Source organism: Pseudoramibacter porci, from assembly GCF_009696145.1.
In the GTDB taxonomy this organism is placed as follows: Bacteria; Bacillota; Clostridia; order Eubacteriales; family Eubacteriaceae; genus Pseudoramibacter; species Pseudoramibacter porci.
Window position 1 is genome coordinate 284272 of sequence record NZ_VUMO01000001.1, and the last position, 47784, is coordinate 332055.

General features: G+C 44.4%; 43 protein-coding genes, 3 tRNA genes and 1 pseudogene (1 of these 47 only partly in view). 36 read left to right on the forward strand and 11 right to left on the reverse strand.

Annotated features, from left to right (window positions below; translation table 11 throughout):
* Nucleotides 1-91, reverse strand: partial view of an amino acid-binding protein gene (locus FYJ52_RS01520; protein WP_154575486.1) — the 5' portion only. It extends 320 nt beyond the left edge of the window; only the first 91 of its 411 coding nucleotides appear in the window; the start codon lies at nt 89-91; its stop codon lies beyond the left edge, outside the window.
* A 126-nt stretch (nt 92-217) separates the two neighbouring features.
* Between FYJ52_RS01520 and FYJ52_RS01525 the strand changes: the two genes are divergently transcribed.
* Together FYJ52_RS01525 and FYJ52_RS01530 are read left to right on the forward strand one after the other, a co-directional pair.
* Complete coding sequence (locus tag FYJ52_RS01525) at nt 218-910, forward strand: DUF1638 domain-containing protein (RefSeq protein WP_154575487.1); 693 nt, start codon at nt 218-220, stop codon at nt 908-910.
* Nucleotide 911: 1 nt separating this feature from the next.
* Nucleotides 912-1388 (forward strand): 23S rRNA (pseudouridine(1915)-N(3))-methyltransferase RlmH, encoded by a 477-nt coding sequence (locus FYJ52_RS01530; RefSeq protein ID WP_154575488.1) that lies wholly within the window; start codon nt 912-914, stop codon nt 1386-1388.
* Nucleotides 1389-1475: 87 nt separating this feature from the next.
* Here FYJ52_RS01530 and FYJ52_RS01535 read toward each other — a convergent pair whose 3' ends face one another.
* The 9 genes from FYJ52_RS01535 to glgB form a co-directional block, all read right to left on the reverse strand.
* Entirely contained in the window at nt 1476-2750 is a 1275-nt protein-coding gene (locus tag FYJ52_RS01535) for a sensor histidine kinase (protein ID WP_154575489.1), read from the reverse strand.
* A gap of 7 nt (nt 2751-2757) precedes the next feature.
* Complete coding sequence (locus FYJ52_RS01540; RefSeq protein ID WP_154575490.1) at nt 2758-3441, reverse strand: response regulator transcription factor; 684 nt, start codon at nt 3439-3441, stop codon at nt 2758-2760.
* 13 nt (nt 3442-3454) lie between these two features.
* The gene (locus FYJ52_RS01545; protein ID WP_154575491.1) at nt 3455-4096 is read right to left on the reverse strand and encodes a GTP pyrophosphokinase; all 642 of its coding nucleotides are present in this window, start codon (nt 4094-4096) and stop codon (nt 3455-3457) included.
* Nucleotides 4097-4363: 267 nt separating this feature from the next.
* A complete protein-coding gene (locus FYJ52_RS01550) occupies nt 4364-6316 on the reverse strand; it encodes an alpha-amylase family glycosyl hydrolase (protein WP_154575492.1) in 1953 nt (650 codons plus the stop codon).
* Nucleotides 6317-6328: 12 nt separating this feature from the next.
* Nucleotides 6329-7762 carry a glycogen synthase GlgA gene (gene glgA / locus FYJ52_RS01555; protein ID WP_154575493.1) on the reverse strand — a complete coding sequence of 478 codons (1434 nt, stop codon included), beginning with the start codon at nt 7760-7762 and terminating at the stop codon, nt 6329-6331.
* Nucleotides 7763-8878 (reverse strand): glucose-1-phosphate adenylyltransferase subunit GlgD, encoded by a 1116-nt coding sequence (glgD, locus tag FYJ52_RS01560; RefSeq protein ID WP_154575494.1) that lies wholly within the window; start codon nt 8876-8878, stop codon nt 7763-7765.
* Nucleotides 8879-8889: 11 nt separating this feature from the next.
* On the reverse strand, nt 8890-10017 hold the full coding sequence (locus FYJ52_RS01565; RefSeq protein WP_154575495.1) for a glucose-1-phosphate adenylyltransferase: 1128 nt from the start codon (nt 10015-10017) through the stop codon (nt 8890-8892).
* Nucleotides 10018-10140: 123 nt separating this feature from the next.
* On the reverse strand, nt 10141-12579 hold the full coding sequence (locus tag FYJ52_RS01570; RefSeq protein ID WP_154575496.1) for a glycogen/starch/alpha-glucan phosphorylase: 2439 nt from the start codon (nt 12577-12579) through the stop codon (nt 10141-10143).
* Between the two features lie 127 nt (nt 12580-12706).
* Nucleotides 12707-14692 (reverse strand): 1,4-alpha-glucan branching protein GlgB, encoded by a 1986-nt coding sequence (gene glgB / locus FYJ52_RS01575; RefSeq protein WP_154575497.1) that lies wholly within the window; start codon nt 14690-14692, stop codon nt 12707-12709.
* A 206-nt stretch (nt 14693-14898) separates the two neighbouring features.
* Between glgB and FYJ52_RS01580 the strand changes: the two genes are divergently transcribed.
* The 10 genes from FYJ52_RS01580 (at nt 14899) to FYJ52_RS01625 (ending at nt 23389) form a co-directional block, all read left to right on the forward strand.
* Entirely contained in the window at nt 14899-16827 is a 1929-nt protein-coding gene (locus FYJ52_RS01580) for an aconitate hydratase (protein ID WP_154575498.1), read from the forward strand.
* 54 nt (nt 16828-16881) lie between these two features.
* Nucleotides 16882-17394, forward strand: a complete 513-nt coding sequence (locus FYJ52_RS01585; protein ID WP_154575499.1) for a YcxB family protein — start codon at nt 16882-16884, stop codon at nt 17392-17394.
* A 299-nt stretch (nt 17395-17693) separates the two neighbouring features.
* Complete coding sequence (locus tag FYJ52_RS01590) at nt 17694-18206, forward strand: hypothetical protein (RefSeq protein WP_154575500.1); 513 nt, start codon at nt 17694-17696, stop codon at nt 18204-18206.
* 134 nt (nt 18207-18340) lie between these two features.
* On the forward strand, nt 18341-18946 hold the full coding sequence (locus FYJ52_RS01595) for a cytidylate kinase-like family protein (RefSeq protein ID WP_154575501.1): 606 nt from the start codon (nt 18341-18343) through the stop codon (nt 18944-18946).
* A gap of 90 nt (nt 18947-19036) precedes the next feature.
* Nucleotides 19037-19113 (forward strand) — tRNA-Pro (locus tag FYJ52_RS01600).
* 25 nt (nt 19114-19138) lie between these two features.
* Complete coding sequence (locus FYJ52_RS01605) at nt 19139-20377, forward strand: hypothetical protein (protein WP_154575502.1); 1239 nt, start codon at nt 19139-19141, stop codon at nt 20375-20377.
* Between the two features lie 20 nt (nt 20378-20397).
* On the forward strand, nt 20398-21090 hold the full coding sequence (locus FYJ52_RS01610; protein WP_154575503.1) for a YggS family pyridoxal phosphate-dependent enzyme: 693 nt from the start codon (nt 20398-20400) through the stop codon (nt 21088-21090).
* 14 nt (nt 21091-21104) lie between these two features.
* Entirely contained in the window at nt 21105-21611 is a 507-nt protein-coding gene (locus FYJ52_RS01615; protein WP_154575504.1) for a cell division protein SepF, read from the forward strand.
* An 81-nt stretch (nt 21612-21692) separates the two neighbouring features.
* Entirely contained in the window at nt 21693-22445 is a 753-nt protein-coding gene (locus FYJ52_RS01620; protein WP_205960727.1) for a YlmH/Sll1252 family protein, read from the forward strand.
* The gene (locus FYJ52_RS01625; RefSeq protein WP_154575506.1) at nt 22442-23389 is read left to right on the forward strand and encodes an RluA family pseudouridine synthase; all 948 of its coding nucleotides are present in this window, start codon (nt 22442-22444) and stop codon (nt 23387-23389) included. Before FYJ52_RS01620 ends, FYJ52_RS01625 begins: the two co-directional genes overlap by 4 nt.
* Here the strand turns inward: FYJ52_RS01625 and FYJ52_RS01630 are convergent, their stop codons facing one another.
* Entirely contained in the window at nt 23390-25177 is a 1788-nt protein-coding gene (locus FYJ52_RS01630) for an Rqc2 family fibronectin-binding protein (protein WP_328598740.1), read from the reverse strand.
* Between the two features lie 152 nt (nt 25178-25329).
* On the opposite strand from FYJ52_RS01630, the gene FYJ52_RS01635 reads away from it, so the two are divergent.
* The 24 genes and pseudogenes from FYJ52_RS01635 (at nt 25330) to FYJ52_RS01750 (ending at nt 47527) form a co-directional block, all read left to right on the forward strand.
* Nucleotides 25330-26208, forward strand: a complete 879-nt coding sequence (locus tag FYJ52_RS01635) for a YicC/YloC family endoribonuclease (RefSeq protein WP_154575507.1) — start codon at nt 25330-25332, stop codon at nt 26206-26208.
* Nucleotides 26209-26220: 12 nt separating this feature from the next.
* Nucleotides 26221-26829: a guanylate kinase gene (gene gmk, locus FYJ52_RS01640; protein WP_154575508.1), complete on the forward strand. Its 609-nt coding sequence runs from the start codon at nt 26221-26223 to the stop codon at nt 26827-26829.
* 65 nt (nt 26830-26894) lie between these two features.
* Complete coding sequence (rpoZ, locus tag FYJ52_RS01645; RefSeq protein WP_154575509.1) at nt 26895-27245, forward strand: DNA-directed RNA polymerase subunit omega; 351 nt, start codon at nt 26895-26897, stop codon at nt 27243-27245.
* Nucleotides 27245-29413 carry a replication restart helicase PriA gene (gene priA / locus FYJ52_RS01650; protein ID WP_154575510.1) on the forward strand — a complete coding sequence of 723 codons (2169 nt, stop codon included), beginning with the start codon at nt 27245-27247 and terminating at the stop codon, nt 29411-29413. The genes rpoZ and priA overlap by 1 nt, the downstream gene beginning before the upstream one ends.
* Nucleotides 29414-29436: 23 nt before the next feature.
* Nucleotides 29437-29937, forward strand: a pseudogene (def, locus tag FYJ52_RS01655) (peptide deformylase); the annotation flags it as partial.
* A 103-nt stretch (nt 29938-30040) separates the two neighbouring features.
* Nucleotides 30041-30982, forward strand: coding sequence for a methionyl-tRNA formyltransferase (gene fmt, locus FYJ52_RS01660; RefSeq protein WP_154575512.1), 942 nt, complete (start codon nt 30041-30043; stop codon nt 30980-30982).
* 69 nt (nt 30983-31051) lie between these two features.
* A complete protein-coding gene (locus tag FYJ52_RS01665; RefSeq protein WP_328598741.1) occupies nt 31052-31744 on the forward strand; it encodes a zinc metallopeptidase in 693 nt (230 codons plus the stop codon).
* A gap of 4 nt (nt 31745-31748) precedes the next feature.
* Entirely contained in the window at nt 31749-33080 is a 1332-nt protein-coding gene (gene rsmB / locus FYJ52_RS01670; protein WP_154575514.1) for a 16S rRNA (cytosine(967)-C(5))-methyltransferase RsmB, read from the forward strand.
* 58 nt (nt 33081-33138) lie between these two features.
* Nucleotides 33139-35760: a beta-glucosidase family protein gene (locus FYJ52_RS01675; protein WP_154575515.1), complete on the forward strand. Its 2622-nt coding sequence runs from the start codon at nt 33139-33141 to the stop codon at nt 35758-35760.
* A 1-nt stretch (nt 35761) separates the two neighbouring features.
* Entirely contained in the window at nt 35762-36493 is a 732-nt protein-coding gene (tsaB, locus tag FYJ52_RS01680) for a tRNA (adenosine(37)-N6)-threonylcarbamoyltransferase complex dimerization subunit type 1 TsaB (protein ID WP_154575516.1), read from the forward strand.
* Nucleotides 36486-37001: a ribosomal protein S18-alanine N-acetyltransferase gene (gene rimI, locus FYJ52_RS01685; protein ID WP_154575517.1), complete on the forward strand. Its 516-nt coding sequence runs from the start codon at nt 36486-36488 to the stop codon at nt 36999-37001. The genes tsaB and rimI overlap by 8 nt, the downstream gene beginning before the upstream one ends.
* A complete protein-coding gene (gene tsaD, locus FYJ52_RS01690) occupies nt 36982-38022 on the forward strand; it encodes a tRNA (adenosine(37)-N6)-threonylcarbamoyltransferase complex transferase subunit TsaD (RefSeq protein WP_154575518.1) in 1041 nt (346 codons plus the stop codon). Before rimI ends, tsaD begins: the two co-directional genes overlap by 20 nt.
* Before the next feature lie 123 nt (nt 38023-38145).
* Nucleotides 38146-38433 carry a co-chaperone GroES gene (groES, locus tag FYJ52_RS01695; RefSeq protein ID WP_154575519.1) on the forward strand — a complete coding sequence of 96 codons (288 nt, stop codon included), beginning with the start codon at nt 38146-38148 and terminating at the stop codon, nt 38431-38433.
* Nucleotides 38434-38468: 35 nt separating this feature from the next.
* Entirely contained in the window at nt 38469-40094 is a 1626-nt protein-coding gene (gene groL, locus FYJ52_RS01700) for a chaperonin GroEL (RefSeq protein WP_154575520.1), read from the forward strand.
* A gap of 133 nt (nt 40095-40227) precedes the next feature.
* Nucleotides 40228-40881: an NUDIX hydrolase gene (locus FYJ52_RS01705; protein ID WP_154575521.1), complete on the forward strand. Its 654-nt coding sequence runs from the start codon at nt 40228-40230 to the stop codon at nt 40879-40881.
* 21 nt (nt 40882-40902) lie between these two features.
* A complete protein-coding gene (locus FYJ52_RS01710; RefSeq protein ID WP_154575522.1) occupies nt 40903-41619 on the forward strand; it encodes an MBL fold metallo-hydrolase in 717 nt (238 codons plus the stop codon).
* Between the two features lie 179 nt (nt 41620-41798).
* The gene (rpsU, locus tag FYJ52_RS01715) at nt 41799-41984 is read left to right on the forward strand and encodes a 30S ribosomal protein S21 (RefSeq protein ID WP_006598092.1); all 186 of its coding nucleotides are present in this window, start codon (nt 41799-41801) and stop codon (nt 41982-41984) included.
* Nucleotides 41985-42001: 17 nt separating this feature from the next.
* Nucleotides 42002-42448, forward strand: coding sequence for a GatB/YqeY domain-containing protein (locus FYJ52_RS01720; RefSeq protein ID WP_154575523.1), 447 nt, complete (start codon nt 42002-42004; stop codon nt 42446-42448).
* 89 nt (nt 42449-42537) lie between these two features.
* Nucleotides 42538-42614: transfer RNA gene (locus FYJ52_RS01725), tRNA-Pro, on the forward strand.
* Nucleotides 42615-42627: 13 nt separating this feature from the next.
* Nucleotides 42628-42704, forward strand: a tRNA-Ile gene (locus FYJ52_RS01730).
* Between the two features lie 279 nt (nt 42705-42983).
* Nucleotides 42984-43601, forward strand: a complete 618-nt coding sequence (locus tag FYJ52_RS01735) for a helix-turn-helix transcriptional regulator (protein ID WP_328598742.1) — start codon at nt 42984-42986, stop codon at nt 43599-43601.
* A 290-nt stretch (nt 43602-43891) separates the two neighbouring features.
* Nucleotides 43892-44986, forward strand: coding sequence for a 3-phosphoserine/phosphohydroxythreonine transaminase (gene serC / locus FYJ52_RS01740; protein WP_154575524.1), 1095 nt, complete (start codon nt 43892-43894; stop codon nt 44984-44986).
* A 122-nt stretch (nt 44987-45108) separates the two neighbouring features.
* Nucleotides 45109-46284 carry a phosphoglycerate dehydrogenase gene (locus FYJ52_RS01745; RefSeq protein WP_154575525.1) on the forward strand — a complete coding sequence of 392 codons (1176 nt, stop codon included), beginning with the start codon at nt 45109-45111 and terminating at the stop codon, nt 46282-46284.
* Between the two features lies 1 nt (nt 46285).
* Nucleotides 46286-47527 carry a DUF1015 domain-containing protein gene (locus FYJ52_RS01750; protein WP_154575526.1) on the forward strand — a complete coding sequence of 414 codons (1242 nt, stop codon included), beginning with the start codon at nt 46286-46288 and terminating at the stop codon, nt 47525-47527.
* The last annotated feature ends 257 nt before the right edge of the window (nt 47528-47784 follow it).

Genomic DNA, 47784 nt, shown 5'->3' on the forward strand with positions numbered 1-47784 from the left:
TGATATTGATATCAGCTGCCTTTAAAGTTTTCGTGATGTTTTTCAGCGCACCGCGTTTATTTTCGGTGAAAAGGGATAATTGTTTTGTCATCTTGGCCTTCCTATCTTAATTTGTTTTGATAATTTGAAATAGAACACTAAATTATTCTCTTTAAAACTTTTCAAAAATATTTTATCATAAATAAAAGAGTTCAACTCATTTTTTTGGAGGGGTACAATGAAGGCGATTATTTTAGCTTGCGGCAATTTATTGCCCCATGTTCGAGCAGCAAAGGAAAAGTGCGGTGTCGATCTGCCAGTGGTTTGTCTGAATATGAATTTACACGCGACACCAAAAAAAATGCGGCAGGCAGTGATCACGGCGATGGAAAAACGAATTCCCAAGGTCTATGACACGGTTCTGGTGGCACAGGGTTATTGTGGCGGCGTTTGGGAGGATTTGACTTTTAACCGTAAAGTCGTCATTCCAAGAGTCGACGACTGCGTGAGTCTGGCGCTCCAGACGGGTGAGCATTATCAGCCAGATTTAAAGGTTAAGGGACATTATTATCTGTTTAACATTCTGTCAGGGCTCTTTTCGCCGAAAAAATTGTTTAATAAATTTTCTCATCAATACGGCGAAAAAAAAACACAGGAGATTTTCGACGATTGGTTTAAGGATTATCCTTATCTCGATGTTGTGGTTTCAGATGGCGAGGATTTAAGCGAGCCGAAATATCAGAAGGAAATCGCCGATTCAGCGAAGCTCATTAAGGCTGATGTGGAACTGGTGGCGGGTTCAAATCTATTGATCGAAAAGCTTATTACTGGCCGGTGGGATGAACAGTTTATTGTTAAAGAACCCGGGGAGCGTATTTCGATGAATGATTTCTTTGACAAAAGTTGGTTGGATTTTCAGGAATCAAAATAAGATGAAGATCACGATTCTTGCGGTAGGGCATCAAAAATCAAAAGCGCTTTTGAATTTGCAGAAAGAGTACATCAAGCGGCTTTCGGCTTTTGCGAAAACAGAAATCGTAGAAGTCAAGGATGAGGCCGATGTACATTCTGAACGAGAAGGTGAGAAAAAACGCATAGTTGACACGGAAGCTGAGCGTGTGTTGAAAAAAATTAATCCGAGAGATTTTGTGATTCTCTTAGATTTACACGGCCAACAATGGGATTCAGAGGGTTTCTCAAAAGTACTGCAATCGTGGCAGCTGCGCTCCCCGCATCTGGTCTTTGTAATCGCAGGTTCTTTAGGGCCTGGAGAGGCGCTCATTCAGCGTGCAAACGAGCGATGGCAGCTTTCAAAATTGACTTTTACGCATTTGTTGACGCGCATCTTGGTGCTCGAGCAGATTTACAGAGGATTTATGATCGCAGCCGGGCGCAAGTACCATAAATAATTAGGGTGTAGAATATTTATTTTAACAGTAAAACAGGACGTCTATCTTTGTAAGACAGGCGTCCTGTTTATTATTTTTGATGATCAATTAAGATTTTAAATTACTCAGCGTCATGGTCATGATGCCGTCAGCCCAGTCGGCTTTGATCTGCGCGTTGTAAAAATCAGCGATGCCTTTGGCCATGGACAGGCCGATGCCGGAGCCTTCAATCTTGTTATTGTGGGAAGTGTCGCCGCGATAAAACCGCTCGAACAACTTGCTCGTATCGACGTGGCTGCCGTTTTTGTACGTATTCGAAACGGAAAGTATTTTGTTATTAAATCCCCTGGAAGCGACGTGAACGGTAATGGTACCGCCAGGATCGCAGTATTTGACGGCGTTTTCGAGCAGAATATTTAAGAGCTCCTCGAGGGTTTCTTTTTCGGCCTTGATTCTGACGTGCTCCTGAATGGTTGTGCTCAGGGTCAGATTTTTTTGCATAGCAGCACCGCGGTATTCACTCGCAACATCGGAGGTGATTTGAGATAAATCTATTGTTGAGATCTGTAAATTCTGCTGTTCCTCGAGACGGGAGATTGCCATCAGGTTGTTGACTAAACTGTTCATGCGGTCGACCTGATTGAGTGTCGATTGGGTCCATTCGTTCTCACCGCTGAGGGCCTCCATCACTTCGGTGTTGGCGGAAATAACAGACAGTGGTGTTTTGAGTTCATGCCCTGCATTTGTAATAAACCGCTTTTGCTTTTCTGAGTTTTCAATAATGGGGTGAAGAACCCTTCTTGAAAAGAGTGTGACGACGATAAAAAAGCACAATAAACAGAACAATCCGAAAATAATGGAAAATTTCATGATTTCACGGTTCGAGTGATCAAAATAAGTGACGTCCATAAAGACAATGAGTTGGGCATCATCCTGTGGCGCTTCAATAAAATAGGCAAAAGATAAATTGTTTTGGTGAAAACGCCTGAGTTGATTTACCGTATTATCAGAAAATACGCTGGATTGATTTTGATTTTTAAAGGCGGCTTTGGCCATTTTCTTCGCGCTAGAGCGGTTGATCGCACTAATATGCGTCAAGTCGTAGCGGAGCGGGTTGCCATTCTGATCGACGAGGACGCTAAAGTAACGAAGCTGAGAAGATGATTCGTCGGTGAGTTGCAGGCGATTCATGGTCTGCTTGTCGTTTTTTATATTGGAAGGCAACTCCCCATGATTTTTTGAAATGTAGCCTAACACGGATTGAATTTCATTGTTAGACTGATGTATATACATGATGTTGATCAGCCCTAAAACGGCAAGCAGGATAACTGCGACAGAACAGGTGGCGATCACGATAAATTTTCGCTGCAAAGATTTTATCATATGGCTTCTATTCCTTTTGGATGAGACAAAACGGGCCGGACGCTTCACCAGAGATCACGGCATCGGCGCCAATCGCGTCCAATTTCTGGTTAAGGTACGAAATGTAAATCCAAACGATTTGATATTCGTCCTCATCCGCGCTAACCTCTTTATCACTCCAGACGTGATGATAAAGGGTTTTCGAGGGGATTGATTTTCCCGGATTCAGCAGGAAATAACGAATCATGCGGCCTTCCGGTGAAGAAAGTTGAATGGCACTGTCACAACTTAAGGTGTCGTTCTCTGCGTCAAACTGCACACGGCCAAATGAAAGGGACGTTGGGGTGTAATCCTCAGCCCGGCGTGTGACAGAGCGGATACGCGCCAACAATTCTTTCATCGCGAAAGGCTTTGTTAAATAATCGTCAGCACCAGCTTCGAGACCGTTAACGCGGTCGTCCACTTCAACCTTGGCAGTTAAGAAAATAGCAGGCGTCGTGTCGCCGGCATTTCTTAGCCGTTTAAGGACATCGATCCCGTTCAATTTTGGCATCATAATGTCGAAGATGTAGCAATCGTAAAGTCCAGTTTCGGCTTTTTCAACAGCCTCTGCACCATTGGAAGCGAGGTCGACTTCGTATTGATAGATGCCGAGAAAGGCCTGAATGGCCCGCTGCATCGCCGATTCATCTTCGGCCAGTAATATTTTCATGCTGTTCTCCTTTTCACTCTTTTTCCTTGATTAAATTGCGGATGGTCTGCATCGAAATATCGCAGGAGGCCAATTCGTCGGCACAGCGTTTTAACTCCTGACTGAGGAGTTCGGCACGTTTTGGATCGATATTTTTTTTGTAGCTGACTTGATGCTCCAGACTCGCCCAAGTATCCATGGCGATGGTGCGCAGCTGAATCTCTACGAAATAGTGTCCTGGTTTGTTGCCGCATACATCCGCGTAGGGGGTCTTGATTGAAAGAATCAAGTGATAACTGCGATAGCCGTTGGGCTTAACGTGGCGGATGTAATCTTTGCGTTCGACAATATCGCAGTCGTCAAAATTTTCGATGATGTGAATCACACGGTCAATATCGTCTCGAAAAGTGGTGACCACGCGTATGCCGATGGCATCAGTCAATTCGTGCAGTGCAGAATAGGGGGTTGCAGGAAGATGGCGCCGCTTACATTTTTCGATCATGCTGTCTTCGTGCTTGACGCGTCCATTGATATGTTCAAACAAAGCTTCGCCCGTTTCCAGACGATGCTTTTCGCTTGCTGATTTCAGCCGGCCCGTGATGTCATCTAAAATGTCATTGAGATGCGTTTGATAAGGGCCGTATATGTTTGTATTAGATGGGGTATTAATATTCATAATTAGTATTATGACAAATGAATCTTAATTTTCAGGCTAAAATATTAAGTGAACACAGAGGAGTTAGATGGGCCTAAATGCTTAATTATTGGTGCGGTCCCTTGAATTTCCTTTAATGCGTGCTAAAATAGTCTTATCAAAGAAATCATGTGAGAATCGCAGGATTCGGTTGCTGTTGATACAAGGCACTTTATGTATCAGCAGTTTTTTTATGCAAAAACATCCTCTTCCTGACAAGGTGTGCCAAGCAGAGGATGGGCGTGTTTTTTATTCATTTTCATTATCAATGATTTGCGTCAACAGGGACTGGATTTCATTGCGGTCCTTGAATAATTTTTTTGCTGTCGTCTGTAAACGATAAATTTTCGCTGAAAGTGGCAAAACGGTAATACCGTCCAGCTTTTCCCAAGTGTGATTGAGCATGTCTCTTCCAATGACGCCGCGGAATAAATCGTGCTTGAGGGTTACAAATGCGTGGTCGGAGCGGTTGAAAAGACATAAAATGACGGTCTGTTTATAAACCCTCAAGTAAGCGAGGAGATCATCTGTCGTTTTAATCGGGTACCATTTACCGCGAGTGAGGGTTTTACTCTTGCAGCGCAGAGTTGTGATGGCCTCATACCATTTTAAAAGACTTTTGTCTTCGCAGCCCCAGGGATAAGTGCCTCTGTTGTACGGATCTTCAAAGCCCTCACAGCCAGCTTCATCGCCATAATAGATACAGGGGACGCCAGGGAATGTCATTTGAATCAAGCTGAGGAGCTTGAGCCGTTTAATGGCCAGGCTGCGTTGTTTGGAGTTGAGTTTAAAAGCTTCTTTTTCCGCGTCCGTCATATTTTTTCCGTCTACACCAGAAAGAACAGTCAACGCTCTTGCGCGATCGTGAGAATCGATGAGATTCATATTGGACATGAATTGTTCCTTCGGGTAGGTTTCATACAATGACATCATCTGACGGATCGCTGTCTTAGAAGAGATGTTGTACAAAAGAAAATCATTGAACGTTTGCCTGAAAGGATAATTCATCACTGCGTCGAGTTCGTGCCCCATAAAATATTGACGCTGCACACCATAAGAGACTTTATTTGACGCATTTTCCCAGACTTCGCCGATGAGGATGTTATCTTCCCCCTCTTCGAGCAGCGCAGTCTTTAAGTCAGCGATAAAGTCGTCAGGCAACTCATCCGCGACGTCGAGACGCCATCCGGAAGCGCCATCACGGATCCATTTTCGGATTACACTGTTTTGGCCTTTGAAAATGTAATCGCGGTAGGCCGGATTGTTTTCCTCAACATCGGGCATATTGCCGATGCCCCACCAGGAGTCGTATTGATCTGGATAATTACTGAATCGATACCAGCTGTAATAAGGAGAATCCTTAGATTGATAGGCGCCGACGGTCGGGAAACGTCCATATTTATTGAAATAAATAGAATCATCGCCGGTATGGTTGAAAACGCCGTCTAGAATCACGTGGATGCCTCTTTTTCTTGCTTCAGCACACAGTCGGATAAAGATGTCTTCGTCGCCGAATTCCCGGGCGATGATTTTATAATCGGCCGTATTGTATTTGTGATTGCTGTTGGCTTCAAAAATTGGGTTGAGATATAAAATCGATACGTTCAGCGATTTTAAATAATCGAGTTTTTCTATAATGCCTTCTAGTGTTCCGCCGAAATAGTCCCAGTAATCGATCGATCCATCTTGATTACGAAAATAATGAGGGCTGTCATGCCAATCTCCGTGTACGAGTGAAGAAGGGAAAAAGCTCGGCTGATGCGTAGGGTGCTGCGGTCTCGCGAATCGATCGGGGAAAATTTGATACATGATACCGTCTTTGTACCAGCTTGGCACTGAGCGTCCTTTATCAAATAGTGTGATTTGATAGGATGGGACGTCATCGCGGCTGGTGTAAATTTCACCTTCGCCGCCGAGATGATCGCCTTGGGTGCCGTATTGATACTGGTGGTTGTACGCTTCAAATTGAAAGTGGTACCAAAGCAGTCCCGGCTGACTTGGCATTTGGAGCGTTACACTGAACAGATCTGTGCCGTTCTCCGGTTTTAAGTCGTACCAATGCTCAGAATTGCGATAAAAGGTTTGCAGCCGAATGTTCATCACATCGTGTGCTTCGACCCTTATGGTAACAGAAGAGCCAGTTGGAATGGCTCCAAATGGCTCTCTTAATTTCAAATCAAATGAATCATGTCTAAAATACATATACTACACGCTTTAATTTAATCTTCCGCAAATTTTTTTGTAATAGTAGAGATAGGTTTCGGCTGAGTGGCGCCAGTTAAAGTCGCAAGACAGCGCGTTTTTCGTTAACTGCTTCCAATCGTCTTTGTAATCATAAAACAGCCCGACAGCTTTTTGGATCGTAAAAAGCATATCGTGAGCATTGTAGGTTGCAAAGGAATAGCCGTTGCCTTCTTTTGTCTGTGAATTGTAGTAATGGACAGTGTCTTTTAAGCCGCCCGTTTCACGGACAATGGGAATGGAGCCGTAGCGCATCGCGATCATTTGAGACAGACCGCAGGGCTCAAACTTAGAGGGCATCAGGAACATGTCGGTGCCCGCGTAGATCTTGCGGGACAAGTCTTCGTCGAAAGTAATGCAAGCACGCATTTTGTCTGGATAGTATCCGGCAACATCGCGCAGCATGTTTTCGTAGCCGGCTTCGCCGGTGCCCAGAACCACAAACTGCAATTCCATTTGAAGAATTTCGTGAATAACAGCCGCGACGAGATCCAGCCCTTTTTGTTCCGTTAAGCGTGTGATCATTCCGATAATCGGTTTATTGGGATCGACAGGCAGATTCAGATGCTTCTGAAGGGCAGCCTTGTTTTCCATTTTTTTGCCGTAGCTGCTGGTATAATTTGTCCAAATGTGCGGATCTGTCTGCGGGTTATACTCTTTATCGTTAATGCCGTTAAGGATGCCGATTTCATGATCGGCAATATCGCGAATCACACCGTCGAGATGTTCCCCGTAATAAGGATCCTTGATTTCTTCGGCGTAAGTCGGAGAAACTGTCGTGACAAGATCTGAGCAATACAGCGCGCCTTTCATGAAGTTGACGTCTTCGTAGAATTCCAGAGTAGACGGGAAATAATCGAAATTAATTAAATTGGCGATGTCTTTGAAGCCGTACACCCCCTGGAATTTCAGGTTGTGAATGGTGAAAACCGTCTTCATGTTCTGATAATGCCAGCTGTATTGTTCCTTGTACAGATAGGGGATCAGCGCAGTCTGCCAATCGTGGCAGTGCAGGACATCAGGATAAAAATCGACGTAGGGAATAAATTCCAAAACAGCGCGGCAGAAGAAAATAAACCGTTCTGCTTCGTCGTAGTAGCCGTACAAACCTGGACGCTTAAAATAATACTCGTTGTCAATGAAATAAAAGGTGACGTTGTCGCTCTTGTATTCCAAAATGCCGCAATACTGATCGTTTGATCCGATATGGACATAAAATGAGTTAACGAATTTAAATTGATGTGTGTAGGTTTCCGGAATGCATTCGTACTTCGGAAGGACAACACGAATATCTGTTTCCTCTGCTGGAAACGCCTTTGGCAGCGAGCCGATGACATCACCGAGCCCGCCGCTTTTGGCAAAAGGAAAAGCTTCAGAAGCTGCAAATAGGACTTTGAGCTTATCCATTTACAAACTCCTTCCTTTCGTTAAAATAATGGGATCATCTTTTGTTCCTACTAGTGTTGCTTTATCGCGAATGGTGCAGTATTTATCCAAGATGACATTTTTCAGCGTGACGTTGTCGCCGATGACGGCGTGTTGCATAATGATGCAGTTATCAATGTGCGCATCTTTTCCGATTTTGGAATCTCTGAATAAAACAGAGTTGTTGATTTTTCCGTCAATTTTGCAACCGGAACCAACAATGGAATGATTGACGGCAACATCCGGACCGTAATTTGTCGGGTGATTGTCCTTGGTTTTGGTATAAATTTGGTGTTCGCCGTGGAATAATTCTTCCATGACATCAAAGTCCAGCAGATCCTGGTTGCTTTCCTGATAACGCTTCATGGAATTAACGCGGGATAGATAACCCGTGTGCGGTGCACCGAAAATGCGCAGCGTATCGAGATTATCGCGGATCACATCCATTAAATCCCATTCGCCGATGGCGTTCGCTTTATCGAGCAAATCGAGAAGCACTTTCCGCTTCACGATCATCATATCTGCGTAGACGTAATCGGAGTTGGATTCATCGTTACGGTGAATTGAACTGATACGGTAGCGGTTGAAATCCAAAAAGACGTCATTTTTATTTAAATCAAAGGATGGACGAACCTTTTTAAAGATCATTGTGACATCAGCATTGTTCGTTTTGTGAATTTTATATGCTGGGTTAAAGTCAAAAGCGGTTACGAGGTTCGGGGCAGAAATGATTACATCTTCTGTATCGGGATTGTGATCTAAGAACATTTCGTTGTAGTAGAGATCGCGGACAGAAATCTTTACGGAGTCGCCGTAGCGAACAGAGGAGTAACCCGAAAGAATTGACAGATCCTGCGTTTTTCTGGATAGGGACCATTCTTTACCGGTTCCCAAATGATCGATGAGGGAAGAGTATTTGTAAGACCCCACGACGCCGATGTGTTTAATCCCAGAATTGACCATGTTAGAGAGGGTAAAGTCGATTAGACGGTAACGGCCGCCAAAAGGCAGCGTTGACATGGAACGATTTTCCAACAGCGGTTTAAGATCTGTATTATCTCCATCAATATTTAAGATAAAACCAATTACGTTATTCATTATGCCGCCTCCTAACCGTTAATGACCTGAATTTGCGAAGGATCGTCGTTTTCTGATGCGACAATCCGCGTATCTGCAGAAACCGTACCGCGGGGACCAACAATACATCTTTCCAGATGGGCGCCGTCTTTAATCACAGCACCGGTGTGTATAATACAGTCTTTGATGTAAGTGTGTTCACCGATCGTAATGTCGTGAGATAAAATGGAATGTTCGACGTGTCCAAAGACCACACAGCCGTCGCAAATCAGCGAATGAGATACTTCCGCGTTTGGACCAATGTACTGCGGGTGACGGCTGTTATTATTGGAAAAGATTCTAAAATTCGGATCGGTCAGGTCGAAATCGCAGGATTCGTCAAGCAAATCCATATTTGCGTCGTAGTAAGAATCAATGGTTCCGACATCTTTCCAGTAATCGGAGAACATGTAGGCGAAAATACGCTTATTTTCATTGTGAAGGGCAGGGATGACGTTGTTGCCAAAGTCATTTTCTGAGTTCGGATCTTGCGCGTCTTCAATTAATGCTTTTCTTAGTACGGGCCAATTGAAAACGTAAATGCCCATAGACGCTTTGTTTGACTTCGGTTCTGGTGGTTTTTCCTGGAATTCTTGAATTCTCAGTTCGTCATTGGTCACCACGACGCCGAAACGGCTGGCTTCTTCCCAAGGTACTTCTCTGACTGCGATAGTCAGATCAGCTTGTTTGGATTTATGATAGGCGATCATTTTGGCGTAATCCATCTTGTAAATATGGTCGCCTGAAAGAATCAGCACATATTCCGGATTGAAGCGGTCAATGAAGTCGATGTTCTGGGTGATCGCATCGGCTGTGCCGTTGTACCAGCGCCCGCCTTTTTGTCCCATGTACGGCGGCAGAATGCGGACGCCGCCATTGACTTTGTCGAGTGCCCAAGCACTGCCGTTGCCGATATAATTGTTCAAAATATACGGACGGTATTGTGTCAGGACACCGACGACATCAATATTGGAATTCATACAGTTACTCAACGGAAAATCGATAATACGGTATTTTCCCCCAAATAATACAGCTGGTTTTGCATTGTTTGCAGTCAAAGCTTTTAAGCGAGAGCCCTGACCGCCAGCTAACAACATAGCAACGCATTCAGTGTTCATCATAACACTCCTTATCTCTCTTATTTTTTATCATCAGCCGAAAAGGCTGTAGATATCTGGTGAAAGGTATTTCAAGAGAGAACAATAGATATCTACTTTTCGGTTGATGCTAATATCGTGTTGAAATTATTTAATTTTCCAGATATCTTTCTGATACTCTGCAATTGAACGGTCTGACGAGAAGATCCCTGAATTTGCGATATTCATGATGGATTTTTTCTGCCAGCTGTGGTGATTAAGATAATCGCGGCTGGATTGATCTTGGATGTCGCAATAGGAAGCAAAATCCTTCAAGACAAAATAGGTGTCGTTGTTCAGAACCAGAGCATCATAAATGGTATGGAAGGTATCTCCCCCAAGAGACCCGTCAATTAACTGGTTCATGACTTTTTGAAGGTCAGGATTTTGCTGCAGGACGTCGACCGAATGGTAGCCACCGTTATGGTTGTAATTTGCCACTTCTTCAGCAGAAAGGCCGAAGGTGTAGATATTATCCATGCCGACGTGTTCGGCAATTTCAATGTTGGCACCGTCCATTGTGCCGAGGGTCACGGCACCGTTCATCATAAATTTCATGTTTCCGGTACCAGAAGCTTCTTTACCCGCTGTGGAGATCTGTTCGGAGATTTCAGCAGCTGGATAAATGAGTTCAGCGCTTGAAACGTTAAAGTTCGGAATGAACACAACGCTCAATTTGTCTTTCGTCAGCGGATCGTGATTGATCTTGTCAGCAATGACGTTTATCAATTTGATGACTTGTTTGGCAAAATAGTAGGAAGGTGCTGCTTTGCCAGCGAAAATATAAGTCTTTGGAACGAAATCCGCATTTGGATTGGCGCACAGTTGATTGTAAACGTGCATGATATGCAAAGCGTTGAGCAATTGCCGCTTATATTCGTGGATGCGCTTAACTTGGATGTCAAAGATCGAATGCGGATTGACGGTTACATTCAAATGCTCTTTGATGTATTTTGCCAATCGTTCTTTATTGTGATATTTAACCCCCTGGAGCTGCTTTTGAAAATCAGAATCAGAAGCGTATTTTTCTAAATCCTTTAAGGCTTCCATTTGTCCAGGCTGTGTCCATTTATCGCCAATGGTGTCGCAGATCAGGTTCTTAAGTTCCTGGTTTGCCGCCATCATGAAACGTCTTTGGCTGACACCGTTAGTTACATTGTGGAAACGTTCAGGGTAGATCGCGTAGAAATCCTTGAAGGTTTCTTCGCGTAGAATCTTTGAGTGCAGTTCTGCAACGCCGTTGACAGAGTGGGAACCGATAATGGCAAGATGGGCCATATGCACCTGTCCGTCTTTGATGATCGAAATATTGTAATTGCGGGCTTCTTCATTTGGATACTTGCCATTCATTTCTTCAAGGAAGCGGCGATTAATTTCTTCAATGATCATGTAAATGCGCGGAAGGAGATTCTGCATCATATCAACAGGCCATTTTTCAAGGGCTTCTGGCAGGACGGTGTGGTTGGTAAAGCTCATTGATTTTACAGTCATATCCCAGGCTTCGTCCCAGCCGTAGTTTTCTTCGTCGACGAGAATGCGCATAAATTCAGGGACGCACATCGCCGGATGCGTATCGTTGATGTGAATACAAATCTTGTCAGAGAATCCGTCTAAGGAACCTTGATGCTGTTTTTTGTAGCGGCGGACGATGCGTTTAAGCCCCGCGCACACGAAAAAGTATTCCTGTTTTAGACGAAGCAGTTGGCCTTCAAAACCGTGGTCCGACGGATAGAGAACCTGCGAAATCGATTCAGCTTGAGACTTGCTCTGAACAGCTTTGAGGAAATGTCCTTCGTTGAAAGCATTTAAATCGAAGTCGTCAACGGGCTGTGCATCCCAAAGTCTTAACGAATTGACCGTTTTATTGTGGTAGCCGCTGACAGGGACGTCGTAGGGAACTGCCAAAACCGGTTCGTAATTTTCGTGGATAAACGTCAGCTTACCATTGACCATTTCAGTCCGCACGTTGCCGCCGTATTTAACAACAACGGATTTTTCGGGCTGACGGATTTCAAACGGATATCCGTGCTTAAGCCAATTGTCGGCAACTTCGACCTGCTCGTGATTGACAATTTTCTGCTGGAACAAGCCGTATTTATAACGGATGCCGTTGCCGTGAGCTGGAAAATCCAAGGCAGCTGCAGAATCCAAAAAGCAAGCCATTAAACGCCCAAGACCACCGTTCCCGAGAGCAGGGTCGTGCTCGCAAGCTAGAATATTGTCGTAATCTAACCCTAATTCTTCAAGACCGTCGGGAACGATGTCTTCCCATCCTAAATTGTTAATATACAGTCTCAACAATCGGCCGATTAAAAATTCGATCGAGAAGAAATAAATTTGTTTGTCCGTGTTGATACGGTTTAAACGTCTGTTTTCTGCCCAAATCGGATTGATGTTTTCCATCACCATTTGAGCTAACGCTTCATATTGGAATTTTGTTGTGGAATTTTCGAGTTTTTCGCTCGAAAGCTCTTCCACTTTCTTTTTAAAATCCCTTTTGAATTTTTCTTTTGTCATTTTGTTTTCAGTTTCTTGAAAGATATTCATAAGACTCCCTTCGAAATAAATCACGCGTAATAAGTATAATAATTAGTATAAATTATTTCGGATTTTCAATTATTATACACAACATTTGCGAATAATACGAGAGAATCTGCACATATCGATCAATATTTTACTTCTTTTTGATTGGATCGGTTTTTGTTAACGGTTTCGGCTTGTCGTCTTTGATAGCCAGCGGTTTTTTGGATGAGTCGATTTTTTTTGGCTTTTCAATTTTTGTTTTGGCAGGGACTAATTTTTCGGGTTCGCGTTTGTAAATTAAGGCGGAAAGACCTGGCAGCACGATCGTGATTTTATGCGGTTGATTGTGGAAGCCTTCTTTTTCGTTAGCTTTCGTTTTTTTAACGATGTCCTCGCCAGAGCCGCCGTATTTGTCAGCGTTAGAATTAAAGATCAAACGCCACGTGCCGTTTTTCGGCACACCGATATCGTAAATGGGATAACTTTCAGGGCAGAAGTTGATGATCACAACCAGATCGTCTTCTGGCTTTTTGCCCATTCTCCTGAAAATGATAACGCTTTGTGATGCATTATCCGGTTCAATCCACTGGAAACCATCCCAGGAGTGGTCTTCCTGCCAAAGCGCAGGTTCATCGACGTAAAGCTGGTTTAAATCGCGGATGAAGTTGTGAAAATCCCGGTGCTTTTCATTTTCCAGCATGAACCATTCAAGCTCTTCGTAATAACGCCATTCGATAAACGGTGCATTTTCGTTGCCCATGAAGGTCAGTTTTTTTCCAGAATGGGTGTACATATAGGCGTACAACAGCCGCATTTCGTCAAATTTCTGGTTGTAGTCGCCGAACATCTTGTCAACGATGGATTTTTTCCCATGAACTACTTCGTCATGGGAAAGGGGCAGAATGAAATTTTCTGAGAAGGCGTAGCTCATCGAGAAGGTGAGGCGATCGTGGAAATGAGAGCGAACAAAAGGATCGGTTTCCATGTAGGAAAGGGTATCGTGCATCCAGCCCATATCCCATTTGTAGTTAAATCCCAGTCCGCCTTTATCAACAGGCCAGGTTACCTGTGGGAAAGCCGTTGATTCTTCCGCGGCCATGATGGCGTAGGGGAAGTATTTAAAGATTTCTGAATTGAGTTTCCTTAAGAATGCGATCGCTTCGAGGGAGGTGTTGCCGCCTTCTGAGTTTCTGCGCCATTCGTTGTCATAGCCGTAGTTGAGGTAGAGGATGCTCGCGACACCGTCGATTCTCAAACCGTCGATATGGTACATTTTGAACCAATAATAGGCGTTGGAAATTAAGAAATTGACGACCTCTGGGCGGTTGTAATTAAATTCCATTGTGCCCCATTGTGGGTGCTCGGTCGCTTCGTATAAATTGGTGCCGTCTAATTTGTACAATCCATGGGCATCCTTACAGAAATGGCCGGGAACCCAGTCGAAAATGACCGATATGCCGTTTTGGTGCAATTGGTCGATCAGATACATGAGGTCCTGAGGCGTGCCGTATCGGCTAGTTGGGGCAAAATAGCCTGTGATTTGATACCCCCATGAACCATCGAAAGGATGTTCCATCAGCGGCATGATCTCAACGTGAGTGTAGTGCATGTTTTTAAGGTAGGGAACCAGTTCATCTGCTAATTCACGATAGGACAAGAACAAACCGTCCTGGTGAGTGCGCCAGCTTCCCAGATGTATTTCGTAGATGTTCATCGGCGCCGGGGAACCGATCGCACTTTCTCTGGTGCTGCACCATTTTGAATCGTGCCAATGATAATCGAGGGGCCAGATAATCGAGGCCGTGTTCGGCCGGACTTCTGAATAAAATCCGTAAGGGTCAGCTTTGTAGGCAAGCTCCCCGTCGATTTGTTCAATACAGTATTTATACAAGGTGCCTTTTGAAACGAGGTCTGTGCTGAGTTTTGCTTCCCAGACACCGCCGGATTGAGATAGCAGATGCATTGGGCTTAATTTGGGGTCCCACTTGTTAAAATCGCCGACGATAGAGACTGAGATAGCGTTTGGCGCCCACAATCTGAAAATAACGTGATCATCTTCGATATGAGCGCCGAAAAATTCGTAGCTTTGCAAATAATTGCCGTCGTGAAATAAATATAATGCAACTGATTTGTCCATCAGAGTTTCCTTCCTATCTATACCAATGTGGATTTAAAATCATCATTAACTTAATTAAATTTTAACATATTACAGATGAAAAGGGAAATCAATATTAATAAAGTTTTATACAAAGAATTGATAAAAATTGCATTGAACAGCGTGAATTAATAAAGCTTATGTTATAATAATTGAAATTAATTATTTTCATTTATAAAGGAGACAAAATGGGACTTACATTAACTGAAAAAATCATCAAGGACCATCTGGTTGTTGGAAAAATGGAAAAAGGGACTGAAATTGGCATTCACATCGATCAGACTTTGACCCAAGATTCGACGGGGACAATGGCCTACATGCAGCTTGAAGCGATGGAAGTTCCGAGAGTTAAAACAAAACGGTCTCTGGCGTATATTGATCACAATATGCTCCAGGAAGGACCAGAAAATATGGATGACCATTTATTCATTCAGTCGATGGCAAAAAAACACGGGATCTATTTTTCACGTCCAGGCAATGGCATTTGCCATCAGGTTGAAATCGAACGGTTCGGGGTACCGGGACAGACGCTTCTGGGATCGGACAGCCACACACCGACGGGCGGCGGGATTGGGATGCTCGCCATAGGTGCCGGCGGACTGGATGTCGCTGTTGCCATGGCAGGCGGCGAGTATTACATTACGATGCCTGAAATTGTGAAGGTTGAGCTGACCGGCAAGCTGAGAAAGGGCGTTGCGTCGAAGGATATTATTCTCGAAGTGCTCCGGCAGTGTACGGTTAAGGGCGGCGTTAACAAGGTTTTTGAATATACAGGGCCTGGTGTTGCGACACTGACTGTACCGGAACGTGCAACGATTACCAATATGGGTGCGGAGCTTGGGGCAACGACGTCTGTTTTCCCGTCAGACGACATGACAAGAGCCTTTTTGAAAGCTCAGGAAAGGGAAGATGACTTTACGCCGCTTGCTGCGGATGACGATGCAGAATACGATCAGGTTGTTAAGGTCGACTTGTCGACACTCGAACCGTTAGTGGCTTGTCCGCACAGCCCAGACGCCGTCAAAAAAGTTTCAGAACTGGAAGGCATGCCGATCAATCAAGTCTGCATCGGATCCTGCACCAATTCTTCGTATTTGGATTTGATGAAGGTTGCCGCAATTATGAAGGGCAAAACGGTCGCAGAAAATGTCGAAATGGTTGTTGCACCGGGATCCCGTCAAGTTCTGACCATGTTGGCCGAAAACGGCGCATTGGCTGATATCCTTTCGACAGGCGCTCGGGTTTTGGAATGTGGATGCGGCCCGTGCATTGGCATGGGACAGGCGCCGTGTACCGATGGGGTTTCACTGCGGACTTTTAACCGCAACTTCAAAGGGCGTTCCGGGACTGTATCTGGACAGATTTATCTGCTGAGTCCAGAAACGGCAGCAATTTCTGCGATTACCGGTGTTTTAACCAGTCCTCTTGGAAAAGTTGATTTGCCGGACATCGACATGCCGCACCACTTCAAGGTCAACGACAATGCAATCGTTCCACCGGCATCGGAAGAAGAAGCGAAAGAAATTGAAATTATCAGAGGGCCGAATATTAAGCCTTTCCCGCTTTCAGAAGCGCTTAAAGATGAGCTGCAGGGGATTGCACTGATTCATGTCGAAGATAACATCACAACTGATCACATTATGCCGTCGAACGCAAAACTGCTGCCGTTCCGCTCCAATATCCCGCATTTGGCAAATTATTGCCTGACGCCGTGCGATCCGGAATTCCCCGAACGCGCCAAAGCAAATCCAGGCGGTTTTATCATCGCCGGTTCCAATTACGGCCAGGGCTCGAGCCGTGAACATGCAGCGTTGGCGCCAGTCTATTTAGGCGTTCAAGGCGTTGTTGCCAAATCATTTGCGAGAATTCACAAGAATAATTTGATTAACAACGGGATTCTTCCGCTGATTTTCAAAAATGAAGCAGACTATGATGATATTGATGTCGGCGATTCCCTTAGCATTTCCGATGCGATTCATGCTATTGGAACAGGAAACGTCACGATGACCAATGAAACCAAAGGACACTCCTACGAATTGGGGATTGAAATATCAGAAAGACAGCGTGAAATGCTCGTCGCAGGTGGTTTAATCAATAAAATCAAAGCCAATAAGTAATAATCGGACGATATAAATTGATCGATTATTAATTAACACTGAAAGGAGGGCGCGATGAATCCCTTATACGAGATGGAAATGATTTTAACGGAAGCTGAGTTTCGCAAATCATGTCAAGCGCTCTCTTCTGTGAGGATGAAACGACTGCAGATTCTTTATATCGTCATCGGCTCAATCTGCTGTTTGTGCGGCATAGCGTTTATTCTGTCGCCGATTTTTTCGCTGATTGAGGGATTGATTATTGCAATTGCGGGTGTCCTTTTATCCGGCATACTCAATTTGAATTTAATGATTCAAGCCAAAAAAGACGTCGATAAGGCGTGGGAGGCACATCCGGAATTGCACAATATCGTCATTCACGTTACTTTTTTTGAGGATCATTTTACGCAGACAACGCCAATGGTCAGCAACAATGTTGACTATACAGATTTAAAGAAGATCATCGAAACGGAAACCAATTATTATTTAATGACAGATGAGACCAGCGGTGCGATTATTGTAAAGGCTCGTTGCACTTCTGGGCTCATTGATACAATTCAAAATCTTCAAAGACGGATTCGCTCTTAAATTTCATGACCGGATTGACGAAAAAATAATCTTCATGCTTGATAAATTGTCAAGATCATTTATAATTAAAAACATAAGCATTTTTCACCTTGGTGTCCTGTTCGAGAGAGCAGGGCATTTTTGTTTGCCATCAGAGCGTGAAAAATAATCGTTTCTTAACTAGAAAAGCGTGCGCGATCATGTTATAATAGTAACGCCAAAACGATACAGTTTTGTATATTTCCTAATTTCTTTGCCCCGCTAATCCCGGGGCATTTTTATTAGAGTGTACAGAAACTGATCAGTAACGGAGAAATCAAATGAGTCAAAATTTAGAAAAACAAAACGAAGAAGAAATTAAGAAAAAAATCATCGAGCAAATCGATCAGGAAAAACAGGACGCCCAGCAAAGACGAGACAACAAAAGCGGCAGCTTGCATACTGAAAAGGATAAAATGCTGGGATATAAGGTGTTTTTAGGTATTTGGAACACCTTTGTTTTCGCTGTAGGCTGGTATTTATTCTATAATTATAAAATTTTCGAATATTATTCAAGGCCAGGGTATCTTGTGGTAATCTGTCTTTTTGTGATTGCTTATATTAATCTAGTGGCCTTTTATCACGCTTTTGATTTTAGTCATAAATCAAAGGCACGGTTGATTTTTGCCAATACGATTTCCATCGGAACAGTTGATATTTTGATCTATTTAGGCGGCTGCTTATTTAACGCCGGATATATTGATGTGAAACCGGGGATTATCATGGCTGCGATCCAGATCGTCGTCACTTGGGTCATCGTCAATCTGGCAAAAAGCCATGCGAATTTAACTTAAAGAATTAATTTATACGCATTTTGCTGGAGCCTTTACAAAATATACAAATTTTATTGATTTAAATAAAAAATTAATGAAAAAGTTTACGAAGCGTGCTATAATTGGTTTAACAACAAGTAAAGGAGGCGCAACTCATGGGGAAAATCATTACAGTTGGCAGAGAATTTGGAAGCAATGGTCGCGCGGTTGCAAAGGCGCTTTCGGAAGCTTTGAATATCAACTATTATGACCGCGAGTTGATCGCGTTAGCAGCAAAAAAAAGTAAGTTATCTGATGAAGAATTGGAACATGTCGATGAAACACGGGCCAATCCGTGGTTGTATTCTTCTGTAAGCTATCAGGTTGGCAGTGGCTACACCACCATTGAACCAATCAACGATATTTTGTTCAAAGCAGAATCTGAAGTTATTGAAGAAATTGCAGCCAGTGAAGATGCTGTCATCGTTGGGCGCTGCTCCGATTACGTTCTGCGCCATAAAGTTGATAGCCGTCATATCTTTATCTATGCGCCATTGAATTACCGCATCAGTGTGGTCCAGGCCAGAGACCAGATTGACGAAAAAGAAGCGAAACGCTTGATTAAAAAAATGGATAAGCAGAGAAGGCTATATTATAACTTCTACACAGATCGGACGTGGAATGAGTTAAGAAATTACGATTTAGCCATCGATTCTTCAATTTTCTCACAAAAAGATATCATTAAGATTTTGAAACAGGTCTATGAAACCCTAGAAGATTAATGATTTTTTGAAGATTATGCCGGCAGATTTAATTCTGCCGGTTTTTTTACTTGAAAATCGGAAAAATAATCGTTATAATAAATGCGATGTCTGGGTGTGGCGCAGTTTGGTAGCGCGCGTGAATGGGGTTCACGAGGCCGGAGGTTCGATTCCTCTCACTCAGACCATTTTTTATTGGGAGATTAATTCAATATGAGTCAACAGATGCGGCAAAAAAAAAGACAAGCTCAACGAAAAAAAATATTGATGCTATGTCTTATTTTTTTGGCAATAATAGCATTTGGATTTATTATACACATAAGAAGAAGTGCGACAGGATTACTTGAACAGAGTAGTTATGTTGACACGATATCTTCTGAAGTTTATTTTTTTAAACATTCTGATTATATAGAAATCAACAACTTTAGGTCAGCGGACTTAACCAGCAGTGAAGGCAGTAAAGTCAATGGCTATTCGCCGTTAACGAAGAAAAAAATGACGGTCAGCGGCGATTATCTCAGTGCTCAAATCTCAACCATTAATCAAATATTAAAGAACAAGGATTATCTTCATTACGATCAGATTGTCGACCAAATTGAAAACAACTTTAAAGGTCTAGACAAATTGACGAGTCAGATGTCATCCGAGCAGGAAAAGAAAAAAACTTATCTTGTTAATGCGTCTGCTTATTTTGGTATGAACCGAAAAGAGCTCATTGCGAAGCGCCGTCAGCTGAAAAAGATACAGAATAAAAAACACCGAAAAATTGTTTTAAGCGATTTGAGCATGCTGTCATCGGGTTATGTGTACGGAACAGTAAATCCGATGGAAAAAGTTGTGACAGAAAATGTTTTGCCTTATATTGACAGCGGCTTTTTAAACAGTATTCAAAAAATTGATCAACAGGATGAGAATGCGCTCAAGGTTGTGGACAACGATCACCTATACGCCGCTTTTACTGTCAATTCAAATACAGTCGTTCAAAACGAGGATGAGGTTAAAAAGCTGAAGAAAAAGGTCATTGGCACAACGACTCAAAAAAAAGACGTAGCCTATTACAACAAGCTTGTAAAACGCGTTGACTTGCTTTGGCAATACCCGCAGATATCTATCGTAAAAAATAATAAGAAATATAATTGCTATGTAGTCAATATCATGAAATCCGGCAACAAAAAAATCGTAGTTGTGATGTTCAAAGATTATGTTTCAGTTTTTGCGAACGACAATATACTTAAAACCGATGTCAATGTTCAAAGCTTTAATTCTTACGAGGTGCCGAAATCTGCGGTTACAACGCAAGGAAACAACCAGTACCTGACACTGCTTCAAAAAGGGTATTTTCGGAGGAAGGTGAAGGTCAAAGTCAGCCGCTATGATGGCAGAAAAGCGATTTTGGCCGTGGCAGATAATCCTGATCTGTCTTCGAATGCAATGTATTGTGTTTATCCCTAAAAATAGAAAGAAGGATTAAAATGGAAATAGTATCAGAAAAGAGCGACTTGGATTACAGAGAAAAAATACAGCGAAACATTGAAAAAATTAAAAGCGATATACCGGACGACGTGACCCTTGTTGCAGTGACAAAGATGCATACGGTCAACGAAACGCAGGCCGTGGTGGACGCAGGTGTATACGATCTTGGGGAAAACCGCGAACAGGATCTGATGGCGAAAAAGGACAAGATTCAAGGACCTGTGCGCTGGCACTTTATCGGGCATCTGCAAACCAATAAAGTCAAATATTTAGTCGGGCAGGTTGCGCTGATTCATTCGATTTCTTCAATGAAGCTGATCAATAAAGTCGAAACGGAATCCGAAAAAAAAGATGTCGTGACCGATATTCTGCTGCAGTTTAATTTGGCGGATGAAGACACAAAATCGGGTTTTGATGCGACGGAATTAGATGCAGCTGTCTCGCGCGTTGCCCAATGCGCGCACATTCGGCTCCGTGGACTTATGTGTATTGGACCGATGACAGAAAATTCTGATAAAATACATAAAATATTTGCCCAATTAAAGCAGATGTATGATAAAATAAAAATAACGTACAAAAATGGCGATAACGAAATTGATACTTTGTCAATGGGGATGACGAATGATTATCCGATCGCAGTTGAAGAGGGCGCGACGATGATTCGGGTCGGGCGCAAAATATTTGAACGCTAAGGAGAAAAGCTGAAATGGCAAATGAAAAATTCAAAGATAGAATCGTAAGTATGTTCACTGTGGGCGATGACGATTATGATGAATACGAAGACGAAGCGTATACAGAAGGTGCAGAAATGGACGAAACTGTCGACGACCAGGATCAAGAAGCCGCACGTCCGGAACATCATAAAAAACACAATGGTTCTTACGATGCGCCATTAGCAGGAGGCGCTCAAGTTCTGGTTTTAAGTCCAGAGTTCTTTAGCGATGCGCCAAGTATCGTCAATAAAATCAAGGAAAATAAAACCGTTGTTGTCAATTTGAAGAATACGGAATATGAAGATGGCCGAAAGATATTTGACTTCTTAAATGGAGCAGTTTTTGCACTTGAAGGTACCATTAACCGTATTGCCGATAATGTTTTTATTCTCGCTCCGAAGCAAGTCTCGGTCTCGACTGAAATGCAGAAGGATGAAGATGAGCTTTCGGCAAAGCCGATGTTGGATTTTGACGGCGAACCAAGTGATGAAGCCAATTAATAAAAGAGATTTGATTAAATGAGAAGAGCCGCAAGTATAAACTTGCGGCTTTTTTGATTCGATTCTCTAATGAATGATTTTATGAACGAAAAAAAAGAAAATGTTGTTCTTTCAAGGATTGAAGATGCGGTCTACAAGCAAGATCGACTTTATTTTTTCGATTTCTACGATGAGGCGATGCAGGCAAAAATCGAGATGTTTCTACAAAAAAATAAAGCGCATTATGTGTTAGACGGCGGATTTCCAGATGCGGCCAGAAAAAAGCTCTGTGTCATTCCGACGGACTGGATATCGTTTATTGATCCTAAAAAAGATATTGATTGGCCCATGATGGCGGTTCGCTTTCCAAGAAATTTTGCTTTTGCGCATCGCCATGTACTGGGCACGCTGATGGGCCTCGGTATTGAACATAAATGTATTGGTGATATCAATTTAGATGAGGATGAATGTCAGGTTATTTTCGATGAAAAAATTTATCCATTTTTAAAAAACGAGTTTGTTTCGATTAGAGGGCGAAGCATCAATCCGCAATATTTCGATTATCAGCATATTCGTCCTTTTGCACTCAAGACGAAAAATCTAGTGATCACTGTCAATTCGCCGAGAATCGACGCGGTGATTGACCGCATATGGGGCATTTCCAGGCAAACTGCGGAAGCGGCTGTCAGACAGTCTCGCGTTCGGGTTAATTACACGGAAATCACGAAAAAAGATTTTTCAGTCAAGGCTGGGGACATCATTTCCTTTCGAGGAAAGGGCAAGGCGAAAATTGCTGCTTTTATTGGAAAGTCGAAAAAGGGGAAAATTCAAATTCAGGTTGAAAAATATTTATGATTGAGGATGTATTAAAAAAAACAGTTGAAACAGTTCAGCTTTGTGTTCAGCTCAATGAAAATCGGATGCGGCTCGACCGATTCTGCGCGGTTCATTTAACAAATTTATCCAGGTCTTATGTCAAAACGCTGATACAAAAGCAATATGTACAGGTCAACGGTCAAGTTAAAAAAGCTTCTTATGCCCTGAATACAAATGATAACGTAACGGTTTTGATTCCGGAACCCGAAGAAGCTCAGATCAAAGCCGAAGATATCCCGCTTAACATTGTTTATGAGGATGACGATGTCATCGTAGTCGATAAGCCGTCGGGAATGGTTGTACATCCGGCGCCGGGAACGCCATCAGGCACTCTAGTCAATGCGCTCATGGCGCACACCGATCAGCTTTCAGCTATTAATGGCGTCAAGCGGCCGGGGATTGTGCATCGCATCGATAAGGATACATCCGGACTATTAGTGGTAGCGAAAAATGACAACGCGCATCAGTTTTTGGCCAAACAGCTTGCTGCCCATGAAATGGTGCGTCAGTATCACGGGCTGGTCCGAGGGAATATCACAGAAGAAACGGGAACAGTAGATATGCCGCAGGGACGTCATCCTAAAGAGCGCATTAAAATGGCGGTCGTTGAAGACGGACGTCATGCGGTGACGCATTTCACGGTTATGAAACGTTTTGGAAAATATACAGAAATGATATTTAAGCTGGAAACAGGCAGAACACACCAGATCCGTGTGCACATGCAAGCAATCGGTCATCCGCTGGTCGGCGACCCGCTTTACGGTGTACGCCGCAGAGAACCCTTTGAAACGGATGGCCAGATGCTGCATGCGGAAAAATTGGGGTTCATTCACCCGACAACGAAGGAACTCATGGTCTTCAGGTCGCCGCTGCCAAGAATTTTTGAAGAAGCCCTGGCTTATTGCAGCAATCATCAAATGTAATCAATCGTTGTCAGAGAGCCGTTCAATTTGATCGATAATTTCGCGCTTTGGCGTGACGTACATGGTATTTTGATTGGTAAAAATAACCATGCCGGGCTTAGCCTTGTTGGGCTTGTGCACGTATTTGTAATCGACGTAGTCGACAGGAACGTTGGATGAGGTTTTTGCCTTAGAATAATAGGCCGCAAGTTGACCGGCTTCGAGCAATGTTTTCTCAGTGATAAAGCGGCCATTTGCAACAACTAAAACGTGGGATCCTGGAGAATCTTTAACGTGAAGCCAGCAATCCTCCGGATCTCCAAGTTTTGTTGCGATTTCGTCATTTTGAAAATTATTTTTTCCGACTAGGATTTCAAAGCCCTCCGAAGAGCGGAAGCGCATTGGATGAGAGGGCTTGGGCTTTTTGTCCTTGGCATTTTTTTTCGGGTGTTTGACGAGATCTGAGTGATTGACTTCATAGCGGATTTCGTCCAGCTCCTCGACTTCAGTGCACTGGTCGAGGGCATTTAAAAGCGAGCCGAGGTAATAGACCGTATCTTTTGTTTTTTCAATCTGCTCGGCGACCTGAACTTGAGCTCTTTTTGCCTTGTTGTAGCGCTTGTAGTATCGCTGGGCATTTTGAGCCGGCTCCTGATTGATTTTCAGCGGTATGTGGACTGTCGGCAGATTTGGATCGTAGAAATTTTCCACATCAACACTTTCCATGCCTTTTTGAATGCGATAAATATTGGCAGTGATCAAATCACCGTATAATTTATCCTTTTCTGCCTTTTTCGATTTTTTTAAATCTCGGTGAAGGTTATCCAATTTTTTCGTATCTTTTTTGTATAAAGTTGCGAGCTGATGCTTCAAATTAGCGGATTTTGCGTTGAATCTCAACTTTTTATCCCGAAGGTAGTAAAAAGCTTCCAACATCTGAGAGACAGAGTCACAGGGTTGAAGGTCGAGGTCTTTTAAAAAATGCAAGTCGATGGTCGAAAAATTTTGAATATGCCGGTGGAAATAATAAAGCGTTGGCTGACAGCTGTTTTCGACTTCGTGCTGTATTTCAAAAAAACTGCCTGAAAGATAGCCCACTTCTTTAGTGGAGAGATCAGAGAGCGAAGTTTCGCCGCTGATGCCTGCACGGAAACAGATTTCCTGAGCCAAGTCAGGAGAAATGCCGAGAAAGCCGCCGATCAAAACAGCAGTGAGCTTTTGATTCGCCTGTTTCGAAAGCCAGTGCTTGAAATCGTCAGGGGTGCGGCAGTCAAAAAAGCTGATGCGATCGAATACTGGCGGCAGCTTGTAGTGCAGTCCCGGTAGAATGTGACGGTAACGGCTGGATGAAGGGCCCACGCGTTTAATGGCGTCAATGATAATTGGAGCGCTTTTAGGTTCATTTTCATCAGCAGTGGTCAAGATCAAATTAGCGTTTCTTCCTGTAATTTCTGCGAAGATAGTCTTGGTGATGGGATCGCCAAAATCGTTTTTGCCGTTGACATCGATGGCCAAAATGCGGTCAGAAGTGACTTGATATATATCAGAAATGGTGGTGTTGACGAGGTGTTTGCGCAGCACCATACAAAAGGTCGAAGGCTGAGGTGGATTTTTCTTTTTCTTTTCAGTAATGTGAACCCGTGGCTGGTTGGCATTGGCGGACAAAAGCAGTGTTGCGTTGACCGGCCCGGCAATCAGCAGGTGCACTTCGTCGTTTTCTGGCTGATAAACTTTTCTGATTTTTCCTCCGACCAATTGGGCCTTTAGTTCTTTTACGAGATGATAAGTTGTGATACCGTCAAATGCCACTGGAAATCCTCCTTAAGATTTTTTGTATTTAAATTAAATGATTTCTGTTTAATATAATCGAAACGGAAAATAAAATCAATGATGTCGCGCTGTCTTGTTTTTTTTGTGTGAAATAGGTATGATAAAAGAAATATAGGGTGGAGGAAATCAGAATGAAAAGCATGACGGGATTCGGACGGGCGGATTATCGGGATGAGAATTGGAACATTTCAGTTGAAATCAAGACGGTGAATCACCGCTATCGCGATTATGCAATTCGTATGCCATCGATTTTAAATGCTGTTGAATCGAAAATCAGAAAGGAAATTGGAAGGACAGTTGCACGAGGTCGGATCGATGTTTTCATTCAGTTTGAAAAGTTGTCGGAAAGTCAGCGGCAGATTGTTTTGGATGAAAAGCTGGCGAAGGCCTATATCGATACGCTTAACGCGATCAAAGCACTTGATCCAATGATGCGCGATGAAATCGGTGTGGATTTAGTTGCTAAATTTCCAGATGTTATTAAAACCACTGAAAAGGTGCAAGATGACGAAGAAAACTGGCGTATGCTTCAGCCTGTTCTTGATCAGGCCCTTTTTCAAATCGCAAATAGCAGAGAGCAGGATGCTATGGCGACGGCAGACGACATAGCCCTGCGCGCTGAAAATATTGAAAAAATCATGGGGCGAATTGCCGCGCGCGCTCCGGAAGTGCTCAATCAATACCGGGATAATATTCATCAGAAAGTGGCTGATTTTCTAGACGGCGCAGAAATAGAGGAAAGCCGGATTTTGACGGAAGTTGCAGTTATGGCAGACCGCTTGGACATTACAGAAGAAATCAACCGGATGAGCGGCCATTTGAAACGCATGAAGGCTCTTCTTCAGGAAGGAGAGCCAGTGGGGCGCAAATGTGATTTCCTCGTGCAGGAGATGAATCGGGAGATCAATACGATTGGGTCAAAGGCGTCCGATCTTGAAATCCAAGACAGTGTCGTGGACGTCAAGGCGGAAATTGAAAAAATTAGAGAACAGATTCAAAATATAGAGTAAAGGAACATTCAATTGAAACAACAACGTGGACAACTTATTATTTTATCAGGACCATCGGGAGCGGGAAAGGGTACCGTTTGTCAAGCGGCGATGGCGCACAGCTCAAGTCTAAAAATATCGATTTCTGCGACTACCCGTGCGCCGCGTGGAGAAGAAAAAGACGGCGTCGAATACTTCTTCCTCGACGAAGCTGAATTTGAGAAAAAAATTGAAGAGGGTGCTTTTTTAGAATACGCAAAGGTGCACGATCATTATTACGGTACGCCAAAGGCGCACGTGCTTCAGATGCTGGATGAAGGCATGAATGTTATTTTGGAAATCGATGTGCAGGGTGCCGCACAAATTAAAGAAAAGTTGGGCTTTGGCATTTTAATCTTTATCGCACCGCCTTCGATTGAAGTGCTCAAGGAAAGACTGGTCAATCGGCAGACAGACAGCGACGCGCAGATTCAGCTTCGCATGAAAAACGCAATGAGCGAGCTGAAACAGGCGACGCAATACGATTACGTGATTGTCAATAATACGGTGGATCAGGCTGTGGCGGATTTAGAGGCAATCATCCGCGCAGAGCAGTGCCGAAGCCAAAATAATTTAGAAATCATTGAAGAAATGTTGATGTAAAACTTCAATAAGGGTTATAATATTAAGTATTCATTTTGTATTAACAGATAAAGGAGTTAACAGACATGAGCTGGAAAACATATTATGGAGATAATGGCAGCGGTCTTCGCTACCCGCCGATTAATTTAATGATTTCCAAGGCAGATAATAAATACGAATTGTGTGTGGCGACGTCGAGACGCGCTCGTCAGTTGATCGACGGTGCAGAGCCTCTGGTCCGCGTGAATATCGATAATCCAATTTCTACGGCAACCGAAGAAATTGCTGAAGAAGAAGTGAAAATCGTTGGTTTGACTGCGAAACAGCAACAAGAGGAAAGTGCGCAGACTGCTGACGATGAATTTGCGGCGGCCCAGGAAAACGAAGGCGTTTCCCTTGAAGATTTGGCTAATGGAGACGACATCATTCTCGAATAGTGAAGATCGCGAGGGTTTTTTTAAAACAAACCAATAAACGCATTGACCGGGCCTATGATTATCGTGTACCTGATACATTGGCCGATCAGGTTGTGCCCGGTGTTCGCGTTGCAGTTCCTTTCGCTCAGGGGCATCGCGTAGTCGAAGGCTTCGTGATTTCTGTAGGTGGCGACTCAAAATACACGAATAAGCTTCGCGACGTGCTGCAGGTGATTGATGCACAGCCGGTTGTCGACGAGGTACATCGTAAGTTATGTCTTTGGCTTGTGAAAATATACGATTGCCTTTTTTACGATGCTTTAGCATTATTTACGCAGCCGGTTCGTGTCAGCCGCGAAACAAACGAGAAAGGCGAGATCTCTTTTCGGCCGTATCACAAAACGGAAAAAATATTTCGCATCACACAGGCAGGGAAAACCGCGAAGACAAAAGGCAAGAAGATGGCACGGATTTTGGAACTGCTCAAGAGCGGACCGATGAGTGCATCCGAATTAAACGCAGCCCTTCAGCATGCGTCAGACAGCCGGAAAAGGCTTCAGGAAAAAGGATGGATCGAATCTGTCGAAGGGTCTCAGTCTCAAAAGGCAGCGGCTGAAATTTTGCCCTTATCATGTGATCGTCATGTTTTTCAATCTATTCAGGAAAATCTATCAAACGCCGGGACTCAACCGGTCTTTTTTTATCAAAAGGATGACGATCTGCGTTTTGATTTGTTTCTTCAGGCCGCGGTGGAAGTCGTTCACCATGGGAAGAGCGTGCTCCTCATTGAACCGGAAATTAATTTACTGAAGAAAAATGCCGGCCGCTTTAAAAGTATTTTTGGCGAACTTGGCGCCGTGTATCATAGTCATCTCAAAATATCGGAACGCTACCGCGTTTTTCATCAAATTCAGACGGGAAGCGTAAAGGTCGTACTGGGCACAAGAACTGCGGTCTTTCTGCCCTTTAAAAATATTGGTCTAATTGGCGTTGATGAAATGGGAAATGGCCAATATATCTCGGATTCAGAACCTCACTATAAATTACCCGATGTTGCCGCGCAATTGGCGAAAATCTGTAGTGCGCAGATGTTGATTTCTGATCCGATTCCGTCTGTGACGCTCAAGTGGCGGATGTCAAAGAATCAAATTGTTCAAGCGACTGCACCCTCAGATTTCAGCCCGGTTGATATTATCGACATGAAAAGGGAAATGCAGCGTGGTAATTTGGGGATTTTCAGCCATTTGCTCGAGGAGGAGATGAATTCTGCACTTAACCGGAAACAACAAGTTGTGCTGCTGCACAATCGTCTTGGGTATCAGCATGCTGTTTTTTGCAGAGCATGCGGCGAGACGGTCAAATGCCCAGTTTGCGGGCGTCCGATGAAAACTGATCAGACCGGCATTCTGATCTGCACGACTTGTGGAGAAAAGCGCCCCTTTCCAAAAACTTGTCCGTCCTGCGGGAGTAACCATATTAAAGGGATGGGCGTTGGTTTAGATCAAGTTGTTGAGATGATTCAGGAAAAATGGCGAGGTCACCGTGTCGTGAAAATAGACGCGGCAGCGGTTCGACAAAAGGAATTTGATGAGCTTTGTGGCGATATTCGAAAGGCAGATATTGTCGTTGGGACCAGAAGTCTCGTCAGGGGCTTTCCATTTGACAATGTGGGATGTGCGGCTGGTGTGCTGATTGATCAGGATATTGATGGGAATGCCTATCATGCAGCGGAGCAGGCTTACCGTTTGTATCGGCTATTTTTTGAGAAAACGAATGCCGTGTGTCGGTATGTTCAGACCTACAACGAGATGCATCCCGTTGTCGAGGCGCTCCATCAAAGTCATGATGATCCGTTTTACGACGATGAGCTGAAATACCGAAGAAGTATGGGGTATCCACCTTTTGGCCACGTTTTTTATTTCGAAATATTTGGAGAAGACCGGGCACAGGTACAAAAAGACAGTATCAGCCTGTATCACGCCTTACAAGCGCGATTTCCTCAATGGTCTGTATACAAACCGATTTTTGGCGAGATCAGGCGCGAAAATCATCAGCTTGAGTACCGAATTATGATGAAGGCGCCAGAAATACCACCGGTTTCAAACGGGATTAGACGTATGATTTGGGCCGGCGAGTTCGAACGGCTTGCATCAAAAATTACGGTTGTTATCGACCCGGTATTGGATTAAATCAACAATGGAGGATGATAATAATGGCAATTCGCAAATTAAGAGTAAATGACGATCCGATTTTGAGAAAAAAAGCCAGAGAGATCACGGAAATAAATGATCGGATTAAGACACTGGCAGCGGACATGCTGGACACCATGTATGATGATGAAGGTGTTGGATTGGCAGCGCCACAGGTTGGTATTTTGAGACGTTTGGTGGTTATCGATGTGGGTAAAGGACCTATTGTTATGATTAACCCGGTAATCGTGGAGCAAAAGGGCAGTATTGTTGACGTAGAAGGCTGTTTGAGCTTCCCAGACGACGCGGGCTACGTCGAACGTCCCGAATACGTCACTGCGCAGTTCACGAATTTAGAGGGACAGCGCTGTGAAGTAAAAGGGCATATGCTTTTAGCTCGGGCCATTTGTCACGAACTGGATCATTTAGACGGCAAAGTCTTTATCGATAAAAAGGTACCAACTGAAAAAGCAGAAAAGATGATTGAAGCTCAGAATAAGCGGTTAGCGAAGGAGCAAAACAAAAAAATTACTGCTAGCGGAAACCAGACGGATGAAATGACCAGCGAAGCCTTTGAAAAGCCAGCGGACATGCAGACCATCAGTGCGCTGAACGGAGAAGACAGCCATGAATAATATTCGAGTGGTGATGATGGGGACAACCGATTTTGCTGTACCGGCTTTGAAAAAGTTGTGCGACAGCGGTTTTGATGTGGCATGCGTCGTTTGTCAGCCCGATCGTCCCAATGGCCGCGGCAAAAAAATGCGTCCGCTTCCGATGAAGAAAACGGCTCAGGCCCTTGAAATTCCAGTTTTTCAGCCTGACAAAATTCGCGACTCAGAAGCAGTTGCTTATTTGAAAAGCTTGAATCCGGATTTCTTTGTCGTCGCAGCTTATGGACAAATCCTTTCTCAGGAAGTGTTGGACATTCCGACATATGGCTGCATTAATATTCACGGCTCTCTTCTTCCGAAGTACCGAGGTGCGGCGCCTATTCATCATGCTATTATCGATGGTGAAAAAGAGACCGGTGTGTCGATCATGAAGATGGACATCGGCATGGATACCGGCGCGGTTTATAAAAAAGTTGTGATACCGATTACCGAGACGACAACGGTCGGCGCCATGCACGACGAGATGGCTGAACAGGGGGCAGAAGCGCTCATTCCTGTACTGCAGGAGATTTATGCAGGAACGGCAGAGGCCATACCGCAGGATCCCGATGAAGCGACGTACGCGGATAAAATCAGCAAAGAAACAGGACGGATCGACTGGAAACAGTCGTCTGAAAAAATTGTCCGTCGTATTAACGGGACAGACCCATGGCCTGGTGCCTGGTGCCAATACCGTTCACAAAAGATGAAATGTTTTGCACCTAAAATGATGCATCAGGCAGCATCAAGCCGCCCTGGGACCGTTGTTTCAGCTGATAGTCAAAAAGGATTAATTGTTGCCGCATCGGATCAGCTGGTCGAAATTCAGGAAATACAAATGCCAGGGAAACGCCGGATGAAAGCCAAGGATTATCTGCGCGGCAATGCCATTGAGATTGGTGAAGTCCTCAGTTGATTATTTTAGAAAAATTTCAGTCTTGCCCACTATAATGCCATTAATTTTAAAAGAAAAAGGAGAATGACAATGTTTTTTTGGGACTGGACTATGATCATCTTGATTCCTGGGCTGATCATTTCTGCGATTGCTCAGGCAAAGGTATCCTCATCTTTTAATCGATACAGCCGGATTCAATCCAGATCAGGAATGACAGGGTTTGAAGCGGCAAATCGTTTGCTTGCTGTTCGCAATGTGCCGGTCACACTTCACAGTATCGCCGGCAGTTTAACAGATCATTTTGATCCGCGAGATAAAACTATTGGCTTATCACAGCCGGTGGGCAACAGTACCAGCCTTGCAGCGATTGCTGTTGCTGCACATGAAACGGGACATGCCTATCAGGATTACGAAGGCTACTTTGGATTGAAATTCAGAAATGCCATTGTACCGGTTTGCAACTTCGCAACAAACGCAGCGTGGCCGCTGTTTTTTATTGGGTTGATTTTCGGTGGCGCGAGCCAATATGGTACGATCTTAATGAACATCGGGATTCTGTTTTTCTCATTTTCATTGATTTTTAACTTGGTGACCTTACCTGTTGAATTCAATGCGAGTCATCGCGCGCTCGCGATGCTTAAAGAAAATCAGATGCTCGGACCGGATGAAATCAAAGGCGCCCGGCGGGTGCTTTCTGCGGCAGCCATGACTTATGTTGCGGCCACATTGATGTCCTTTTTGAATTTACTTAGAATGATTTTGTTAAGAGATAGTCGTTCCTAGAGATATGAAGCGAAAAAATACAACCGTACAATACAATCTATCACCCCGCGAGCAGGCTTATTACAGTCTGTTCGCTATTGACCGGGAGGGTGCCTTCTCTAATTTGGAAATTCAGAGGGTGCTTTCCCGTTCGTTATTTTCAAAGCCGGACGCACATTTGTACACGGCATTGGTTTACGGCGTCCTTCAAAATGAAATTTTACTGGACGACCGAATTGCAGCGATGATCAAATCTAACATACGATTAGATTTTGAAATCCGCGAGATCCTGCGCATTGCGGCTTTTCAGCTGCTTATGATGAACCGCATTCCGCCGTATGCTGCAATTTCCGAGGCCGTTGAGCTATGCGGAAAAGTCAAACCCAAAGCCAAAGGGTTTGTCAATGGTGTGCTCAGAAATATGGCGCGAAAATCTGAACAATTGAAGCGTTGGCGAGCATCAGATTACAGAGATACCATACAGGCGCTTTCGGTTCGAACATCTGTTCCGAAACCGATTGTGGAAATTTACGCTAAGGCCTTTGGCGGGAAGGCGAGTGTACGCGAGCTGATGGCGGTGAACCGGCCGTCGCCGCTGACGATTCGCGCTAATGGTCTGAAAATATCGCGGGATGCGTTATTGGAGACATTGGCTGAAGAAGGAGTCGAAGGGGTGAGAACGGCGATTTCGCCATCGGGAATTAAAATTACAAATGCTTCTGTGTCGGAATTAAATCAGACACAAGCACATCGCGATGGATTATTTACGATTCAGGATCAGGGCGCGATGCTGATCGTTGAGGCTTTATCTCCCAAAGCTGGCGAGCACCTACTCGACATGTGCGCAGCGCCTGGAGGAAAGACAACGTATCTCGCTGAAATGATACACGATGAGGGCTCCATTACAGCTCGGGACATTTATCCTTCTAGATTGAAGCTGATTGAAAACCAAGCCGCACAATTGGGGATCCAAAGTATCATAACGGAAGCTTTTGATGGGACAATGTGTAAAACGTCCGATCGGGAGCAATACGACCGCGTTCTGCTCGACGCACCCTGTTCAGGGTTGGGAATCATTCGGCGAAAACCGGAAATTCGTTACCGCTTTGATTTTGAAAAACAACGCGAACTCATTCACATTCAGCGGAAGATGTTAATCAATGCGGTCGATGCATTAAAACCGGGAGGTATTCTGGTATATTCCACGTGTACGGTAGACCCGAGGGAAAATGCGGAGCAGATTAATTGGCTATGCCGGCAAACACAGAAGATCGCTGTTTTAGAAACGAGACAAATCAGTTCGGCTGATGATCAATGCGATGGATTTTATTATGCCAAACTCATAAAAAATGTGTGAACCAGTACATGAAAAATAGACCAGTCATTATCATTTGTAAAAGAAAGAAGTGAGGGGTGTGAAAAGTAAGGATTCAGGCCAAACCGCTATTCGGGAGAAGCGTCGGAAATTGACGCTAAAACAACGCTGTACTTTGCTTTCTGGGCAATCTAAATGGTCCTCCCAGGGCATCTCCGAGCAGGGAATTTCCGCTTTTGTTATGTCTGATGGCCCCCATGGACTGCGACGGGAGAAAGAGAATGGCAGTAGTTTTCCAGCGACTTGTTTTCCGCCGGAAGTCACGCTATCCTGCTCTTGGGATGATGAGATGGTGTACCGAGTTGCAGCGGCGATCGCTGAGGAAGCGGCACTGCAAGGCGTGGATGTCATTTTAGGACCTGGCCTAAATATTAAACGCAGCCCACTTTGCGGACGAAACTTCGAATATTTTTCAGAGGACCCATTATTATCGGGCATGTTGGGAAAGGCCTATATTGAAGGTGCAAAGAGCCGTCACGTTGAAACATGCGTCAAGCATTTCTTTGCCAATAATCAGGAGAGTAACCGTATGACGATTGACGTGCGCCTTTCGGAAAGAGCAGCACGTGAGATTTACATCCGTCCTTTTGAAATTGCTGTGTGCGGGGCAGATCCCGGAATGGTGATGGCCGCATATAATCAAATCAACGGGACGTATGCGACAGAGCAGCGCCACACTTTGACAGAGCTACTTCGAACACAGTGGCATTATTGCGGCGTGACAGTTTCGGATTGGTCAGCCGTTCAAAATCGAGTGGCCAGCGTCAGGGCTGGGCTCGATTTGGAAATGCCGGATTCGGATGGCGTCAATGATGAGAAAGTTTATCGTGCGGTCAAGCATTTTGCATTGCCTGAGGGCTGTGTCAACCGCAGTGTTGAACGGTTGATTGCCTTTGGCGAACGCTGCGAACAAAATCGAGAGGCGCGCAAATCGATGACTGTTTCAAGCCTTGCTGAACATCATCAGCTGGCGCGGCGTGCTGCGGCGGAAAGTATTGTGCTTTTAGAGAATAAACACAATCTGTTGCCACTTGTTCCCGAGAAGCTGTCGAGAAATCATCGAATACTAGTCATTGGGGCGCTTGCGAAAGCGCCGCGGATTCAAGGCGGGGGCTCGTCTCAGGTTAACGCAAATTGGATTGAGACGCCGTGGAAAAGTCTCGAAACAGTTTACACAAACGTTTCTCTGGATTACGCTGACGGATACGCGCTGTCGACGGTCTCAGAAAACAAGCGGGAGGCGCTTTGTGCACGCGCCATTCATAAGGCAAAACAAGCAGATACGGTTTTACTTTTCGTCGGTCTTCCGGAATCTGCAGAAAGCGAATCTTGGGATCGGCACGATATGAATCTGCCCATCGGTCAGTTACAATTGATGGATCAGCTGACTGCAGCGCATCGCCGCGTTGTGGTGATCGTTCAAAATGGCGGATCTGTCTTGCTGTGGCATGCCGCCTGTGCAGCGGCCGTACTTGAATCTTGGCTCGGTGGTGAAGCTTGCGGGCCGGCATTGTGCGACGTACTTACTGGAAAAATTGTCCCTTCTGGAAAATTAACAGAGACCATTCCCAAACGGCTGGAGGATACGCCGGCATATTTGAATTTTCCAGGAGATGGGCGCGAGGTGAATTACGGCGAAGGCATTTATGTGGGGTACCGTTTCTACGACGCCAAGCATTTATCAGTTCAGTATCCTTTTGGATACGGGTTGAGTTACGCGGATATTGAATATATAGGCTTTAAAGTTCAAGAAGATGCTCAAAAAGATAATCAACTGATTTTTGAGGTTACGCTGAGCAATCACTCGGATTTTGCCGCAAAGGAAACGGTTCAAATCTACGCAGGTATGGTGAAGAGTGCGGTGAGACGACCGCCTAAAATTTTGGTCGCTTATCGAAAGGTTGAAGTACCGGCGAAAACGCTCAAGTGTGTCGTGATCGTCATGCCCAAAGAGCGGCTGGCCTATTTTGACACCATTTCCCATCAATGGCGGATAGAAAGCGGCACGTATTGTTTTTACTGCGGTGCGTCGAGCCGGAATCTGTCATTTAAACGCACTTACATTGTCGATGTAGGAGAATTAGAACCTGTGATTACGGAAAATTCTACTATTCGCGAGGTGCTGCACACTGAACGCGGACAGGTGCTCTTTCATCAAGCGGTCGAATTTTACCATAGGGTGACGGGATTCGAACTGGATATGACAGATGATTTCATTGCGCATTCCGTGATGGCGACGCCGCTGATTAAGGTGCCGATGCTTTCAGGCGGGATGCTGACAGACCGTATGCTTAAGCGGGTGATTCGTTACATTAATCACGACGTTCGCCATTTGGGCATCGGTTTTTTAGCGGCCAAAGAGGTGAATGCGCCAAAAGTGATGCGGGCATTGATCCGCGCGCGAGCGGCTTACTCAAAAAATCAGGCAGCGCCTTATTCAGTCGATACGCCGATGGATCTGCTGCTGGCTTCAAAGCCGCACCGTACAGTTTTGGCGTCGTTTTTGGGGCCGAAGGGCGAGACCATTTTATCTTGCGTCCCCGTTCAGGCATTAGCCAAAACGCATTTGACCCTTCGTCAGCTTCAGCAAATTATTCCTCTGCATTTACTGAAAAAATCAACATTGGAGAAAATCAACAAGAAATTGAAGGCAATACACTAAAATGAAACTACTTATGATCGATACTTCGACTATTGTCGCGACAGCAGCTGTTCTCGACGTGGACAGATTAATTGCGGAGACAATTGTCAACTACAAGAAAAAACATTCAGAAAAAATGCTGCCGTCCATCGACCACATGCTTCAGGATTCAGGCCTTGGGCTCAAGGATATCGATGTGTTCGGCGTCGTCAACGGGCCAGGCTCTTTTACAGGGTTGCGAATCGGTATGGCGACAGCGAAGGGCTTCGCTCAAGCGCTGAACAAGCCGATGGTGACGGTGTCAACATTGGAGGCCCTCGCGGCTAACGTTTGTGCCAGTGATTCAACAATCTGCCCAATTATCGATGCACAGCGCGGTCAAGTTTACGTTGCACTTTATCAATCAGATGGGGAATCCGCTGAGCCGTCCCTTAAGATTACAATGGCAGAAGGGGTGTACGATGTCGATACCCTGAGCCGAAAATTGAAGGATTTAAATCAACCGGTTATGCTTTTAGGCGACGGGCTTAAAAAATACGGTAAGCAGCTTTTGGAAGCCGTCCCCAACGCATGCGCAGCGCCCGCGTTTCTCGCGATGAACCGCGCCTCGTCTGCGGCATACGTTGGACTTAAAAAAATACAGCAGGGTAAGACGGTTAGCTGTTTTCAAGCTGATCTCAACTATTTGAGAAAATCCTCGGCAGAGGAACAGCGAGAAAAGAAATTGTCTCGGGAAGCGCAGCACCATGAATAATGTCTGGCATCCTTATGCCTTTAGATTAATGGAAAAAAGCGATCTCTACCAGGTTATGGCAGTGGATTGGCGCTCAGGGCTGATTCCTTGGCCGGAGCACTCGTTTTTGGACGAGCTTGGAAATATTTTGGCCGAATACTTGGTTTTGGTTCAAAATGATTCAGAGAATCGCGAATCAGCGGTGGTCGGATTTGCGGGGCAGTGGTTTGTAGCAGGTGAAGCACAGCTGATGAAAATTGCTATCGATCCAGATTTTCAAGGAAATGGACTTGGGCGCAGGCTCATGAAAAAAATCATTGCGCGTGCACGCAGTCATAACTGCCAGAGTATAACCCTGGAGGTTCGAACAGACAACGAGCCCGCTTTAGGGCTTTATCGGAGCTTCGGGTTTGAGATACTAGGAAAGCGGGAACGGTATTATCCAAACGGCGCAGATGCATACGTTATGGAACTGGTTTTCCCGGACGATCAAGGAGATAGAATCAGTCATGAAGATATTATCAATTGAATCCTCTTGTGATGAAACAGCGGCGGCTATCATTGAAGATGGCCGCTGTATTTTGGCCAATCAGGTTTATACGCAGATTGCCATTCATAGAAAATACGGCGGTGTTGTGCCAGAGATAGCATCCCGCAATCACGTTATGAAAATGCCCTATGTGGTTCAAGATGCATTGGATGAAGCACAACTTACCTTTGACGATCTTGATGCAATTGCAGTGACGAAAGGTCCGGGACTTGTTGGTGCGCTGCTCGTTGGGGTGTCGGAGGCTAAAGCATTGGCCTACGCTTTAGACAAACCGTTGATAGGCGTGAACCACATTGAAGGGCATATCGCGGCGAATTATCTGGCTTTTCCAGAGCTTGAACCGCCATTTTTGGCGCTGATTGTTTCAGGGGGCCACACCAATTTAGTGATCGTGAAAGATTATGGCACCAATATTATTTTGGGTCGGACGCGTGATGATGCTGCCGGCGAAGCCTTTGACAAGGTAGCTCGGGTGTTGGGCTATCCCTATCCCGGGGGACCGGCGATTGATCAGGCTGCACAGATTGGCGACGCACAAGCGATCGATTTTCCACGGGTCATGCTCGAAAAAGACAGTTACGATTTCAGCTTCTCCGGATTGAAATCAGCGGTGCTCAACGAATTGAACCATCGGAAGATGAAAAATATTCCGTACAAAAAAGAAGATGTCGCGGCGTCCTTCCAGGCGGCTGTCTTGGATGTGTTGACTGAAAAAACGATTCGCTGTGCCGAGGCTTACGGCATGAAGAAAATTGTGATCGCCGGTGGCGTATCAGCTAACAAGGGGCTTCGCACGCGAATGGATGTGGCCGCGAAGCAGCACAATTGGGCGTTGTATTATCCGCCGCTTTCGCTCTGTACAGACAACGCAGCGATGATCGGCGCAAGAGCGTATTATGATTTTAAGCTTGGCCGAACTAGCAGCTGGGATTTAAATGCTGTCCCGGGATTGGAACTGCCGGGTCTCGATCGAAATGCGGAATTAAACTTAAATAAATAATAATTTTAAAAAATCTTCCCGAAAAGTATTGCAAAAAGCGGATTCATCGTTTAATATAATGTCAGCACTCAAAGATAACGAGTGCTAATAAATTAGAACAAAAACTTTTGGGAGGCTTTAGCAATGAAATTAAAACCATTAGGTGACAAAATTGTTATAAAAGTAAAAGAAGAAGAAAAGAAAACAACGGGCGGCATCGTCCTTCCTGATTCCGCAAAAGAAAAACCGCAGCAGGGTGAAGTTGTTGCAGTAGGTTCCGGCGAAATGATTGACGGCAAGAAAGTACCGCTGGATGTCAAAGTCGGCGACGAAGTTATTTATTCTAAATATTCTGGCTCAGAAATCAAAATGGATGACGAAAAGTACCTCATTGTCAAACAGAATGATATTTTGGCAATTGTAGAAGAATAATTAAGGACAGACAGAGACAAAAGGAGGTCTATCAAATGGCTAAAGATGTAAAATACGGAGAAACCGCTAGAGAATCTTTACTGAGCGGTGTCGATCAGTTAGCAGATGCAGTTAAAGTAACATTAGGGCCGAAGGGCAGAAACGTTCTTTTGGCAAAATCTTATGGCGCGCCGAATATTACGAATGACGGTGTCACTATTGCAAAAGAAATCGAATTACAGGACCCGTTTGAAAATATGGGTGCACAGTTGGTTAAAGAAGTTGCAACAAAAACCAACGATGTCGCCGGGGATGGTACCACGACCGCTACACTGTTAGCACAAGCTATTACCCATGAAGGCAACCGCAACGTCGTTGCTGGCGCCAACCCGATGGTCTTAAGAAAAGGGATGGAAAAAGCTGTCGAAGCAGTTGTCGAAGGCTTAAAGGAAATCTCTCAGCCTGTTAAATCCGACAAATCCAAGGAACAAGTTGCTTCTATTTCAGCAGCTGATCCGCAGATTGGCAAATTGATCGCAGAAGCTATGGCGAAAGTCGGCGATGATGGCGTTATCACCGTTGAAGAAGGCAAAGGCATGGGCACTGAACTCGACTTCACAGAAGGGATGCAGTTCGACAGAGGTTATGTCTCAGGCTATATGGCAACTGATACTGAAAAGATGGTTGCTGAACTCGACAATCCGTATATTTTGATCACCGATCAGAAGATTTCCAATATTCAGGAAATTCTCCCAGTACTCGAAAAAATCGCGCAGCAGGGTGCGAAATTATTAATCATTGCTGAAGATGTCGAAGGCGAAGCATTAACCACATTGGTATTGAACAAACTTCGCGGTACACTGAATACTGTTGCAGTTAAAGCTCCAGGTTTTGGTGACAGAAGAAAGGCCATGCTCCAGGATATTGCCATTTTAACCGGTGGCCAGGTCATTTCTAAAGAAGTTGGTTTGGAACTCAAGGATACAGCTCTTGAACAATTAGGCCGTGCACGTCAGGTCAAGGTTGATAAGGAAAATACCATTATCGTCGATGGCCAGGGCGCCAAGGAAGACGTTGATGAACGTGTTGCCCAGATCAAGGCACAGATTCCGGAAACTGATTCCGATTACGACCGTGAAAAACTTCAGGAACGCTTGGCTAAACTCTCTGGTGGTGTCGCTGTCATTCAGGTCGGCGCTGCAACAGAAGTTGAAATGAAAGAAATTAAATACCGCATCGAAGATGCGCTGAACGCAACACGTGCAGCTGTTGAAGAAGGGATTGTCCCAGGTGGCGGTACTGCACTTCTGAACACAACTGATAAAGTCGACGCTTTGATCGAAACACTGGACGGCGACGAAAAAGTTGGTGCACAGATCATTAGAAGAGCCATTGAAGAACCAGCACGTCAGATTGCTGAAAATGCAGGAGTTGAAGGCTCTGTCATTGTTAATGAACTTTCCAAGAAAGATAAAGGCATTGGCTACGATGCACTTCACGGCAAATACGTCAACATGGTCGATGAAGGGATCATTGACCCGACAAAGGTTACCCGTACCGCAATTCAGAACGCTGCGTCTATCACTGCTATGCTGTTGACGACAGAAGTTGCTGTTGCAGATCATCCGGAAGAAAAGAGCGATATGCCGGCAATGCCAGCCGGTGGCGCACCGATGATGTAAGCTTTGCAAATTGCAAGATCGGAAAAGAGAGAAGACAAAAATCTATCACCCTCGAATATCATATCCCCTTTGATATTCGAGGGTTTTTCTTTATAATAATTTAGAACAAAAGCTTTGCTTTTTGGAGAGGCTTATGAAACAAGATAAAATAATTGAGGCCATGCAGAAGCGCTGGGGTAAACGGACACCTGGTTATCTGACGCGGCTCAAGGGGAAAAGCAAGGCAGTGCTGATCCCACTCATTGGAACCGAAAAAGGTCTTGAGGTCGTATACGAGATTCGGGCGACGACGCTGCGGACACAGCCAGGGGAGGTGAGCTTCCCTGGGGGTGGTATTGAAGTGGGCGAGACGCCGGAGCAGGCAGCTGTACGTGAAACCAGTGAAGAACTTCTCATTGCACCGGATAACATTGAAATCCTTGCGCCGATGGATGGAGAAAATGCGCCGACGGGCGCGCCGCTCTGGCCTTTTGTTGGCCATCTGCATCATTATCAAGGCTCTTATTCTACAGACGAGGTTGCGGAAATCTTTACTGTTCCGCTGAGCTGGCTGCTTGAGCAGGAACCGGAAATGCACATGACGACACTGGTGACACAGCCGGATCCTGGGTTTCCCTATGAGTTGATCCCGAGGGGAAAGCAGTACGCATTTCGGAAGAAAAAACACCCGATTTATTTTTATCAATATCGTATCGCCAAGAATCGTGACCCCATTGTGATTTGGGGCCTGACAGCACAGGTGACTTGGTCCTGGATTCAAAAGTTGAAAAAAGAAATTATCGTATAAGTGAGCATAGAGGAGGATAATATGAAATTAACAATTTTAGGTAACAATGGTGCATATCCGCGGGCGAACGGCGCTTGTTCCGGCTATTTGCTGGAAAATGATCAGACTAAGGTGATTATGGATTTAGGTGCGGGTACATTAAGCAATTTAATGTCTATTGACGACGCTTCCGATCTCGATGGCATTTTGCTTTCACATCTACATTGGGATCACATTTCTGATTTGTTCGTATTGCAGTATCTATTGGAAAAACGGGATCAAGTTGTTCCGGTTTATCTTCCGGAATCGCCGGAAAACATCTACAAAATGATTGCGGATATTAAGAGCTTTGATGTGCATCCTATTCACAATGGTGACGAAGTAACGATCAAAAACATGACGTTTATCTTTAAACAGATGCGACATCCTGTGGAAGATTACGCGATAAAGGCCGTTGATGAAAAAGGCAAGGCTTGTCTCTATACAGGGGATACCGGCATTTGCGATGCTTTGACAGATTTTGTCGAAGGGGTACACACGATGCTCTGCGACTGCACCTATGTCGACAATCCGGACGAAAATAAACATTTATCGGCGGGCCAGGCGGCCGAAATTGCCGAAAAAGCTGGCGTGCGTCATTTGATTTTGACGCATTTTAATCCGGAACTTAACCCGAGAGATTACGCAATCGTGGCTGAACGTATTTTGCGCAGAGGTCGTGTCACAAAATCGGAAATCATGCTGACGTTTAATATCTAATTTCCCAATCTGAACACGAATAAGCTGAAAGGTTCAAAGGACTCAGCTGTGAGAAATATTTGTGAAGAGATCATGAAGATTCATTGACAAGTTTTGAAATTTCAAATATAATATCCATTGTCCACCTGTATCAAAAGATTTCCACAGGGTAGTTTACATTCAGGAAGGGGGGATATTAAATGTCAGAAGTACGTGTACGTGAAAACGAGTCTTTGGAAAGCGCTCTGAGACGTTTTAAAAGAAAGACCGCTATGGCAGGTGTCATGTCAGAAATTCGCAAAAGAGAACACTACGAAAAGCCGAGTGTAAAGCGCAAGAAAAAATCTGAAGCTGCCAGAAAAAGAAAAATGAAGAAACATAGATAAAAGGATGTGTCATAAGTTTGGCTTTAAAGAAACAGTTATTAACTGATTTGAAAGCGGCGATGAAAGCAAAAGACAAGGTCCGTAAATCGACGATTACCTTGATACGTGCGGCGATTCTTCAGGAAGAAAAAGATAAACAAATCGATGATCTTGAAGACAGCGATATCGAAGCGATCATCTCCAAGCAATACAAACAGAGAAAAGATTCTTTAAAGGAATTCGAAAAAGCCGGACGTGATGATTTGATTGAACAGACTAAGGCTGAAATGGCGATTATTGAGGACTATCTCCCTAAGCAGTTGAGTCCAGATGAAATCGGCACAATTGTAGAAGATACCATTCAGGAAATCGGTGCGGAAAGCATGAAAGATATGGGTAAAGTGATGAAAGCCATTATGCCAAAAGTCAAGGGAAAAGCTGACGGTAAAGTCGTCAATCAAATTGTTCGGGAAAAATTGAATTAAATCATTGCGCCGCAGATTTTAATTTGCGGCGCGGATTTAAAAAAAGTATTGACAACATCAATGCAGACCGGTATAATATAATTCGTTGTCGAGGTGTAGCGCAGTTTGGTAGCGCACATGGTTTGGGACCATGGAGCCGGAGGTTCGAATCCTCTCACCTCGACCATTTTTTTATTTAAGGGCCTTTAGCTCAGTTGGTCAGAGCATCCGGCTCATAACCGGCAGGTCCAGGGTTCGAGTCCCTGAGGGCCCACCATTTTTGGCAAAATCTAGCGGTTTTCGCTTATATGAATAGGTAAGGGGATTAATAATCCCCATATAATCCCCACTTTTGATTTGAGTTTAAGTCAGAGGTGGGGTTTTTATATACTTTAATTTGTGTACCCAAAGGGCACTTAAAAAGAATAGCAAGAAATTCAGTGGACCCAACTTGAAGTAGAGTTTCTAAAAATATCACATTTATTAAACTCAACGATCTGTTTCTGTTAATAATTAGAGAATAGATTTATTATGATCATAGAAAGGAGGCCTCTTTGTGGATCAAGAAAAAATTGGAAAGTTCATCGCGGCTTGTAGAAAGGAACGCGGGTTGACACAGGCCGTTCTTGCGGAGAAACTCGGCATTACAGATCGTGCTGTCTCAAAATGGGAAAGGGGGAAGGGCCTGCCTGATGTAGCCATCATGTCGGAATTATGTGACGTTCTGAACATTAATATCAATGAACTTTTTACCGGGGAGCGATTAGCGATGGATCAATATCGGGAAATGGCAGAACAGCATCTGCTGGAAATGCGCAGACAGGAAGAGCGGGCAAATAAAAGACTGCTTTCATTGGAAACCGTGATCGGATATACATGCTCAATCTCATTTATATTGATGATTTTTGCAGCATCTTTTGCCGTTTCGCTTACAGCCTGGCGAATCGCGTTGATTGCAGCAGGGTGTATCATTTTCACGGTTGGGATGGGATATTGTTTGAAATTGGAGCATGATACAGGATATTACGAATGTCCTTCCTGCGGCGCCATTTATATTCCAACAATGAAATCTGTTGTTTTTTCTCCCCATATTGGAAGAAGCAGAAAAATGAAATGCCCGTATTGCGGAAAACGCGCGTATCAAAAAAAAAAGTGCTTACGAAATAATGAATGATAGCTGTCAAAGGAATTTTGCGACAGTAGACGGATTCGTACGGACTACATGTGTTTAGGATAAATTTGAGTGTAAAGATAATCGATTAAATGATGTGAAAATACTGTCGTCAAAACCAATAAGTGAATACGCTGCCATGGAGCGTTTCTCATCAAGACATAATAATTTGCATATTAAATACAAAAAGCACATTGAAAAGTAAAAAATTAAAGCCTATAATAATAAAAACTGTAATGTTTCATTACAGTTTTTTGTTTTTTACGGTTTTATATTTTTAAAGGAGGAAAGTTTTGGAAAGAGTTTTTAACTTCGCACCTGGTCCGTCTGCTTTACCAGAAGAAGTACTTAAGAAAGCTCAGGAAGAGCTGCTTTGCTATGGCGATACCGGCATGTCAGTTATGGAAATGAGCCACCGTTCAGCTGATTTTGCTGAAATTTTAGATCAGGCAAAAGCTGATTTGAAAGAATTAATGGAGATTCCGGATAATTACGACATCCTATTCCTGCAGGGCGGTGCCTCTACACAGTTCTCGATGATTCCGTTAAATCTTATGGTTCACAACCACAAAGCGGATTACATCAAGACTGGGAATTGGGCGAAAAAAGCCTATGAACAAGCAGTGAAGGTCGGCGATGCAAAAGTTATCGCTTCATCAGAAGATAAGACCTACAGTTATATTCCAGATTATGACATCTCTATGCTTCGTCCGGATGCTGATTATTTACACATCTGTGTTAATAACACCATCTACGGCACCCGTTTTGCACCGGATCGTCTTCCGGAAACGCCGGACAACATTCCGCTGATTGGCGATATGTCGTCCAATATCTTGTCCGAACCCTACGACGTTTCAAAATTCGGGATGATCTATGCAGGCGCGCAGAAAAATATGGGCCCAGCTGGCGTTACGGTTGTCATTATTCGCCACGATTTGGTCGGCCAGGCGGATCCGAGTATTCCGACGATGCTGGATTACAAGACTCACGTCGATAAGGATTCCTGCTTCAACACCCCACCGTGCTTTGCCATCTATATGTGCGGCTTGGTCTATAAATGGCTGAAAGAAAAGGGTGGAGTTGCAGCGATGGCTGAACTGAATAAAGCGAAAGCTTCTAAACTTTATGATTTCTTGGACAACTCGGCATTGTTTAAACCGACTGTATTGAATCCGATTGACCGTTCGTTGATGAACGTGCCATTTGTGACTGGAGATAAAGATCTGGACGCTAAATTTGTCAAGGAATCAAAAGAAGCCGGTCTGGTTAATCTGAAAGGTCATCGAACAGTCGGGGGTATGCGTGCTTCAATTTATAACGCCATGACTATGGACGGCGTCGATGCTCTGATTGATTTCATGAAGAAATTCGAAACAGAAAACAAATAATTATAAACTGACATCCAGCTGGATCACAGGACACCAAAGATCCGCAAAATTCGCGCGCAGTAAAGGTCGGGGTAGTATCGTAGTTGGCCGGATTTGCTGCGGCATGAACAGAAGGAATAAATATGAATTATCAAATCAAAACACTGAATAACATTTCAAAAAAAGGATTAAAACAACTGACTGAACAATATGTCGTTGATCAGGAAGGCGCCGATTCACCGGACGCGATACTGGTCAGAAGTGCGAAAATGCACGACATGGCGTTCAACGACAACTTGTCCTTTATCGGCCGTGCTGGTGCCGGTGTCAATAACATTCCGTTGGAACGCTGTGCGGAACAAGGGATTGTGGTTTGCAACGCGCCAGGTGCCAACGCCAACGCCGTTAAGGAATTGGTGGCGACAGCCATGTTGATTTCATCTCGAAAGGTTGTTCAGGGGATTGAATGGACCAAAACGCTGGACGGAACACAGACAGATATCGGTGCAGCGGTAGAAAAAAACAAGAAAGCATTTGCCGGACCAGAACTCTATAAGAAGAAAATGGGCGTCATTGGATTAGGCGCCATTGGTCTGCTCGTCGCAAATATGGCTGTCGACTTCGGTATGAAGGTATACGGATTCGATCCTTTCATTACGATTAAACATGCCTGGGGGTTAAGCAGAAAAGTCAAACGGGCCTCCAGTCTAGAAGCTCTTTTCCAAAATTGTGATTACATTTCAATCCATGTGCCGTATATGGAAGCGACAAAAAATTACATCAACGCCGATTTGCTCGCTTTAGCAAAACCTAATTTGCGTTTGATGAACTTAGCTCGCGGCGGTCTCGTTGATGAAGATGCGTTAGCCGAAGCGTTGGAAAACGATAAAATTGCAGCGTACGTCACCGATTTCCCGAGCAATAAGACGATTCATATGAAAAATGCGATCAATATTCCCCATTTAGGTGCATCGACACCGGAATCAGAAGAAAATTGCGCAACGATGGTGGTCGATTCGCTTCGGGAATACATGGAAAACGGAAATATCATCAATTCGGTTAACTATCCGGATTGCAGTATGGGTGAATGTGAAACGGCGCATCGCATTACAGTGGCCCATCGGAACGTTCCAAATATGATCGCCAGCATCACCACTGTGCTGGCACAGGATAATGTCAACATAGCGAACATGACAAACAAAAATAAAGGCAAATACGCCTACACGATGATTGATATTGATTCCGAAGAATTTAAGGCAGAAACACTTGCTGATCTTAAGGCGATTGATGGCGTGACACGCGTCAGATTGGTTAAATAATATGGCAACCATTAAAGCATTTAGAGCCATTCGGCCGATGCCGGACAAGGCTGCAGACGTTGCAGCCTTGCCCTACGATGTCTACAATCGGGCAGAGGCACGAGAAGCGGTTGCAGGGAAACCAGATTCGTTTTTAAGAGTTGACCGCCCGGAAACAACCATGGATCCGGATATCGATTTGTACGATCCAGCGGTTTATCAGCAGGCTAAGAAAAATCTCGACCGCTTAATCGACGATCACACTTTGATTCAGGACGATCAGAAACAGTTTTATTTATATGAACTGAAAATGGGTGATCAGGTCCAGACTGGGCTTGTCGCGTGTACGTCAGTAGATGAATATCTAAACGGCACGATTAAAAAACACGAGCTTACTCGGAGCGAAAAAGAACAAGACCGCATTCATCACGTCGATGTCTGTGATGCCAACACTGGACCGATTTTTCTGACGTACCGTCACCGCGAAGAAATTGACCGACGCGTGAAGGCCATCCAGGAAAAAGAACCGGTATACGCCTTTACAGCAGAGGACGGTATTCGCCACCGGGTCTGGTGTGTGGACGACGTGCGGGATATCGATGGTTTCGTCAGCGACTTCGGCAGCGTTTCGGCGCTGTACATAGCAGACGGACATCACCGCGCGGCGTCTGCAGTCAAGGTTGCGCAGATGCGCAGGGACGCTCATCCGGGATATACCGGAGACGAACCTTTTAATTATTTCCTCTCAGTGATTTTTCCGGACAATCAACTTGCCATCTTAGATTACAACCGGGTGGTGAAGGATTTAAACGGGTTGACGCCTGAAGCATTTCTGGACGCGGTCGCAAAAAAATGCGATGTCAATAAAGTGAAGCATGCGTACAAACCAGATCGAAAAGGGACATTTGGTATGTTTCTAGACGATCAGTGGTACGCCCTGACGATTCACGACGAATTGGTCCATTCAGACGACCCGGTTCAGAGCCTCGACGTTTCCCTTTTGCAGGAAGAGGTTCTTTCTCCAATTCTCGGTATTGGCGATCCGCGAACCGATAACCGAATTGATTTTGTCGGGGGCATCCGAGGGCTTAAAGAGCTGGAACGCCGAGTACATACGGATATGACCGTTGCCTTTTCGATGTATCCCACATCGATTAACGAGTTGATGGCCATTGCGGATGCAGGATTGTTGATGCCGCCCAAATCGACATGGTTTGAACCGAAGCTTAGAAGCGGATTATTTATTCATAAATTATCAGATTAAGCTCAATCTTATTAATGTCTGTACTGAATTCCAGATAGCAGTCTGTCTGGAATTCTTTTTTTGTAATGCTTTAGCAAAGGATTCGCCGAGAGGAACGAGGAGAATCAAAGAACCACCGGCTAGGTCGGTAAGTTTAAAAAAGCTTTAGCTTCAAGTAAAAACCTCCTATGCTAAAATGATGCCGGTTCGCCAACCGCATCACTACGCAAAGGAGGTAAATCATTATGAAAAATGATAAAGATAGTTTAGCACATACG

What these genes read in the sequence shown, in the direction of transcription:
- FYJ52_RS01525 (WP_154575487.1), top strand. Translation starts at nt 218, where the DNA reads ATGAAGGCGATTATTTTAGCTTGCGGCAATTTATTGCCCCATGTTCGA.
- FYJ52_RS01530 (WP_154575488.1), top strand. Translation starts at nt 912, where the DNA reads ATGAAGATCACGATTCTTGCGGTAGGGCATCAAAAATCAAAAGCGCTT.
- FYJ52_RS01535 (WP_154575489.1), bottom strand. Translation starts at nt 2,750, where the DNA reads ATGATAAAATCTTTGCAGCGAAAATTTATCGTGATCGCCACCTGTTCT.
- FYJ52_RS01540 (WP_154575490.1), bottom strand. Translation starts at nt 3,441, where the DNA reads ATGAAAATATTACTGGCCGAAGATGAATCGGCGATGCAGCGGGCCATT.
- FYJ52_RS01545 (WP_154575491.1), bottom strand. Translation starts at nt 4,096, where the DNA reads ATGAATATTAATACCCCATCTAATACAAACATATACGGCCCTTATCAA.
- FYJ52_RS01550 (WP_154575492.1), bottom strand. Translation starts at nt 6,316, where the DNA reads ATGTATTTTAGACATGATTCATTTGATTTGAAATTAAGAGAGCCATTT.
- glgA (WP_154575493.1), bottom strand. Translation starts at nt 7,762, where the DNA reads ATGGATAAGCTCAAAGTCCTATTTGCAGCTTCTGAAGCTTTTCCTTTT.
- glgD (WP_154575494.1), bottom strand. Translation starts at nt 8,878, where the DNA reads ATGAATAACGTAATTGGTTTTATCTTAAATATTGATGGAGATAATACA.
- FYJ52_RS01565 (WP_154575495.1), bottom strand. Translation starts at nt 10,017, where the DNA reads ATGATGAACACTGAATGCGTTGCTATGTTGTTAGCTGGCGGTCAGGGC.
- FYJ52_RS01570 (WP_154575496.1), bottom strand. Translation starts at nt 12,579, where the DNA reads ATGAATATCTTTCAAGAAACTGAAAACAAAATGACAAAAGAAAAATTC.
- glgB (WP_154575497.1), bottom strand. Translation starts at nt 14,692, where the DNA reads ATGGACAAATCAGTTGCATTATATTTATTTCACGACGGCAATTATTTG.
- FYJ52_RS01580 (WP_154575498.1), top strand. Translation starts at nt 14,899, where the DNA reads ATGGGACTTACATTAACTGAAAAAATCATCAAGGACCATCTGGTTGTT.
- FYJ52_RS01585 (WP_154575499.1), top strand. Translation starts at nt 16,882, where the DNA reads ATGAATCCCTTATACGAGATGGAAATGATTTTAACGGAAGCTGAGTTT.
- FYJ52_RS01590 (WP_154575500.1), top strand. Translation starts at nt 17,694, where the DNA reads ATGAGTCAAAATTTAGAAAAACAAAACGAAGAAGAAATTAAGAAAAAA.
- FYJ52_RS01595 (WP_154575501.1), top strand. Translation starts at nt 18,341, where the DNA reads ATGGGGAAAATCATTACAGTTGGCAGAGAATTTGGAAGCAATGGTCGC.
- FYJ52_RS01605 (WP_154575502.1), top strand. Translation starts at nt 19,139, where the DNA reads ATGAGTCAACAGATGCGGCAAAAAAAAAGACAAGCTCAACGAAAAAAA.
- FYJ52_RS01610 (WP_154575503.1), top strand. Translation starts at nt 20,398, where the DNA reads ATGGAAATAGTATCAGAAAAGAGCGACTTGGATTACAGAGAAAAAATA.
- FYJ52_RS01615 (WP_154575504.1), top strand. Translation starts at nt 21,105, where the DNA reads ATGGCAAATGAAAAATTCAAAGATAGAATCGTAAGTATGTTCACTGTG.
- FYJ52_RS01620 (WP_205960727.1), top strand. Translation starts at nt 21,693, where the DNA reads ATGAACGAAAAAAAAGAAAATGTTGTTCTTTCAAGGATTGAAGATGCG.
- FYJ52_RS01625 (WP_154575506.1), top strand. Translation starts at nt 22,442, where the DNA reads ATGATTGAGGATGTATTAAAAAAAACAGTTGAAACAGTTCAGCTTTGT.
- FYJ52_RS01635 (WP_154575507.1), top strand. Translation starts at nt 25,330, where the DNA reads ATGAAAAGCATGACGGGATTCGGACGGGCGGATTATCGGGATGAGAAT.
- rpoZ (WP_154575509.1), top strand. Translation starts at nt 26,895, where the DNA reads ATGAGCTGGAAAACATATTATGGAGATAATGGCAGCGGTCTTCGCTAC.
- fmt (WP_154575512.1), top strand. Translation starts at nt 30,041, where the DNA reads ATGAATAATATTCGAGTGGTGATGATGGGGACAACCGATTTTGCTGTA.
- FYJ52_RS01665 (WP_328598741.1), top strand. Translation starts at nt 31,052, where the DNA reads ATGTTTTTTTGGGACTGGACTATGATCATCTTGATTCCTGGGCTGATC.
- rsmB (WP_154575514.1), top strand. Translation starts at nt 31,749, where the DNA reads ATGAAGCGAAAAAATACAACCGTACAATACAATCTATCACCCCGCGAG.
- tsaB (WP_154575516.1), top strand. Translation starts at nt 35,762, where the DNA reads ATGAAACTACTTATGATCGATACTTCGACTATTGTCGCGACAGCAGCT.
- rimI (WP_154575517.1), top strand. Translation starts at nt 36,486, where the DNA reads ATGAATAATGTCTGGCATCCTTATGCCTTTAGATTAATGGAAAAAAGC.
- tsaD (WP_154575518.1), top strand. Translation starts at nt 36,982, where the DNA reads ATGAAGATATTATCAATTGAATCCTCTTGTGATGAAACAGCGGCGGCT.
- groES (WP_154575519.1), top strand. Translation starts at nt 38,146, where the DNA reads ATGAAATTAAAACCATTAGGTGACAAAATTGTTATAAAAGTAAAAGAA.
- groL (WP_154575520.1), top strand. Translation starts at nt 38,469, where the DNA reads ATGGCTAAAGATGTAAAATACGGAGAAACCGCTAGAGAATCTTTACTG.
- FYJ52_RS01705 (WP_154575521.1), top strand. Translation starts at nt 40,228, where the DNA reads ATGAAACAAGATAAAATAATTGAGGCCATGCAGAAGCGCTGGGGTAAA.
- FYJ52_RS01710 (WP_154575522.1), top strand. Translation starts at nt 40,903, where the DNA reads ATGAAATTAACAATTTTAGGTAACAATGGTGCATATCCGCGGGCGAAC.
- rpsU (WP_006598092.1), top strand. Translation starts at nt 41,799, where the DNA reads ATGTCAGAAGTACGTGTACGTGAAAACGAGTCTTTGGAAAGCGCTCTG.
- FYJ52_RS01745 (WP_154575525.1), top strand. Translation starts at nt 45,109, where the DNA reads ATGAATTATCAAATCAAAACACTGAATAACATTTCAAAAAAAGGATTA.
- FYJ52_RS01750 (WP_154575526.1), top strand. Translation starts at nt 46,286, where the DNA reads ATGGCAACCATTAAAGCATTTAGAGCCATTCGGCCGATGCCGGACAAG.